37 protein-coding genes and 4 pseudogenes are annotated in these 46,575 nt (G+C 53.2%); 15 read left to right on the forward strand and 26 right to left on the reverse strand.

The window, feature by feature from the left end; genetic code table 11:
• Positions 1 to 173 precede the first annotated feature (173 nt).
• From LKE13_RS18105 to LKE13_RS18125, 5 genes are all read right to left on the reverse strand, one after another.
• A complete protein-coding gene (locus LKE13_RS18105) occupies positions 174 to 509 on the reverse strand; it encodes a DUF3489 domain-containing protein (protein ID WP_227953177.1) in 336 nt (111 codons plus the stop codon).
• A 189-nt stretch (positions 510 to 698) separates the two neighbouring features.
• Positions 699 to 1,637 carry a hypothetical protein gene (locus tag LKE13_RS18110; protein ID WP_227953178.1) on the reverse strand — a complete coding sequence of 313 codons (939 nt, stop codon included), beginning with the start codon at positions 1,635 to 1,637 and terminating at the stop codon, positions 699 to 701.
• Positions 1,638 to 2,034: 397 nt separating this feature from the next.
• The gene (locus tag LKE13_RS18115) at positions 2,035 to 2,448 is read right to left on the reverse strand and encodes a hypothetical protein (protein ID WP_227953179.1); all 414 of its coding nucleotides are present in this window, start codon (positions 2,446 to 2,448) and stop codon (positions 2,035 to 2,037) included.
• 23 nt (positions 2,449 to 2,471) lie between these two features.
• Positions 2,472 to 2,876, reverse strand: a complete 405-nt coding sequence (locus LKE13_RS18120; protein ID WP_227953180.1) for a DUF5681 domain-containing protein — start codon at positions 2,874 to 2,876, stop codon at positions 2,472 to 2,474.
• Complete coding sequence (locus LKE13_RS18125) at positions 2,873 to 4,234, reverse strand: site-specific DNA-methyltransferase (RefSeq protein WP_227953181.1); 1,362 nt, start codon at positions 4,232 to 4,234, stop codon at positions 2,873 to 2,875. Before LKE13_RS18125 ends, LKE13_RS18120 begins: the two co-directional genes overlap by 4 nt.
• A 414-nt stretch (positions 4,235 to 4,648) precedes the next feature.
• Here LKE13_RS18125 and LKE13_RS18965 point away from each other — a divergent pair.
• A pseudogene (locus LKE13_RS18965) lies at positions 4,649 to 4,837 on the forward strand (IS6 family transposase); the annotation flags it as partial.
• A gap of 342 nt (positions 4,838 to 5,179) precedes the next feature.
• On the opposite strand, the gene LKE13_RS18130 reads toward LKE13_RS18965, so the two are convergent.
• From LKE13_RS18130 to LKE13_RS18140, 3 genes are all read right to left on the reverse strand, one after another.
• Complete coding sequence (locus LKE13_RS18130) at positions 5,180 to 7,054, reverse strand: hypothetical protein (protein ID WP_227953183.1); 1,875 nt, start codon at positions 7,052 to 7,054, stop codon at positions 5,180 to 5,182.
• 540 nt (positions 7,055 to 7,594) lie between these two features.
• Positions 7,595 to 7,993 (reverse strand): transposase, encoded by a 399-nt coding sequence (locus LKE13_RS18970; RefSeq protein ID WP_227953244.1) that lies wholly within the window; start codon positions 7,991 to 7,993, stop codon positions 7,595 to 7,597.
• 27 nt (positions 7,994 to 8,020) lie between these two features.
• Complete coding sequence (locus tag LKE13_RS18140) at positions 8,021 to 8,164, reverse strand: hypothetical protein (protein WP_227953185.1); 144 nt, start codon at positions 8,162 to 8,164, stop codon at positions 8,021 to 8,023.
• Positions 8,165 to 8,208: 44 nt separating this feature from the next.
• Between LKE13_RS18140 and LKE13_RS18145 the strand changes: the two are divergent.
• Positions 8,209 to 9,042 (forward strand): annotated as a pseudogene (locus tag LKE13_RS18145) (IS3 family transposase); the annotation flags it as partial.
• A gap of 565 nt (positions 9,043 to 9,607) precedes the next feature.
• On the opposite strand, the gene LKE13_RS18150 reads toward LKE13_RS18145, so the two are convergent.
• Both LKE13_RS18150 and LKE13_RS18155 read right to left on the reverse strand, forming a co-directional pair.
• Entirely contained in the window at positions 9,608 to 10,981 is a 1,374-nt protein-coding gene (locus LKE13_RS18150; RefSeq protein WP_227953187.1) for a nitronate monooxygenase, read from the reverse strand.
• Between the two features lie 300 nt (positions 10,982 to 11,281).
• Positions 11,282 to 11,692 carry a PaaI family thioesterase gene (locus LKE13_RS18155; RefSeq protein ID WP_227953189.1) on the reverse strand — a complete coding sequence of 137 codons (411 nt, stop codon included), beginning with the start codon at positions 11,690 to 11,692 and terminating at the stop codon, positions 11,282 to 11,284.
• Positions 11,693 to 11,877: 185 nt separating this feature from the next.
• On the opposite strand from LKE13_RS18155, the gene LKE13_RS18160 reads away from it, so the two are divergent.
• Entirely contained in the window at positions 11,878 to 13,128 is a 1,251-nt protein-coding gene (locus tag LKE13_RS18160) for an acyl-CoA dehydrogenase family protein (protein ID WP_227953191.1), read from the forward strand.
• 14 nt (positions 13,129 to 13,142) lie between these two features.
• Here the strand turns inward: LKE13_RS18160 and LKE13_RS18165 are convergent.
• A pseudogene (locus LKE13_RS18165) lies at positions 13,143 to 13,277 on the reverse strand (IS6 family transposase); the annotation flags it as partial.
• 24 nt (positions 13,278 to 13,301) lie between these two features.
• Positions 13,302 to 14,000, reverse strand: coding sequence for a cyclic nucleotide-binding domain-containing protein (locus LKE13_RS18170; RefSeq protein ID WP_227953193.1), 699 nt, complete (start codon positions 13,998 to 14,000; stop codon positions 13,302 to 13,304).
• 244 nt (positions 14,001 to 14,244) lie between these two features.
• Here LKE13_RS18170 and LKE13_RS18175 point away from each other — a divergent pair, with 244 nt between their 5' ends.
• From LKE13_RS18175 to LKE13_RS18205, 7 genes are all read left to right on the forward strand, one after another.
• Positions 14,245 to 17,148, forward strand: coding sequence for a nitrate/nitrite transporter (locus tag LKE13_RS18175; RefSeq protein WP_227953195.1), 2,904 nt, complete (start codon positions 14,245 to 14,247; stop codon positions 17,146 to 17,148).
• 24 nt (positions 17,149 to 17,172) lie between these two features.
• Positions 17,173 to 20,913: a nitrate reductase subunit alpha gene (locus LKE13_RS18180; RefSeq protein WP_227953197.1), complete on the forward strand. Its 3,741-nt coding sequence runs from the start codon at positions 17,173 to 17,175 to the stop codon at positions 20,911 to 20,913.
• Positions 20,914 to 20,922: 9 nt separating this feature from the next.
• Positions 20,923 to 22,476, forward strand: coding sequence for a nitrate reductase subunit beta (gene narH / locus LKE13_RS18185; protein WP_227953198.1), 1,554 nt, complete (start codon positions 20,923 to 20,925; stop codon positions 22,474 to 22,476).
• On the forward strand, positions 22,473 to 23,168 hold the full coding sequence (narJ, locus tag LKE13_RS18190) for a nitrate reductase molybdenum cofactor assembly chaperone (RefSeq protein ID WP_227953206.1): 696 nt from the start codon (positions 22,473 to 22,475) through the stop codon (positions 23,166 to 23,168). The genes narH and narJ overlap by 4 nt, the downstream gene beginning before the upstream one ends.
• A 9-nt stretch (positions 23,169 to 23,177) precedes the next feature.
• Positions 23,178 to 23,861 carry a respiratory nitrate reductase subunit gamma gene (gene narI / locus LKE13_RS18195; RefSeq protein WP_227953208.1) on the forward strand — a complete coding sequence of 228 codons (684 nt, stop codon included), beginning with the start codon at positions 23,178 to 23,180 and terminating at the stop codon, positions 23,859 to 23,861.
• Positions 23,862 to 23,863: 2 nt separating this feature from the next.
• A complete protein-coding gene (locus tag LKE13_RS18200; RefSeq protein ID WP_227953210.1) occupies positions 23,864 to 24,316 on the forward strand; it encodes a hypothetical protein in 453 nt (150 codons plus the stop codon).
• 133 nt (positions 24,317 to 24,449) lie between these two features.
• Entirely contained in the window at positions 24,450 to 25,112 is a 663-nt protein-coding gene (locus LKE13_RS18205; protein ID WP_415776559.1) for a carbonic anhydrase, read from the forward strand.
• On the opposite strand, the pseudogene LKE13_RS18210 reads toward LKE13_RS18205, so the two are convergent.
• The 5 genes and pseudogenes from LKE13_RS18210 to ubiT all read right to left on the reverse strand — a co-directional run.
• Positions 25,102 to 25,851 (reverse strand): annotated as a pseudogene (locus tag LKE13_RS18210) (tellurite resistance/C4-dicarboxylate transporter family protein); the annotation flags it as partial. The gene LKE13_RS18205 and the pseudogene LKE13_RS18210 sit on opposite strands and share 11 nt — an antisense overlap.
• A gap of 155 nt (positions 25,852 to 26,006) precedes the next feature.
• Complete coding sequence (locus LKE13_RS18215; protein ID WP_227953216.1) at positions 26,007 to 26,543, reverse strand: DUF2478 domain-containing protein; 537 nt, start codon at positions 26,541 to 26,543, stop codon at positions 26,007 to 26,009.
• Between the two features lie 124 nt (positions 26,544 to 26,667).
• Positions 26,668 to 27,570: a ubiquinone anaerobic biosynthesis protein UbiV gene (gene ubiV / locus LKE13_RS18220; RefSeq protein WP_227953218.1), complete on the reverse strand. Its 903-nt coding sequence runs from the start codon at positions 27,568 to 27,570 to the stop codon at positions 26,668 to 26,670.
• 2 nt (positions 27,571 to 27,572) lie between these two features.
• Complete coding sequence (gene ubiU / locus LKE13_RS18225) at positions 27,573 to 28,553, reverse strand: ubiquinone anaerobic biosynthesis protein UbiU (protein ID WP_227953219.1); 981 nt, start codon at positions 28,551 to 28,553, stop codon at positions 27,573 to 27,575.
• Positions 28,554 to 28,555: 2 nt separating this feature from the next.
• Positions 28,556 to 29,260, reverse strand: coding sequence for a ubiquinone anaerobic biosynthesis accessory factor UbiT (gene ubiT, locus LKE13_RS18695; RefSeq protein ID WP_321576155.1), 705 nt, complete (start codon positions 29,258 to 29,260; stop codon positions 28,556 to 28,558).
• A gap of 435 nt (positions 29,261 to 29,695) precedes the next feature.
• Here ubiT and LKE13_RS18240 point away from each other — a divergent pair, with 435 nt between their 5' ends.
• Positions 29,696 to 31,672: an AMP-binding protein gene (locus tag LKE13_RS18240; protein WP_227953221.1), complete on the forward strand. Its 1,977-nt coding sequence runs from the start codon at positions 29,696 to 29,698 to the stop codon at positions 31,670 to 31,672.
• Positions 31,673 to 31,733: 61 nt separating this feature from the next.
• Here the strand turns inward: LKE13_RS18240 and LKE13_RS18245 are convergent, their stop codons facing one another.
• From LKE13_RS18245 to LKE13_RS18280, 8 genes are all read right to left on the reverse strand, one after another.
• A complete protein-coding gene (locus LKE13_RS18245; RefSeq protein ID WP_227953223.1) occupies positions 31,734 to 32,456 on the reverse strand; it encodes an ABC transporter ATP-binding protein in 723 nt (240 codons plus the stop codon).
• Positions 32,453 to 33,226, reverse strand: a complete 774-nt coding sequence (locus tag LKE13_RS18250) for an ABC transporter ATP-binding protein (RefSeq protein ID WP_227953225.1) — start codon at positions 33,224 to 33,226, stop codon at positions 32,453 to 32,455. Before LKE13_RS18250 ends, LKE13_RS18245 begins: the two co-directional genes overlap by 4 nt.
• Positions 33,223 to 34,158: a branched-chain amino acid ABC transporter permease gene (locus LKE13_RS18255; RefSeq protein WP_227953227.1), complete on the reverse strand. Its 936-nt coding sequence runs from the start codon at positions 34,156 to 34,158 to the stop codon at positions 33,223 to 33,225. Before LKE13_RS18255 ends, LKE13_RS18250 begins: the two co-directional genes overlap by 4 nt.
• Positions 34,145 to 35,029, reverse strand: coding sequence for a branched-chain amino acid ABC transporter permease (locus LKE13_RS18260; protein WP_227953229.1), 885 nt, complete (start codon positions 35,027 to 35,029; stop codon positions 34,145 to 34,147). The genes LKE13_RS18255 and LKE13_RS18260 overlap by 14 nt, the downstream gene beginning before the upstream one ends.
• 89 nt (positions 35,030 to 35,118) lie before the next feature.
• Positions 35,119 to 36,312: an ABC transporter substrate-binding protein gene (locus LKE13_RS18265; protein ID WP_227953231.1), complete on the reverse strand. Its 1,194-nt coding sequence runs from the start codon at positions 36,310 to 36,312 to the stop codon at positions 35,119 to 35,121.
• A gap of 56 nt (positions 36,313 to 36,368) precedes the next feature.
• Complete coding sequence (locus tag LKE13_RS18270; RefSeq protein WP_227953233.1) at positions 36,369 to 37,160, reverse strand: SDR family NAD(P)-dependent oxidoreductase; 792 nt, start codon at positions 37,158 to 37,160, stop codon at positions 36,369 to 36,371.
• A complete protein-coding gene (locus LKE13_RS18275; RefSeq protein WP_227953235.1) occupies positions 37,160 to 38,710 on the reverse strand; it encodes a class I adenylate-forming enzyme family protein in 1,551 nt (516 codons plus the stop codon). Before LKE13_RS18275 ends, LKE13_RS18270 begins: the two co-directional genes overlap by 1 nt.
• Positions 38,711 to 38,950: 240 nt before the next feature.
• Positions 38,951 to 40,267 (reverse strand): TetR/AcrR family transcriptional regulator, encoded by a 1,317-nt coding sequence (locus LKE13_RS18280; RefSeq protein ID WP_227953237.1) that lies wholly within the window; start codon positions 40,265 to 40,267, stop codon positions 38,951 to 38,953.
• A gap of 114 nt (positions 40,268 to 40,381) precedes the next feature.
• Here LKE13_RS18280 and LKE13_RS18285 point away from each other — a divergent pair, with 114 nt between their 5' ends.
• The 4 genes from LKE13_RS18285 (at position 40,382) to LKE13_RS18300 (ending at position 44,964) form a co-directional block, all read left to right on the forward strand.
• Complete coding sequence (locus LKE13_RS18285; protein ID WP_227953238.1) at positions 40,382 to 41,143, forward strand: glucose 1-dehydrogenase; 762 nt, start codon at positions 40,382 to 40,384, stop codon at positions 41,141 to 41,143.
• Between the two features lie 405 nt (positions 41,144 to 41,548).
• Positions 41,549 to 42,949: a phenylacetate--CoA ligase family protein gene (locus tag LKE13_RS18290; RefSeq protein WP_227953239.1), complete on the forward strand. Its 1,401-nt coding sequence runs from the start codon at positions 41,549 to 41,551 to the stop codon at positions 42,947 to 42,949.
• 107 nt (positions 42,950 to 43,056) lie between these two features.
• Complete coding sequence (locus tag LKE13_RS18295) at positions 43,057 to 43,842, forward strand: SDR family oxidoreductase (protein WP_227953240.1); 786 nt, start codon at positions 43,057 to 43,059, stop codon at positions 43,840 to 43,842.
• A 312-nt stretch (positions 43,843 to 44,154) separates the two neighbouring features.
• Positions 44,155 to 44,964: an enoyl-CoA hydratase/isomerase family protein gene (locus LKE13_RS18300; RefSeq protein WP_227953241.1), complete on the forward strand. Its 810-nt coding sequence runs from the start codon at positions 44,155 to 44,157 to the stop codon at positions 44,962 to 44,964.
• A 462-nt stretch (positions 44,965 to 45,426) separates the two neighbouring features.
• Here LKE13_RS18300 and LKE13_RS18305 read toward each other — a convergent pair.
• Positions 45,427 to 46,575 (reverse strand): recombinase family protein (locus tag LKE13_RS18305; RefSeq protein WP_227953243.1); only part of this gene is annotated, 1,149 nt, incomplete at its 5' end.

The following is a 46,575-nucleotide window of genomic DNA, read 5'->3' on the forward strand; positions in this document are numbered from 1 at the left end:
GGGTCGATTTCTTCAAACCACCGCAATCCTTTGCCTGACGGTTGTAATGACAGGCGTAGAGAAGAAGCCGGGTGCTCAAGCCCTTGGGCGGCGGTCCGCCGTAATCCTTAATCCAGGCGTCAATAAGGTCTTCCCGGGAAGGCCGGCATTCAGGGGAGATATTTGTCATGCCATCATCCCTCGACCATCAGCTTGTAGGTGGTCTCACCGGCTGTATTCTTCTGCCTCTCAATGGTAGCCCCTTTCTTGCGTAGTCCTGTCAGCGCCGCCCGGATGCTGTGAGCCTGCCATCCGGTGGCCTTCTCCAGGTCCTGCATACTTGAACCTTTGGAACGCTTGACAAGTTTGAGGATAATATCGGGCTTTTTAGGGGAGGGTTTTATCCTCTTCCGGGCACCGGAAGTGAACTTCCGTCGGGTCGCCTCTTTTGCCGGCCTCGTACTTGATGGCGGCATTTCCGCCTTTGTTTCGACTGCCTCCGGTTTCGGTTCTGTCTTTGCTGCTGTCATATCGACCTCCGTGACTTTGCCCCGGCCGTATGCCGGGGCTTGCACTGAGGCGAGCCCGACGCCTGAGGGAAGGAGAGCCGGGCTGGCGAGGGGAGGCGTTCAGGCACCCTTATATCGCCGTCACAGTACCGCTCTGTCGGCAGCAGAAGTCCAGTCCTTTCTGCTCCGGGTGAACATCAGCCGACCGCGTTACGCTGCCTTCTTGATCAGCCAGTCAACAAGTCCGCTTTTAAGCGCCTGATCGGCAAGGGCAGATGCGCCCATCAGGAAGATATCACTGTCCCGGGGATCAAGTGTGTGCTTGCTGGTATGATAGACATAGAAGTATTTGTCGGCCGGCATTGCATTAAACCGCCCGATATAGTCATCGAGCTGGGCCTGACTGGTGGCGGACTTGACCTGGACGACCGCCCGCTCGCCGGTGGTCGGTAGCAGCAGCTCCAGATCCAGGGTCTTCTGGGTGCCGCCGAGCGAGCTGACCCGCTGCCAACCACTCCGGCTGAACAGGAGCTCGGTAAAGAGTTCAAAATCCTGCCAGGTGAGAAGCTGGATGACGTCTTCCACTGTCGCCAGCAGCTGCCTGCGGGCGTCCTGCGCCACCGTGATCTCGGGCAGGTCTTCATCCTTCAGCTTGCGCAGCAGATAGTCGAGCTGATCGGGTTTGAGGGTGCAGATGGTGCCCTGATATGCGGCAACCTTGGTGAGATTGCCGCTCAGTTCCCCGATCAGCAGAGGCGTTCCTCCGAACGAGACCCTGTGCCAGCCGGATACCGTGCGGCGGAAGCGGCTCCCTTGCGGGAACTCTTCCGGATCCGATCCTAGATATTCGACGTCAGGGGCAAGTTCCGCCCACCAGAGTGACCCGCCGGAGAAGGTAATCCAGAGGACATCGGGATCGGGATCGTAAAAACCGAGGATCTGGTTGGCATGCCCGGTGGCGGTGCCGGCCGTTTTACCCAGATCGAGATTTATCTTGCGGATGGCCTCCCGGTCACTGGCCAGCGCCATCTCGTGCGGGACGTCATAATAGGCGAGGGGAGCAATGCCCTTTTCCAGACAGTGCTGTTCCCATCCGCCCCGCGCACCGAGTTTGATATAGCGCGCTTTTGTATATATCTTCTGTGTCATCGCTCCGACCTCCGTGATTTGCCCCGGCGGTGCGCCCGGGCTTGCACTGAGGGAAGCCCGGCACAGTCGTTGAAGAGGGATGCCGGGCTGGCGAGCGGGAGTGTCTGTGTGCCCTGTATCGCGACAACAGTACCGCTCTGTTGCCGGCGGAAGTCCAGTGCTTTCTGCAGGATGGAAAGATTGTGTGGCCTGCTCCCGCCGTTCCCGGGGCATAGAGGAACGACACGGCGGCCACATTCCGGCGGATGCCGGCCGCCGACTGGAGGGTACAAAAGCCTCCGGCCGGCATATTGCTGCCCGCGACCCGAATGTTGGCCTGTCTGTCCGCGGAGTCCGGGCGGATCAGGACATGGCACGCGCGGCTTCCACAGAACGGGGACAGACTGTGGCAAAGATGTTAGCGGTTTTTCCAGTCTTCATCGTCGTCGAAGGCGCCCGGCGGCGGCTTGCGGGTCTTGTTTTTCTCTATTTGGTCTGCTTCCCATTCTTCCGGTGTCATCTCTGCGGGGGCAACAATAACCCTGGCAGCTTCGTTGATGACGCCGGGGCGGTATCTTTCCAGCACTTGCCCGAATTTCTTCATTGCCCGGGGGCGGGCGTCGTCCAGGGCCGCCTTGCGAAGATTGAGCAGGGTGATGTGCAGCAGCGTCCGCCGCTTTTTTTTGCCATCATCCATCACGACATATTCCTGCATCATGATATCCCGGAGCATCGTTTTGAGGTTTTTCGACCCCTTTGGCCGCCCGCCCGGATTGACACCGTCTTTCAGGGTCTTTCTTCCTGATGCCTGTACTGTATTTTTATCCGACATAGTTTTTTCCTCCTGTCTGACCGTTATTCGTCATCGACAATCTCGCCATATTGTTTCACATATTGTTCCGGAGTTATTCCCTTTGGAGCGAACATGACCCCGCCGCCATATTCCGGGGGCGGGGTATCAATGAGGTCATATTGTTCACAGAACTCGACAAGCCGGATCAGGGGCATGATTTCTCCTTTTATCATCTGCTGGACCATTCGCATGATCATGGCTTCAAAGGGATGTAACTTTCTGGCTTTGCCGTTAATTTTCATCGCTACCGGCTCATCAAGAACGGCCGAGATATCGACCGGACTCGTTTTATCGGCTTTCGGCCGGCCCATCGGATTGCCCGACTGACCTTTCTTCCAGCGGGTGCCTTTCGGCGGCCGGCCGTGGCCGACCTCATAGTCGCCATCAGGCGTTTTCTCATCCGTCATGACGCACTCCCTTCATGATCGCTGTTCTGGGCGAGGAGAGAGCTCTCACCGGCGTCTTCTGTCCTTTCTGCAGCCATCTCGTCAAATGTCCTCCCGGTCTGCTTTTGGATCGCCGGAACGCCGGTGGCCTCTGCGAGCCGTTTGACAATGACATCGCAGTACCGAGGATCAAGCTCGATGCCATAGCCACGCCGTCCGGTTTTCTCCGCCGCCATCAGCGTGGTACCGCTGCCGGCGAAGGCATCCAGCACAATGCCGTTCCGTTTTGAGCAGTCGAGAATGGCATCGGCAACCAGGGCGACGGGCTTTACCGTTGGATGCAGGGCGAGGTCAGCGTCGCGGGTCTTGCCGAAGCTGTTGATCCCGGCATATGTCCAGAGATTGGTCCGGTTACGACCGTGCTTGCCGAGCTCGACATTGTTGATATGTTTGCCGGTCCCGGCCTTGAAAACAAAGACCAACTCATGCTGTGACCGGTACAGCGATCCCATGCCGCCGTTGGTCTTGGCCCAGATGCAGATATTCATCAATGAAGAGTAGGAGAGCTTGCCGGCTGTGCTCATCTCGCCGATATGCCGCCAGTCCATGCAGATGAACTGGACCGCGCCATCCTGGCTGAAGCGGCCAAGGTTTTTGAAGACGGTGCCGAGGAAGCCAGTAAAGCCTTCCTCGTCCATTTCTCCCGCCGCCATGGCGAACTCGCGATGGCGGACCTTGCCAAGACCGCAGACATGGCCGTCGACGGGCACGTTATAGGGCGGGTCCGTGAAGACCAGTTGCGCCTTGCTGCCCTCCAGAAGACTGTCATAGACGTCCGCATCCGTAGCATCGCCGCAGACTAGCCGGTGTTTTCCGATCTGCCAGATATCGCCGACCTGTGTGATGGCCGGTCCGGTATCAACGAGAGGGATGTCCTCTTCCGGAATATCCGATGCATCCGCCTCCAATTCACCGATGAGAATATCGATTTCAGGGGTCTCGAACCCGGTGAGGGTAATATCGAAGTCAAGATCGATCGTGAGAAGTTCCTGCAGCTCGATGGCGAGGATCTCGCGGTCCCAGCCGGCAAGCTCCGCAAGGCGGTTGTCGGCGATGATATAGGCGCGGACCTGTTCTTGTGTCAGATCCGCAAGGCAGAGTGTGGGCACGCTCTCCATCCCGAGAAGACGCGCCGCCTCTATCCGGCCGTGCCCGGCGATGACACCGCCCGTTCCATCGACCAGGACCGGGTTGGTAAAGCCGAACTCTTCTATGCTGTCGGCGATCTGCCGGATCTGCTTTTTTGAATGGGTGCGGGCATTGCGCGCATATGGCGTGAGCGCATCAAGACGCTGTTGCCTGAGGGTGTTATTTTTCATGGTGCTAAAGCTCCGTAATTACCGGAACCAGCCATAAAAAAAGCGCAGTCCCGGAAAGTTTCCGAAAACCACGCTCACACCATGGAAAGCTATGGACCCTTCAGGAAAGTGCGCCGGACCATGCCCCGCTTTTCTCTCCACCGAAGAAGGGTCCCGGCAGGGCCATGCCTGACGTTTGCCTTCTTCTAAGGCAACTCTAATATAGGGTAAACACGCGGGGATTGCAAGGGGAAATATGAGCCAGGTCCTTGCGTAACAAATGACAACTCGGGTTTCTGCCTTATCCTTGCTTCTGAATAGCTACAATGAACCAAAAATCATCTCTTACGCAAACTCAATAATTTGTCTCATGAATGCTGAAGGGGAACAATCACCGTATTGCGGATGCAACAGGGTAAATTCCATTCCTCCCCTCGTTACGAAAATTCTCACCTACCTTTTCGACGACGAGAATACGCAATGCTAAAGTTTTGGTGCCTGCGAAGTTTACGGAAATTCGTCTCAATCCACTCATCAGTCCATAACCACTTCAACCATGAGTGTCATCAAAACAATCGAGAAACATTTAAGCTTCAAAGAAATGCTGTGCTGGCCGAGTGGTAGCGACTTAACACGGTACAACAGTGGTACCTTATTACCAATTTACGTCAAACGGAGACGAGATCACATTCGTCTAACAGCAGCACCAATGTGGCCCGCTGACAGTTTGGGTATCAGCTTGAAACGTGGCTATTCAGATGACCGTAAATTCCGCATCAAACAAGCTCAAGCACGTTTTATCTGGCAAAGCTCGCCGGAGAACATCCCGTCGGCGGAGGAAAAATAGGTGCCGAAGAAGGCCGCGCTGTGGATCAGAGACTGGGGGCACACCTAATCGGCATCCTGTTTAGGCTGACCGAAGCGGCACACAGTTTCTTTACTGACGCGCCACACTTTAAACCAATTTTAGTCCGCCGCTTTCCAGCCTGCATCGGTCTGAACGAAGGCGACCTTGGATCGTATTGCCTGGCCAGACTTCATCGCATTGATCAGGTTTCGAATTGGTCCGTCAACAGCTTGCGCAAACCGCGGATCAAGTGCGAATTCGGGTAGTTCGGGGAATACTTCCAAAATACCAGTCACGTAGGTGCGGCCATCGCGCGTGAACGGTTTCGAAACATCGCTGATGTCCTCGGCTATAAGCTTGGCGAAACACAGGCCGTGCTTACCCTTAAAGTAAGGCTCGGCCGCCGCAGTCAAGGTGTAACGGTAGTTTCTGTAGGATTTGTTTGCGCTCGGTTGCTCTTCAACGTTAACCAAGCTGAGATCGCCGAGTAGCGCAAACCGCCTGATCGTGTCCCGGTCCAACGCTCCCGCCTGAAGAGCGACAGGAAACGCGGTTACGCTCTGGGTATAGACCGTCGTCACACACCCCTGCGGTGTGCTATCAAGCTTAGCCTGTGCAGCTGGCAGAAGTTCCTCCCCAGTAATGCCCGGCGGCATGTATCCAGTCATCTCCGCAGCCAGTTCCTGCCAGGATGTCACCGTCAGTTCCTGTGTCCGGGTCGGATCCGTTATGCGGGTACCAACTAGCATGTCTGGCCTTCCCTTGATTGCCTCTACCAGCTTCATCTCGAAGACCAAGGAAGGGCCCGACGGTATCTGCATGACCAACTCGTGAGTGCTGCCGAAGAACCCCGGCTTCTTGTACTCACCAAAGGCGAGGCCCTTGTCGGTGAGCGCACAGACAAAGGCGCCGAGGCTGGATTCACCCCCGGGTCCCAGCAAAAGCGTGTTACCGTCATCACTCATACCGTGCTTGGCTAAGGTGCTATTGCAAGCAACAGTCTTTATCTCCTCATCAATCTCGGCTAGTCGCTTCTTCACAGCTTTTTGGTAGGCGCGAATATTGCGCGGCAACGGCTGTTGCGGGAACAGGTTGTTGACGGCCGCCTGCACCGTCGCCTTGCCATCAGCGTTGGCTGGCGCCGCCTGCAACTCTTCGACAAACGCGGGCAAAGCCGCCGCGGCCAAGGCATTGGTGCGCTCCGCTTCGACGCTCAGGAAGTGCTGAACCTTCGTGCTCTTGAGCTTGCTGAGTTCCGACCGCGCTTTCGCCCGATAGGCAATCAAGTCGCGCAACCCGTCAAGGCTGACAGGGAAGCTCGCCATCTCTTCGGCAGCCGCCATGACCATCGCATCGGCGAGATCAAGCTTTGCGGTATCCAAGAGTTGAATATGCTGTGCCCGCGACGGTCCTAGACTAGCCAGCTTCGGATCCCTCTTCATCTCTTCCAGGGTCGTGAAGCTCTCCATCCCCGGGGGCAAGTCTTTCAGCGCACTAAGTTGTGCGTCACGCGTCACAATCGCATCATTATACGCAGCGAAGGCGGCTTTATAACGTGCCAGCATTGGCGCGGCGGTTTGCGCATTGAGCTGTTGCCGGGCAATGGCAGAACGCAGCAGGTATGTATCGGCAGCGACAAGGATGGCCCGTCGCGGATGGTTGTTTGGCAAGCTCTGTAGCTCGGACCGGCGCTCTCGGCGACAGGCTTCTGCCGTTGTCGAGAATTTCGCGAACTCGGCCGCCGTGGTTTCAGAGAAAGGTGCACCGAAAACCGGTATCCAATGTTTGTCCTTAAATCCCGAGAGCAGCCAGACGCCGCTGTGGAACGGTTGGGCATTACGCACCAATGTCGCCTCATCTTCCGGATAAGCTCGTGCGGCCCAATTAACGATCCCCTCGCAATTGGGTATTTGGATCGCTGCCGATGCCGACGTAATGGTTGCAATTCCTAAAAACATCGCGGCAAGCGTTACATAAGCATGGTTACGCATCATGAAAGCCTCCTATCGTTTTGTCCGCTGCGGGTAATGACGCCGCGCGGATCCCGCGCGCAGACCGGGAAACGTCCGGATGTGCGGAATCTGACTCCCCTGGCCCAGGCAGCAATGGCTATAAGGTCTGAGCGGAGGCTCCGCCCCCTCGGCGAAGGCTTAAAACCGTAGCGCCCTTTTCCGGATCGGTCAATCGGTTATACAGGGGCTGGTAGTGCGACGGGTGATGCCTGAGAAGACGAGCGATGCGGTACGATGACCGCTGGCCCTTCTGTGGTTGCCGCTGATTATGCAAGAAGTTTTTTGAGGCATTTGAAGAGTGATTGAGTGCAGTCTTCTGTGAGGCCTTTAGTTGTGGCCATTTCAGAAGCCGCGGGCCGGTATGGTGATCCGCGGATCAGGTCCAAATCTGATGAACGAGCCTGGAATGGCTCGTGGGCCAGCACTGGTTTTCCCGCTCCAGATCTATTCAATCAACTCGCCCATGCAGGTCGTTGACTTCTCACCCTCCCTTTCATCGGCTTTGGCCTGTCGTGCGTTGCATCAATTGTCAGGCAACGACAGCGCGTACCGGATCTTGGTAGCCTCATCCTTTGTCAACATGGCCCAGATCGTCCGCGCCATCTTGTTGGCCAAGGCGATTGCGACGAGCATCCTCGGTTTCCGCATCCGAAGCCGCGCCAGCCACGAGCCTTCCGGGATCGATTTGCGGCCCAGCCAGTTCAACCGGGATATCGCCCCTATATTTACCAATCTGCGGATATCGGCTTGCCCGGCCTTGGAGACGCGGCCCAACCGCTCCTTACCCCCTGAGGAATGTTGTTGGCGAACAAGACCCAGCCAGGCCGCGAGGTCCCTGCCACTTTTAAAGCACGCCACGTCGGGCGAGAAAACTTCGACAGCCAGCGCGATGATCGGGCCGACCCCGGAAATCGTCTCCAGTCGGCGGCTTGCCTAGTTTAACCGATGTCAGGTTAGAAGGCTTGCTTCCGATGCCTTGACCTGGGTCCGGCCTGTAATGAGCTGCTCAACCAAAAGACCGAGAGCTTCGCGCGCCAGATCGGGAAGACGGGTATCCTCTGGATTATGGATGATGTGTATCAGGCCAGTCACTTTGGAAGCACCTTGTGCAGAGATCAGCCCGAACTCGGCGCAATGCCCTCGAAGATCAAGCTCCCCGACCGACAGTTATCTGGAACCGTATTCCCGACGAGATACGGAACGCGGTTCTTGATCTCGCCCTGGGGAGACCGGAGCTCAGTCCGCGTGAGCTGGCAGTGACCTTCACTGATACCAAACGCTACTTTGTGTCGGAAGCCTCCGTCTACCGTCTTCTCAAAGCCCATGATCTGATCACCAGTCCCGCTTTTATCGTCATGAAGGCAGCCAGTGAGTTTAAAGACAAAACCACGGCCATAAACCAGATGTGGCAAACCGACTTCACTTACTTCAAAATCATTGGCTGGGGACGGTTCTATCTCTCGACCATTCTCGATGACTTCTCAAGATATGTCATCGCCTGGAAGCTCTGCACGACCATGAAGACGACCGATGTTATGGATACACTGGAGCTGGCGTTACAGGCATCTGGCTGTCATCAGGCCAATGTCATACACAAGCCACGGCTATTATCCGATAATGGCGCCAGCTATATCTCGGCTGATTTGGCACAATGGCTAAAGGGCAAAGGCATGTCACATGTCCGTGGAACGCCCTATCATCCACAGACCCAAGGTAAGATAGAACGCTGGCATCAAACCCTGAAGAACCGTGTGTTGTTGGAAAACTACTTCCTACCCGGTGACCTTGAAAACCAGATCGAGGCATTCATTACCCATTACAACTACCATAGATATCACGAAAGTCTCAAAAATCTCACACCTGCCGATGTCTACTTCGGCCGCGGACAATCAATCTTGAAACAAAGGGAAAGGATCAAACTGAAAACATTCAAACAACGGCGCTTGCAATACCGCAAGGCAGTCGCATAATACCAACAACCTGATGAGCCAAACCTCTCTTAGATCAAGCCAACGCTAAGCCCATTTTATATGATGACGGACACTCTGAACAATTTGTTCACCGTTTGATGCCCAAGGCAAAGAAGCCTCAGATACTTGTCTAATTTTTAACGCCGTCCTTTGCGATGTAGGGAGCTCCGGTTCCTGCTGATCTGAAACAAGAACCGATTCCGGAACTTTGCGGAAAATAAATCGTGATAAAAAGCTGTCTGGTCGATTGCGCATCATCTGGTTTACCTCGATACCAGATTACCTTCTTCGCAAAATCAGGCAAGTCATTGAATTTTTTGTAAATGAGGCCTAGATCGGTGTTGTCAACACCATCATAACTGCTAGGCGGATGATTTCAGGTGAAGTCTTGAAATAACGGAATGGATTTTTCATGCGCTGACCGTAAATCCGGCGTCAATACGGCTCAAGTGATTTTACTCTGACAATGCCTCGCTAATATTTCACGCCGCTTTACGTACCATGATCAAACATTCCAGCCAGCGACTTTCATACAACGGGTCTGTTGAGATAGGGTATGAAGTCGTTAGTTACCTGTCATTAAACGTTCGATAAGCTGTCTTACTGTCGGAATGAACGGAGCGCCGTTTCTATCTCGGTAAAAAGGATCGTCCCTTGATTTATAGGCATTATGACCAGTAAAAATAAGATTTTTATCCAGATCCTGTCCCTGAATAGCACCAAGTAGTCGTTTGCGAATACAAAAGACGCGAGGGTCCGGCAGTTTCCCCGTAGAGTATTTTTTCTGTGGGTCCTGGCTCCAGCCACTAAGCTTGCAATTGGCCAGACAGCCGACGCAGTCTTTCTTGTCTTGTTTGATTTCTCGGGCGTCTTCGGCCGTTACAAAAATCAGTGTGTTATCCGGCGTACGCAGGACCACGTCAAATCCCTCGGCGATCCATGTATCCGCCATCCTTTTATTTTCATCTGCGACATAATATTGCGGCTTGCCAACCGTATTTTCAATATGAGCCGTCATGTTTTCATCTTTTTGTTTGGCGTATGGCATCTGCCTTTGGCTACGTTGGTAAAGTTTCTGAATCAGGCCGTTATTATATGCTGACGAATAGAAGCCCGTCGGGCTGAATTTATTAAGGACCACATCGCCTTCTTTCATCGACAAAATAAGACGTTTCCATTCATCCGTGGCTGGATTTTCCTTTGCTAACATTTCTCGTGTCCCGATCTGGAACGCAATCGGGCCGATGTCAGCGTTCTCCAGCCAGTGCTCCCAGTCCCGCAGATACCAAACACCTCCGGCCATAACAATGGTGACATTCTCCATGCCGTTGTCATTCATGATCCGGCGCAAGCCTTTAACTCGTTCATAAGGGTCTTCAGCGATATCGGGGTTTTCCCTGCTGGTAATGCCATTATGTCCCCCGGCCAGCCAAGGGTCCTCATAGACCACGGCACCAATAATGTCGACGTACCTGCCCTGCCATTTTCGAAAAGTGCGATTTAAAAGCACTTTCAGGGCCATGCCGCCGGAAATAATGGGGTCCAGATAGACAGCTTCGTCCGCGCAGTTCTGCGCATCCATTTCGGTTGGTAAACCAGCTCCCATCGTCACGGCATGTATCATGTTACGGCCGTTAGACAGGCGTGTTCCCGCCAATATGCCTTTCATAACATACTGGGCGCCGCCAGCCATCTTAAGGAAATTTATGCGGATGCGGCCTTTACCACCAGCGTTCTTATGCGCAATATTAGCCTGTAAGATTCCACCTTCAATGGACCATGCAATAAGCTCCTGATGTCGTTTATGACGAGATCTACCCGTAAATGGGTAGGAAATCTCCCGGCCATTTTTGTCATAGCCAATGGCTGCACCGGTACCGGAAATGGTTCCCCCCGCATTCTCAGCGGCCCAGGCACCGGCACTTTTCCCGTTCGTCACACCAATACCCTTGCCGCCTTGAACGAGTGGGAGGATCCACTCACCATCGATATATACAGTCTTATTAAGTTTTTCCTGAATTTCCGAAATGCTACACAATACTTTATCCGCCCATTTTAATATCGGCTCCTAGATTGGTATATATCAAATAGGAACCGCTTCAACCGGTCATTGCCGTACACTTTCGGGCTTAAAGCCACTGAACGCATTGATTGATGTCAAACACACAGAAAGGCAGAGCAATCGATATTAGACCGTTTTCTTGCTTGTTGCGCATTTTCCTGAGCATAATTATTTACTTTAAGATGCGTTAAATAGCCTGAAAACACCTGTGGCCGTTAGCAGGATATTGTCTTCCGAATAGACGTCAGCACTGACGAACACTAAACTGTTTGTCATTCGCTTTATGCGTACCGAAGCTTCTACCCAGCTCCCGACAGCCGCAGCCGAAATAAATTCGGTTGTAAGAGATATGGTGGCGCAATACCTTCCCGATTCTTTAACGATGGTATGGCCCAACGCTGTATCGGCGAACCCGGTCAATGCGGCTCCATGAATTACATTGTTGGGATTGGCGTGATGTTCATTCGTCGCAAATCCGTATTTGCATATTCCGTTATTCATATACTTCACATAATATGGGCCATTATGGCCTATATATCCGCTGTCTTCGACAAACGGTTCATAGCCATCCGGAATTATCACGTTCATTTCTTCCTCTCTCTGTTTGATTGAAAACAATGTTCGTTTCATCAGACTAGTGCAGATTTCTGATTTTAAATGCTGCCGGGTGATGAGCAGAAACGGTATTTCCTCTTTTCAGCGTTATAGGGAAGGGATGTTGGGCAAGATAGATAGGAAGTTTCTCTTAAATTATTCGCTTGAGGAGAAGTGTAATGGAATTTGAATATTCTTCAAAATGTGAAGAGTTGCGTCAGCGTGTGGGATATTTTATCGATCAACATATTCTCCCGCGCAATAGTGACTGGCACAAGGAAGTTGCTAATGGCCAGTTTCCCGTATCCTTTATGAATGATCTTAAAGATTTGGCCAAAGAAGAAGGTCTGTGGAACCTGTTTTTGCCAAGCTTGCGTCCTGATGAGCCCGGAACAGGTCTTAGTAACCTTGATTATGCTCCTTTGGCAGAAATAATGGGTCGCGTTATGTGGTCAGCAGAGGTGTTCAACTGTAATGCTCCGGATACCGGTAACATGGAGCTGCTGCATATGTTCGCGACTCCGGCGCAGTATGATCAGTGGTTGAAACCGCTACTTAACGGCGATATTCGGTCTGCCTTTGCCATGACGGAGCCGGATGTAGCCTCTTCCGATGCGACAAATATCCAGACATTGATCAGGCGAGATGGGGATACATATGTCATCAATGGTCGCAAGTGGTTTATCACGAACGCGGCGCATCCGAATTGCAAAATTTTGATTGTCATGGGCAAGACTGATCCAGACGCGCCGTCTCATAGCCAGCAAAGTATGATCCTGGTTCCCATAGAGATGACGGGTGTCGAGATAGTGCGTAATATTACTGTGCTAAACCATCATGCGCCTGAGGGACATTGTGAAGTCGTCTTCCGCGATGTTCGAGTTCCCGCGAGCAATCTTTTGGGGTCGGAGGGGGATGGCTTTATGATGGCCCAGGCCCGCTTGGGCCCCGGACGCATCCATCACTGTATGCGTTCAATCGGCCAATGCGAGGTTGCACTCGAACTGATGTGCGAACGGTCCCAAGAGCGGAAAACCTTTGGCAAATATTTGAGCGAACATGGCAGTGTTGCCGAAAATATCGCGCTTTCCAGAATTGAAATTGAACAGGCGCGCCTGCTGGTTCTAAAAACCGCGTATTTGATTGATACGGTTGGGGCTCGTTCTGCGCGCAAGGAAATTTCAATGATCAAGGCCCTGGTGCCCGCCATGCAGTGCCGGATTGCGGATAGGGCAATGCAGGCATTCGGCGCAATGGGCTTGAGTCCGGACACGCCGTTGGCTGACATTTACAGCTGGGGCCGTGCTCTCAGATATGCCGACGGTCCAGACGAGGTTCATCTGCGTGGGATTGCGCGAATGGAAACAAAGAAGAGCGCTGAAAATCTGGGCGAAGCGGCAAGATATCTGACCCTGCCTGAACGCTTGTAGGAACAAGGTTCATCAAACTTTTGAAAACAACGTCGAACCGTTGCGTAGAAAATATCTAGACCTCTTTCCGCAAGCAGATCTTCACTATCTCGATGACTCAGTATAAATCGAGTATGCAGACAGACGGTATGCTGAATGATATGAGGCAAGAAACGACGGCGCTGATGCCCTTTTTACATGAAACGATCATCAATAAGTGAGTTTGGTTTAGCGAATGTTTTCAGCGCTTGAAGGTCGCCAAGCCGTACCTTTGAACCGTCGACGGTGACGCCATAGGGCTTTAAAGTATTAAAGGCCCGAGACAGATTTTCAGGCCCCATTCCTAAAAGCGAGGCCAATGTTCGTTTGTCATAAGGAAGTGACAAGGACCCATTGCCGCCTTGATCGTTATGGTAGCGCAGCAGCCGGTTTGCAAGCCGTTCCACCGCTGTCCGGAGTTTCAGGCCTTTATGTTCCTTAACGATCGCGCGATAGCAGCCTGCAAGTTCCCAAATGATTGCCGCGGCAAAGGCATTGTCCTTCTCTATGGCGGAGCGGATATCCTCGGAGGGGATCATTAGTATTCGGGAACGCTGGCATGTTCTGGCCGACATCAGATAAGCGGCATCTTTCAAGACTGCCGCCAGAATAAAAGTTCCAACTGGAGATACCATGGCCATTGTTGTTTCCCGGCCATTTGCTTTGGCATACAGCTCTACACAACCTTCAACAACGACATAGAGAAAGTCGGCGCGATCACCTTCTTCAATCAAATCCACATGATCTGGGAAAGTTTGAAAATAGGCGGCCTTGAGGATTGAATCGAATGTCTCCTCCGACAGCGATTGAAAAAGGTGGATCGCTCTTACTTCCGGCAAATCAGCTGAACGCATTCGTTATCCTAATTGATAAATATCAAGTGATAAATTATCAGAATTATCAAAAAAATCTACATTTTATATCTATGTTATTGTTTTTTCAAAATGAAATAGCCGCCATTTGTTTCCTCCTGGCTTGTTTTTACATTCTTATCCTACATCGTTGATTTAGATCAATCTTCCGCTTTTGTAACTAGGGTCAACTCTCTCAAGAATTATTTTGTGTCCGGCAGAGTAGAAATTGAGAGGGAATAGTATCGTGAGTAGCCCAAGCATTAACATCAGGGATCAGAAGCGCGCTTTGGCCGCCAGCACGCTTACCTTCACCGTATGTTTTGCGGTCTGGACGATTTTTTCGATCATCGGTATCAGGATCAAATCGGAACTGGGCTTATCTGATACTCAGTTTGGTATTTTGGTGGCCACGCCAATTCTGACTGGGTCCGTAAGCCGTATTTTTCTCGGTATCTGGGCGGATCAATATGGTGGGCGCATCGTCTATACGGTCCAAATGCTGCTTACGGCTTTTGCCGCATACTTGCTGACCCAGGTTTCGACATATGAGATGTTTCTTATGGCCGCCCTTGGGGTTGGTCTCGCTGGCGGCAGTTTTGCGGTCGGGGTCGCCTATGTCGCCAAATGGTATCCGAAAGAAAAGCAGGGAACCGCCCTTGGCATTTTCGGTATGGGAAATGTCGGTGCGGCCGTGACCAATTTCGGCGCCCCTTATTTGCTGATCATGGTGGGTGGGCAATGGCAAGGTGTCGCGCAGATTTATGCCATTGTTATGGCGGTTGCTGCCGTCCTGTTTTTCCTGTTTTCCAAGGAAGACCCGGATATTGCGGCACGCAAAAAGGCAGGCATCAAGCACGCCTCCTTCATTGAGCAGCTTGAACCGCTCAAAAATCTGCAAGTCTGGCGATTTTCGCTTTATTATTTCTTTGTCTTCGGCGCTTTTGTTGCGTTAGCGCTGTGGCTACCCCGCTATTACGTCGGCGCCTATGGCCTCGAATTGCCCACGGCGGGCTTGCTGGCAGCGGCCTATGCGTTGCCGGGATCGATCTTCCGTGCGCTCGGGGGGTGGATGTCCGATAAATGGGGCGCCCGAACGGTAATGTATTGGACTTTCATCGCCAGCGTTATATGTGTGTTTATTCTCTCATACCCGTCAACGGATTATACGGTTGCCGGTATTGACGGTCCCATCACCTTCAATCTGACCATTCCGCTATGGCTTTTCGTGACGATAACGATCATCCTCGGCTTTTTCATGTCGCTCGGCAAGGCGGCGGTCTACAAGCATATCCCCACATACTATCCGGGTCATGTCGGTTCCGTAGGCGGTATCGTTGGCTTGATTGGCGGTCTTGGCGGGTTCTTCCTGCCCATCGCATTCGGTATCATGAACGATCTGACGGGCGTGTGGACCAGTTGCTTCATGTTGCTGACCATCCTTATCGCGATTGCGCTGACTTGGATGCATTTCACCGTTCGCAGGCTGGAAGGAAAACGCGTTCCCGAACTGCTTAAGCCGCATGACTTGCCTGAATTCGAAAGCTTGCGCGATCTGCGGGGATGGAATCCGGACGATCCGGTCCAATGGGCGACTGACGGTAAATCCATCGCCACGCGCAATCTTTGGATTTCCATTCCAGCACTCCTCTGCGGATTTGCAGTTTGGCTTTATTGGGGCATCATTAGCGTGCAAATGATGAATTTGGGCTTTCCCTTTACCCAAAGCCAACTATTCACTTTAACGGCAATAGCGGGTCTATCGGGGGCGACGCTGCGTATCCCCAGTTCGTTCTTTATCCGAATTGGCGGGGGGCGTTATACCACCTTCTTCACCACGTCGCTTTTGATTATTCCGGCGCTTGGGGCCGGGATATTGTTGCAAGACATTAATTCGCCCTTTTGGCAGTTTCAGCTCATGGCCCTGTTAAGTGGTCTTGGTGGCGGTAATTTTGCTTCATCCATGTCTAATATCAGCTTTTTCTATCCAAAAAAGATTCAAGGCTATGCACTCGGGATGAACGCGGGAATTGGCAACTTCGGTGTGACAACGATGCAGATTCTTGTGCCGCTGGTGATGACGTTTGCCATGTTTGGTGGCGATCCGATGATTCTGAAAGCGTCGTCCGGGACGTTGATCGGGAAAATTCCGGCAGGAACGGAAACCTATATCCAGAATGCCGGATTTGTCTGGCTGATCTTTCTGATCCCGCTCGCGTTTGCGGTTTGGTTCGGTATGAACAATATTCGCGATGAGCATGTTTCGCCGGATGCCAGTTCTCCGCTCGGTGCATTCTTCAAGATTGGTGGAATGCTGCTGGCCGGGCTTATTACGTCGATATTCGGATTGTGGCTCCTGTTGCCAAGTGACGTCGGCGGCTCTGGATTGCAGTTGTCAAAATGGCTGGTGCTGCCCATCGTCATTCTGCTTACACTGTTATTGCTTCGGCTTATTCCCGGGACAATACAGTCCAACCTGAAACGTCAGTTCAAGATATTCAACAACAAACATACCTGGGCGATGACTGTCATCTATACAATGACATTCGGCAGTTTCATCGGGTTTTCCGCAGCTTTGCCATTGGCAATCAAGGTCATTTTCGGCTTTCAGCATGGCATGGTGGATGGGGTTATGACTCATGATGTGGCTAATCCGAATGGGCCTAGTGCCTTGACCTATGCCTGGATGGGGCCCTTTATCGGCGCCCTTATCCGGCCCGTTGGCGGCAAGCTGGCGGACAAATTCGGTGGGGCGCTGGTGACCCAGCTCATCAGTGTAGTCATGGTCTGCTCGGCGCTCGGTGTCGCCTATTTCATGCAGGCGGCCTATAGCTCAACGACGCCGGAGGCCTATTTCTTCCCCTTCCTTATTCTGTTCCTGATCCTGTTCGCTGCAACAGGAATTGGCAACGGGTCGACCTTCAGGACGATCGCCTTTGTTTTCGACAAAGAACAGGCCGGACCCGTCCTTGGGTGGACTTCTGCCATTGCTGCTTACGGCGCGTTTATCATCCCCCAGGTTTTTGGGGAGCAGATCAAGGCAACAACACCGGAATATGCGCTCTATGGGTTCGCCTTATTCTATGGGGCTTGCGTTCTGATCAACTGGTGGTTCTACCTTCGCAAGAACGCGTATGTGAAGAACCCGTAAAATATTGACTTTGGGAGTAATTCTATGAGCAACCTGATTGACCGGCTCAGCTATTTCACCGCCAGCCCCGAGAAATTTTCGGACGGACATGGCATAACGACGGATGAAAGCCGGGAATGGGAGCATGCCTACCGTGGTCGCTGGTCCCATGACAAGATTGTCCGTTCGACCCATGGCGTGAACTGCACGGGCTCTTGCTCTTGGAAAATCTACGTCAAAAACGGTTTGGTGACCTGGGAGACGCAGCAGACGGACTATCCTAGGACGCGGCCCGACTTGCCGAACCACGAACCGCGCGGTTGCTCGCGCGGGGCAAGTTACAGCTGGTATCTCTACAGCGCCGCGCGCCTCAAATATCCGCTCGTCCGCAGCCGCCTGGTCAAGCTCTGGCGGGAGGCGAAAAGACATCATCCCGATCCCGTGGATGCTTGGGCGAGTATCGCCTCGGATCCCGCTAAAACGCGCGAATACAAGGAAGTACGCGGGCGCGGCGGATTTGTCCGTGCCGAGTGGGAGGAAGTGAACGAGATTATTGCCGCCGCCAATATCTATACGGCAAAAGAATATGGGCCTGACCGGGTCATTGGATTTTCCCCGATCCCGGCGATGTCCATGGTCTCCTACGCCGCTGGCAGCCGTTATCTGTCCCTGATCGGCGGCGTCTGTATGAGTTTCTATGACTGGTATTGCGATCTGCCACCGAGCTCGCCGCAAACATGGGGCGAGCAGACGGATGTTCCGGAAAGCGCTGACTGGTATAATTCAGGCTATATCATCGCCTGGGGCTCGAACGTGCCGCAGACCCGCACTCCCGATGCGCATTTTTTCACCGAGGTTCGCTATAAAGGCACCAAGACGGTGTCGGTGACACCGGATTATTCGGAAGTCGCCAAGCTGACGGACCTCTGGCTTAACCCGCGGCAGGGCACCGATAGCGCGATGGCGATGGCGATGGGCCATGTCATCCTGAAGGAGTTTCATCTCTCCGGCAAATCATCCTATTTCCGCGACTACTGCCAGCAATATACGGATATGCCGTTCCTCGTACGGCTCGAGAAAAAGGGCGGCCGGTATGTTGCCGGACGGACGCTCAGATCCAGCGAGCTCGCAGGCAACCTCGGCGAGACCGAGAACACGGAGTGGAAGCCCGTCCTGTTCGATAGCAAGTCGAAAAGCCTGAAAGTGCCTAATGGCACCGTCGGATCAAGATGGGACAAGAGCGCCAAATGGAATTTGGAGATGAAAGACGCGCGGGTCGGAAGCGATATCTCTCCGGAAATGACCTTTATCGATGATAAGGACGAGGTGGTTACGGTCGGTTTCCCCTATTTTGGAAATCTGGAGAATGATCAGCCGATTTTCAATCATTCTGACCATGAAGGTATCCTTGACCGCCATGTCCCGGTTAAAAAGATAACGACGGCGGAGGGCGAATTGCTGGTTGCTACCGTCTTTGACCTGATGGTGGCGAACTACGGGATTGACCGAGGCCTCGGCTGCGCCAATGTCGCGAAATCCTTTGATGAAGATATTCCCTATACGCCAGCCTGGCAGGAACGGTTCACCGGCGTTCCGGCCGCAAAGGTCATCAAGGTCGCGCGCGAATTCGCCGATAATGCCGACAAGACCCATGGCCGCTCGATGGTCATTCTCGGGGCGGGTGTCAATCACTGGTATCATATGGACATGATCTACCGCGGGATCATGAACATGCTGATCATGTGTGGCTGCATCGGGCAGTCCGGTGGCGGCTGGTCGCATTATGTGGGGCAGGAAAAGCTGCGCCCGCAAACCGGCTGGCAGCCGCTTGCCTTCGGCCTCGACTGGAGCCGTCCGCCGCGTCATATGAATTCCACCAGCTTCTTCTATACCCATTCGGATCAGTGGCGCTATGAGAAGCTGAAGCTGGACGAAATCCTGTCGCCGACAGCGGATAAGGAGAAGTGGAAGGATTCGTCCCTTCTCGACTGCAACGTCCGTTCCGAACGTATGGGCTGGCTGCCGTCAGCGCCGCAGCTGAGCCAGAATCCACTGGAGCTCGCGCGTGAAGCCGACGCCGCCGGACTTTCCGGTGCCGATCATGTGGTGGGTAAGCTGAAATCCGGCGAGTTGCAATTCTCTTGCGAGGACCCAGACGATCCCAAAAATTTTCCGCGCAACCTCTTCGTCTGGCGTTCCAACCTGCTGGGGTCTTCAGGCAAGGGCCATGAATATATGCTCAAGCATCTGCTCGGGACCACTCATGGCGTGCTTGGCAAAGACCTTGGCGATGACAAGGCGCAGCAACCCTCCGAGGTGGTCTGGCATGAGGACGCGCCGGAGGGCAAACTCGATCTTGTAGTGACGCTCGATTTCAGAATGTCCACGACCTGCATTTATTCGGATATCGTTTTGCCAAGCGCTACCTGGTATGAGAAGAACGATCTCAATACCTCAGACATGCATCCCTTTATCCATCCTTTGAGTTGCGCTGTTGATCCGGCGTGGGAAAGTCGGAGTGACTGGGAAATTTACAAGGGTTTCGCGAAAGCCTATTCGGACCTCTGCCCCGGTCATCTCGGCGTGGAGAAGGATATCGTGTCGTTGCCGATCCTCCATGATACGCCCGGTGAGCTCGCGCAGGCCTTCGACGTGAAGGACTGGAAAAAAGGCGAAGTTGACCCGGTCCCCGGCAAGACAATGCCGAACCTGATCACGGTCGAGCGAGATTACCCCAATACCTACCAGAGATTTACCTCCATCGGTCCGCTGCTTGAAAAACTCGGCAATGGCGGCAAGGGGATCAACTGGAACACGGAGGCGGAAGTGGCCTTCCTCGGTCTTCTCAATGGCACTCATTATGAAGGATCGAATACGGACCGTCCGAAACTGGAAACCGATATCGACGCGGCGGAAATGATCTTGTCTCTGGCGCCAGAAACCAACGGACAGGTTGCCGTCAAGGCGTGGGAGGCGCTCGGGCTGGCAACGGGACGCGACCATACACACCTCGCGCGCCCGAAAGAGGATGAAAAACTCCGCTTTCGCGATCTTCAGGCGCAACCGCGCAAGATCATTTCCTCACCAACCTGGTCCGGCCTTGAGGACGAGCATGTCAGCTATAATGCGGGCTATACCAATGTCCATGAACTGATCCCCTGGCGCACGCTGACGGGACGTCAACATTTCTATCAGGACCATGAATGGATGCGCGATTTCGGGGAAGGCTTCTGCCTTTATAAGGGCCCTGTTAACACCAAGACCCTTGCGCTTGTAACCGGCCATGAAAAAGGCGATAAACATGTCGCGCTTAATTGGATCACGCCGCATCAGAAGTGGGGCATTCACTCGACCTATTCGGACAATCTTTTGATGCTGACGCTGAACCGGGGCGGGCCCGTCGTCTGGATCAGCGAAACTGATGCTCGAAAGATTGAGGTGAAGGACAACGACTGGCTCGAACTTTACAACGCCAACGGCGCCATCGTCGCCCGTGCCGTCGTCTCGCAGCGCGTGCCGGAGGGCATGACGATGATGTATCACGCCCAGGAAAAAACCATCAACACACCGATATCGCCGACGACCGGAGCGCGCGGCGGCATCCATAACTCGGTGACCCGCGCAGTGGTCAAGCCGACCCATATGATCGGCGGCTATGCCCAGCTGTCCTACGGGTTCAACTACTATGGCACTGTGGGGTCTAACCGCGACGAGTTTGTCATGGTCCGCAAAATTGAAAATGTTGATTTTGGTGACGAAAACCCCGTCACCGAAGCCGCCGAATAGGAGAGTAAAATGAAAGTACGCGCTCAAATCGGCATGGTTCTGAATTTGGACAAATGCATCGGCTGCCACACCTGTTCGGTCACTTGCAAGAATGTCTGGACGAGCAGGGCTGGCGTCGAATACGCCTGGTTCAACAATGTCGAGACCAAGCCCGGCGTCGGCTACCCGCGTAACTGGGAAGATCAGAAGCAGTGGAACGGGGGGTGGACACGCAAATCGAACGGCAAGATCAAACCGAAAATGGGCGGAAAGTTTCGCCTGCTGTCGAAAATATTTGCCAATCCGGACCTGCCGGAAATTGACGATTACTACGAACCCTTCACCTTCGATTATGCTCATCTGCAAACCTCTGGCGAAGCCAAGGATGTACCAACGGCGCGGGCGCATTCCGTTCTGACAGGCGAGCGGATGGAAAAACCGGTATGGGGACCGAATTGGGAGGAAATTCTCGGTGGCGAATTCGAGAAGCGCAGTCAGGATTATAATTTTAAGGATATCGAAAAAGAGATGTATGGGGAGTTTGAGAATACCTTCATGATGTATCTCCCGAGGCTCTGTGAGCATTGCCTGAATCCTGCCTGTGTCGCGGCCTGCCCCTCCGGCGCAATCTACAAGCGCGAGGAGGATGGTATTGTCCTCATCGATCAGGATAAATGCCGGGGATGGCGGATGTGCGTTTCCGGCTGTCCGTATAAAAAGATCTATTTCAACTGGCAATCGGGGAAGTCGGAAAAATGCACCTTTTGCTATCCAAGAATAGAAAATGGCGAGCCGACGGTTTGTAGTGAGACCTGCGTTGGCCGTATCCGCTATCTTGGTGTCATGCTCTATGACGCGGACCGGATCGAAGAGGCGGCGAGCGTTGCCGATGAGAAGGACCTTTACGAGGCGCAGATCGATATATTCCTTGATCCCTCTGATCCGGAAGTTATTGCTGCGGCGAAACGTGACGGTGTTCCCGATAGCTGGCTTGCAGCCGCAAATAAATCTCCAATTTATAAAATGGTCATGGACTGGAAGGTTGCCTTTCCGCTGCATCCAGAATATCGGACAATGCCGATGGTCTGGTATATCCCGCCTCTCAGCCCGATCCAGAGCCGGTGGGAAGACGGCCAGCTTGAAACCGACGGCGTCATCCCGGATGTCAGCAAACTCCGCATTCCGGTCAAATACCTTGCTAATCTGCTCACCGCCGGGAAGGAGCAGCCGGTCACCCATGCATTGGAACGCATGCTGGCGATGCGCGCCTATATGCGCACGAAGCATGTCGAAGGTGCGCCGGATCAAAGCATCCTCGACCATGTTGGCCTCGATAAACCGACGGTTGAGGATATGTACCAGATCATGGCGATTGCCAATTATGAAGACCGTTACGTGATCCCGACCAATCACCGGGAATATGCGGGCAAAACCCCCTTTGATAATGAAATCGCCTTTGCGTCCCGCTCGGAATGCGGTTTCAGTTTTGGCGACGGGTGCTCGGGCGGAGAGGTCAAGAAGAGCCTGTTCGGCACGCCAACCCATAAAAACTCCTTGAATGGACAAATTCGGAGGCAAAAATGAAAACCTTCAAAATACTCGGTCTGTTGCTCACTTACCCAACTGAAGAACTCCGGAAAAACATGGAAGATTTGGTTGAGGTCTTGCGCAGTGAAAATATTCTGCCTCGTAAGCTTGAGGCTGGGCTGGTTACCTTTATGGAAACGCTCGCCGCACGCGATCTACTGCGGGCACAGGAAGAGTATGTATTACTCTTCGACCGTGGCCGCGGGAATTCGCTTTATCTGTTCGAGCATATCCACGGCGAATCCCGTGATCGCGGGCAGGCGATGGTCGATCTAATTGATCATTACAGGGAAAAGGGACTCGTTCTCAACGCGAAAGAGCTTCCTGACTATCTACCGCTGTTTCTGGAATTCCTGTCAATCTGTGCGCCGCAGGAAGCGCAAGGGACTCTGGGAGAGGTCGTGCATATCGTCGCCGCCATCGGCGCCAAGCTCAAAAAGCGGGGGTCCAGTTACAGTATCGTTTTCGAGGCGCTCGCGAAAATGACCGACGCCGCCATCGACAAGGAGTTTGTTCATCAGGCGCTGATCGAAGAGGCGGCGCGCGACGACAGTCTCGAAGCGCTGGACAAGGAATGGGACGAGGCGCCGGCTTTTGACGGTATTGGTGATTCGAGCTGTGGGACTTGCCCGACAGCCCAGCCACTTGATTTCGGCGCCAAACATTCAGAACTCAGCCAGTCTAAATAGGAGGGGCAGATGAACATTTACCTAAACGAACTCTTATTCGGTATTTATCCCTATATCGCGGTTCTTGTCATGATCCTTGGCTGTATTTTACGCTATGATCAAAACCCCTACAGCTGGAAAGCCGATAGCTCGCAGTTGCTCAGAAGCAAGGGGATGCGCTGGGGCAGCAACCTGTTTCATATTGGCATTATCCTGTTGTTCGTTGGCCATCTTGTCGGCCTGCTGACTCCGGAAGCTGTTTATCATTTGGTTATGAGCGCCGCCGTAAAACAGAAGATGGCGATGATCGCCGGCGGGATTTTCGGGATCATGTGCTTTATTGGCCTGACGATCCTGCTTTGGCGCCGGATAATGGACCCCAGAATTCGCGCGACCAGTACATTCGCTGATATACTGATCCTTGTTGTCCTGTATTTGCAGCTCATTCTGGGACTCGCGACGATACCGGCATCGGCCCAGCATGCCGACGGCAGCAGCATGATCGCGCTTGCCAACTGGGCGCAGCATATCGTCACCTTTCGGGCCGGCGCCGCTGATTTCGTGATGGAGGAAGCGTTTATTTTCAAGGTACATATCTTTCTCGGCCTGACGATCTTCCTTATATTCCCTTTCACCCGCCTGGTGCATGTGTTCAGTGCACCGGTAAAATATATTGTGCGGCCGGGATATCAAGTCGTCCGCAAACGGGGGTAACTATGCCAGTTTTCGTAAATGACACCGAAATTGACGACAACGCCGTCTTCTCCGAGATGCAGTATCATTCTGCGGAAAGCATGGAGAAGGCGCGCGATGCCGCGGCCCAGGCTCTTGTCGTGCGGGAGCTGCTGCGCCAGGAAGCCATAAGGCAGGGCCTCGGCGATCCTGATCAGAATGATATCGATCTCGATGCCTCGCTGATGCATCTGGTTGAAAAGGAAGTAACGGCTCCCTCCGCCAGCTCCGACGCCTGCCGCGCTTACTACCAACAGAATAAACACCGCTTTCGTGTCTCGGACGCCAGTAACGCCATTCTGCCTTACGAGACTGTCGAAGAGAGGATACGCGATTACCTGCATACCCGGAGCGTGCGCGAGGGGATCAGATCCTACATCCTGCATCTCGCCGGATCCGCCCGCATTTCAGGGTTTGATCTGGCAGGCTCTCTGTGATGGTGAGAGAGGATGTTCCATGGACAGCTATCGGGAATTGGTAGAAGGCTATAAGGCGTTCCGGCATAAATATCTCCATCAGGATTTCGATGCCTACCGAAGTTGGGCGGCAACGATGCCGCGCCCAAAAGTGATGGTTATTGGCTGCAGTGACAACCGGGTAAATCCGGCTATCCTGACCCATGCGGGTCTTGGCGACATCTTCGCTGCCAACAATGTCGCAAATATCGTTCCGCCTTTTGAAACGGGCCAGCATTCCCATCTTTCCATAGGCGCGGCCGTGCAGTTTGCCATAACCCGCCTTGAAGTCGAGCATATCATTGTCATGGCCCATAGCGGCTGTAGTGGCGTCCGGGCATTGATGTCCTATGACCAAAATGAGCAGGGGCCGGATAATGACTATATCCGTGGCTGGGTCAACGTCATTCGAGAAGCAAAAGAGGCCGTGAAAGAGGCCATGGGAGATCGAGATCTTGATGAGCAATGCCAAGTTTGTGAAATGGAAGGGGCGTTAGTTTCGCTGTCCAATTTGATGCAGTATCCCTATGTTCGCGACGCGCTTGAAAAAGGAAACTGGAACTTCACGCTTGGTATTTTCACATCGAAAGCGGGGAGTTATTGGCCTACAATTATGAAAAAAAGCGATATCAGAGGCTTGTCCGAGCTCATTAGATCAGCGTCCATCGGCTATTGCGCTATTAAGTTCACTAATGAGCGTGTTTTCATCAACGCCATATGCCCAAAATTAAAAGCATTGGTATCCACAACGTCCCGGTTGCCCATTAGAAAACCGTAAATCCTTTCAGGAACGGCAGAAGCGAGGCCAGAAACGGTGCGTCCGGTGTATTCGCTATCAGGCGCCCGCCCGCCAGTGTCTAAATCGCCATCGCACCCATATTTATCCAGTATGGAGGAGACAGATCACTGGGTGCAAACCGGAAAAAGGTATATCGATAAAAAATAAGCGACATCATCCAGATGTACAGCATTCCGCCCCAAAGCCACATTGACAGGGCCAGGAAATTGAGTTCGACCCGATAAGGTTGCGCGACATGTATCGCGAGAATCGTGGCAAGGACGGCGATCGACTGCGTTGCGACGATCGCGAGAAGCCACGCGCCGCTAATGCCCTGTTCCAGCGTTGGTTTATTCTCTTTCACGGTAAAAGCGGTAAAGATTGTATAGGTCAAGCCGATCCACAGGCCGACAGCCAGAAACCAAAGAACGAACCCTGCCGTTTCGTTGTTGGCAATAAGCACAAACTGACTACCAAGGATGCTCGTTGCCGCAACGAAGGTGAAAAAGCCAGGCCCCCGACCATGGTCGATCAGGTCCGCTTTATACTGTTTCGGATAGCGAAACGCCCGGAGAATGTTTAAACCCCACAACAGGACGTAAACCATGATGTTCAGTACAAAGAGTGCCCATGCCACGCATGGCAGCCCCAACTGCCAAGGGGCGAGTGACACGATTTCGGTAGCCATCACCATCCCGAAATAGGCGGGTGACAGACTCTCAAGTTTGTCGGAATGCATATTGTTAGGAATCTTAGATAGGTTGTCTCTGATAGTATAACTCCTTTGCGATCAGCGAAAATGATACTCAACCAACGATTTCGTAGGAAATCTGTATATTCGCCGAAACGGAACCACCCAGACATGACATCACCGTCTTACTGTTCGAGTTTGATTTATTGTTGAGATACTTGACGTTTCTGCCACCAGTTTCGTAACGATTTAGGTTCTGACGGCAGCATATCCCCTAATCCACCCATAAATTTCTTCCATTTTTCGATGGCCGTGGCGGGCACAGCGACCAGGACAGGAATGCCTTCTGACATAGCGGCCATAATATCGTCGGCCAAGCCCTCGCCAAGTTGTTCACGCTCACCAAATTTTTCAACGACCAGAAGATCCACCTTTGCGGCAATGGCGCGACGGAGAACAACACTCGATTCTGTAAGGACAGACTGGTTCAACCCACAGGAGCCCGCGGCGATGTCCTCTTTACTTGGCCGGACGATGGGAAAACGGTCGCCGTTATCAAGGGCGACTGCGTCTGCACCAATTTTTACGCCACGATCATCATATATTATATCTTGGATAATGCCTCCGACAGAGTATCCCTGTTGACACATTTGAGCGGCGAAAAAAGATAAGGCTGCTTTATCAGCAGTTTGTGCTGAGTAAACTACGGCTGCGGCGTAAATGTTTGGTGTATCAGGCATATTTTTATCCTGTTAAAGTAAGCTGTATAAGGGAAACGTACATCCGGTATGGTGTTTTCTAGAGTTATATGACGCATAAAACCACCGATTAAATGTGACGTAACTTCAAATTTCGAAAACGGTGCTACTCGACCATTCGAAACCCTTCCGTTGAATGGAAAAAGCCGTTCGACAAAGGGGCGATTGTTACAATTTCTTGAAGTAGCCCAAGAGATTTTTTACTATCCTCAGGATTATCAAGAACATTTCGGAAAAGGTGGGCGACCTCGACCATATCCATGTCGTGCGGCCATAATCTGAAATGAGTGATGCCAACTTCTTTCAAGTGGTCGAGTTCGCCAAGCAAACTATTCATCGTATAGGACATGGTTTGGGTGCCATTAACAGCCAGAAACGGCGTGCCATCAAGCGTCCTTACATCCATTCCATCGGGATTGAGCTCACAGACATACTGACACCCGTCTTTGGTGAGATTATGGGAGCGTGCATGGTAACAGCGCGCTGAGAGCGCGAGTGGCAGCCGACCAAACGTTTGGACTTCCAGTTCCCGGCCATTTGCGGCCTTTCCAAGTTGGGCTACTGAAGTCGATGGCAATTCGCAGGAAAGGACAACGCGCGATGCGCCAGATTCATAAAAATGTTCCAGAGTGCCTTCATTGTAAACATTCACGAAAGGTCCGATGACATGCTTTTTGTGGCGCAGCAAATTGATAGCCGACAGATCGTTTGCTTCGATTGGCCTGGGTGACTCGCTCGCCAGCTCATTGAGTTCTTTTCTCTCCCGCCTCGACATAACAAGGGCGAGGGTGGAGAGAACCACTTCCTTACCGGCTGCCTCAAGCCTTTCGCAAACCTCCGGAATATAGGGTGAAAAAAAAGGCGCGCGTTTGGAACAGGTAATCTCGCCAATATAAACAACGTCAATTGGCGCTTCATCTGCAATCCTGAAATAGAAATCCCGTCTTTTCTCCGCAGGCCAGTTATAGAGCACTGGACCCAACGTCAATTGTGGCGCTGCGGACGTCATCCTTATCTCCAGTTTTTCTGATAGGCGCCGGCCGTACTGCGGGCGCCTTCGGTGATTGAACCGAGATTGGAATCCGGGAGAGCATCCCCCCTCAAGACGGCATCAATCGCCCGTCGATAGCTTGAAACAACCTGTGCAACATAAGCTTTGCCTCTCTGGCGGCCTTCAATCTTAAGAGCCTTGACGCCGGTCTTGATTAGCTCCGGCAAAAGCGCCATGACATTGAGAGAGGTCGGCTCTTCGAAGAGGTAGGAAGGATCACTATCTTGCCCAATGAACCGGCCTTTGCAGAGGGTCGGATAACCGGCCGCTTCCCCATCCGGATAAGCGTTGATGGTAAAATCTCCAAGCTTTGAGACCAATTTCTGGCCTCGTTGTTCATAGCCGACATGGCTCGCGGGAGAGCAGACACCATTCATATTGGGAGATTTTCCTGTAATATAGGACGAAAGGGAACATCGACCCTCGGCCATGACACACATGCCGCCGAACGCGAAAACTTCGGTCTCGACCTCAACTTCACCAGTCAGTTCGGCTATTTCCCGGACAGTCAAAACCCGTGGAAGTACGACGCGTTGTATATCGAAGGTCGCGCGGTAAAAATTAATTGCTTCTGGATTGGAAGCCGATGCCTGCACGGATAGATGGCGCCGTAATTGGGGATGATGCCGTGCCGTATAATCAAGCAAACCGATGTCCGCCATGATTACCGCATCTACACCGATGTCGGCCGCGATATCAACAGCTCTGTGCCAAGGAGGCAGATTCCCGGCCTCAGGATAGGTGTTAATGGCGACATAAACCTGGCGGCTCATGGAATGGGCCTGTGCCACCGCGACTTTTAGTTCGTCGGGGCTGAAATTCAGGCCCGGGAAGTTACGGGCATTGGTCTCATCTCGAAATCCTACATAGACGACGTCTGCACCAGCTTTCAGAGCAGCATTTAAGGCGGATGGCGTGCCTGCCGGGCATACGAGTTCCATAGTCAGTGCTCGCCAATCACGACGCCAGAGTGTTTTCTCATGGTCTGCATCTTTCGGATTTCTTTTCCCTGCTGGATAAGAAGTTTTTCCTGTCTGCTGATTTCTTCATCCATTTGGGATATCCTCCGTGTGACTGGCCCAATGAGGGATTTCTGAAGGATATCAAAATCCTTGAGAGCGGCTCGATGAAGAGAGGAAAGCGGCGTTGTCACCTTTTTTAAAAGAGGAGGTAAGGGCCCGGTAAATCCCGTCAGGATATGTTTGAGGGAGAGATCCACGCTATCGACAGCGTTCCTGAGCGTCAGCACAGCCTCTGTATCGCCTTCGACAACTAAACGCCGTGTGAAAAACAGAGAGTCACCATCTACACTCCCCTCGAGAAGCTTCGTGAAAGAACAAATATCTCCCGATATTGACGCCGTTGTATTCGAGACAGCCTGCCCTTCGCTCAATATTTTTGCGGTCGCTTTTCCATTCTCAAGTATTATGAGGAAGCTGAACGAGAAATCCGTCGGTATGATATGAAAGCGGCAAAAGCCCAAAGGTGCCAGCCGGCTTGCAATTTCGGGATATAGCCGTTCCATCCGGCCAAGGAAAATAGTGAGTAGACGGGACATCAACTTCACGGGTAATGGCCGCATCGCGAAACCTGTCAGCAAAACCGGCGAGAACGGAGGCAGTAGGGCCGCTGATCTTGTATCGGTCACGAGTTTATCCTTCACCAAGCAATGTTGACAATCAAAACTTTGCAACAGGCCGATCGGGCGAACATTGATTTAGATCAAATTAAATCCGTTATCTCTCGTAAGAAAGTGATCAGAATTAGGAAAGCGATAGGTTCTAAATTTCTACTGACAAGGAGGCGTCCATAGATGACAACACCCTCCAGAGATAATGGATTTCGCCATTGATCCGCACGAAAACTTCACTTCGCCAGTCCAGTTATTTATACTAAACACTTAAAAGCCTAATTATAAACTTGAAAAATTGTGGGTAATGTCTTGAGAGCTTGATACTTGTTTGCACATTCCATTTTATTGGAACGAAAGCATAAGAAGCAATAGAATAAATAGTTATGCAATCTTGTAACTCTATCTCCGATCATAATTCAATGCTCAATCCTGTGGGAGGCAAAAACAAAAATGAATGAACTGTCACATCAAAGCATTGTCTGGGAACCCAGTGAGGAATTGATCAGCCAAAGTAATTTGGTAGCGTTCATGAAAAAGCATGACATTTCTGATTATAACTCGCTGTTCAAACGCGCAGAGGAAGAGCCGGAATGGTGGTGGAACGCCATTGCCGATCGCATCCGTTTTATAAAACCTTATGAGAAGATTTTGGATACCTCCCGCGGGATTGAATTTCCAGAATGGTTTGTGGGCGGCACGACCAATATCGTAGAGAACTCGCTGAGCTGTCATCGCGGTACAGAGGTATGGACATCGCCGGCTGTTCTCGGCGAGTCCGAAGGAGGGGAAACCCGCATCTGGACCTATGAGGAGTTGAGTGCGGAAGTCTCTCGGCTGGCGGCGGGGTTGCAATCGCTAGGCGTGCAGCCCGGCGAAGTGGTTGCCGTCTATATGCCCAATGTGAATGAAGCGGTCGCCGCCCTGCTGGCGGTGCCGAAGATCGGCGCGGTGGTGATGCCGCTTTTCTCCGGTTTCGGGGTGGATGCCGTTCTTGCCCGCTTGACGGCGTCCGAGGCGGTCGCCATCCTCACTGTAGATGGTGCGACGCGGCGCGGACAGACAGCACCGATGAAGGAAGTTGCCGATGCCGCGGCCGCCCGCGCGCCAAGTGTCCGCAATGTTGTCTGCCTCCGGCGAACAGGCCATCCCGTCACCATGGGCGAGACAGATGTTGACTGGGAGGGGCTATGCGAGGGTCAGCCGACGGACATGCCAAATGCTGAGATGCCAGCGGAAGCACCCGCACTGCTGGTCTACACCTCTGGTACTTCGGGCCAGCCCAAAGGAACCGTACATACCCATGGCGGCTTTCCGGCAAAACTGTCGCTTGATCTAGGCTTGATGATGGATATGAAGAGCAGCGACCGGATCGTCTGGTTTTCCGATATGGGCTGGCTGGTTGGGCCACTGCTAGCGTTCGGCGCAACCCTGATGGGGGCGTCCTTCGTCATTGCCGATGGCGCGCCGGACTATCCCGACAATACACGGATGTGGCGACTGATCGAAAAGCACCGCGTTACATTCTTGGGCGTGTCTCCAACGTTGATCCGGGGTTTCATGCATGGGGCAGGGGTAGGCGATCATGACATTTCCTCCATACGGATCGTCGCCTCCACGGGGGAGGCCTGGACGTCTGATGCCTGGTGGTGGACATTTGAGAATGTTCTCAAAAGAGACGGACCAATTATCAACTATACTGGCGGGACGGAAATTGGCGGGGGTATTCTGGCTGGTTCCGTACTGCGTCCCATGAAGGCCTGTGCTTTTTCTGGCCCAGTGCCGGGGATGGGCGCCGATATTGTTGATATGGATGGGAAGCCAGTTGGGCCAGGAAATGTAGGAGAGCTGGTCCTGCGCGTTCCCTCCATCGGGCTCAGCCGGGGATTGTGGAAAGATAACGAACGCTACCTTTCCAGCTATTGGCGGGATATTCCCGGCTGCTGGCGTCAGGGCGACTGGGCCGTGCGGGATGAGGACGGCTTCTGGTTTGTCCTCGGCCGGTCCGATGACACGCTGAAAATCGCGGGAAAGCGCACCGGTCCGTCGGAGATTGAGGCATTGCTCACCGCCACCGGCAAGGTGCGGGAGGCGGCGGCGATCGGCATTCCGGACGAAATCAAGGGTGAAAGCGTCGCCTGCGTCGTTGTTCTGGATAAGAACATAGCGGCGGGCGTGGACGTTGAGAAGGAACTGTCCGATGCGGTGATCGCCGGATTGGGCTATCCCTACAAGCCGAAATTCATTCTGACCGTCGCCGATCTGCCGAAGACGCGCAATATGAAGGTGATGCGGCGGCTGGTGCGTGCGGTCTGCCTAGGCAAGCCGCTTGGCGACACCTCGTCGCTGGTCAATCCGGAGGCGCTGGACGCGATATCAGCGGCCGTAGTCCAGAGCGGACATATGGTAAGTGCTGGAGATAATTTGTAGCCTCATGTAGAGGCGGCGGGATACCATCGCGTTACCTTGTGGTAGGTACGGAAATTTCCCGTCAAAGCCCCAGATACGCTTCTCGCACTTTGTCATTCTGGATGAGTTCTTGCCCCTTGCCGGTCAGAGTGATCTGGCCGTTTTCCAGTACATAGGCCTGATCCGCGAGTTCGAGCGCCATATGTGCATTCTGCTCAACCAGCAGGATGTCCACGCCATTTCGGGAGATAGTCTGGATGATATTGCCGATCGTTTCCACGATGGTCGGCGCAAGGCCGATGGAGGGCTCATCGAGCATGAGCAGCCGAGGCGAGGCCATCAGGGCGCGCCCGACCGCGAGCATTTGCTGCTGACCCCCGCTCAGGGAATTCGCGGGCATATGCAGACGATCTTTCAGGATCGGGAAATAATCGAGAACGGTTTCCAGATCCTTCTGGATGGCGTCCTTGTCTGTCCGCACATAGGCCCCGGACATCAAATTGTCGCGGATGTTCATCGTCGGAAACAGCCGCCGCCCTTCTGGGACGAGAGTGAGGCCCCTAGCGACTGTATGGGCGGGTGAAAGGCTCGTGATATCTTCCCCTTGAAATTCGATTTTTCCTTTTAACGGGGTTAGCAGTCCGGCAACCGCCTTCATTAGTGTCGTTTTTCCAGCACCGTTTGCGCCAACAATTGTGGTGATCTCGCCCCGCTTGACCGATAAGCTGACACCTTCAAGTGCCGGAACGCCACTATAACTGACGAACAGGTCGTGGATAGATAAAATGACATTTGGTTGGTTCATTTTTTATGTCCAAGATAAGCTTCGATTACAAGGTCATTCTGGCTTACTTCTTCAGGCGTGCCGGCCGCAAGAAGCCGGCCATGATTCAATACAAGTATTCGATCACAGATCCGCATAACAGCCCGCATGTTATGTTCAACTAGCAGGATGGTTATGCCAAGTTCGCTGCGGATCATTTCGAAAAGATCAAGGGCGGCCTTAACTTCCGATCCTTGCAGCCCCGTCAACGGCTCGTCGAGGCATAGCACCTTCGGTTCAGCAGCAAGGGCAATGGCAATGCTGAGCATTCTCTGCAGACCATGTGGAAGACTGCTGGCAGTTACTTTTAGATAATCTTCTAGGCCAGTCAGTTTCGCCATTTCACGCATTTTTTCCTGTCGCGCTGCGGCGGTTTTTAAACGATGAGTCGTTGCTATAATGATATTGTCCGCAACACTCATTTCACTGAGCAGACTCTCATGCTGGAATGTTCGTATGAGGCCCATACGACTGATGTAAGTTGCGCTTTTACTAGTAATATTCTGGTCAAGGAATGAGAGCGTCCCGGATGTCGGCGGTATAAATCCACTGATCAAATTGAAAGTCGTACTTTTTCCGGCGCCATTGGGGCCAATTAGCCCAAGGATTTCCCCTTCGTGTAATTCAAAGCTGAAATCTGCTACGGCCGTAAGACCACCAAATTTGCGCTCCAGGCTTTCTGCCTTCAGGAGGATTTTCCCTTCGCTACTCTTGTTGTATCCAGAAAGCGTATCTGTCTGAGTATCGTTCAACGTCCCGCCCTCCCCATTAATGTGCCAGCTTTGAAACGCACGCCAAGACCGACAATTCCGCCAGGTACAAGGAGTAGGGCGCCAATAATAATTGCGCCATAGAAAATGTTCTCATAGGGTCCGAAGCTGTGAAGGAATTGCCCCGCCAAGGTCAGGATTGTTGCTCCGATGATGGGGCCTACAATATGACCTTCGCCACCAATTTTGACATAGGCTAGGGCAAGTACCGCAACAAAATAGGTAAAATCCGCCGGGGCAATGACGCTATTCGTATAGGCATGGACGCCACCGACAAGGCCCACTGCCGTGGAAGCGATAACTAAACATAGAATTTTGAGACCGATTACATTCAACCCGACAGAACGCGGAATATCTTCGTTGTTCTTAATTGCCTTAAATACACGGCCAAGATTGGAACGTTCTGCCGCGTAAAGCCCAAACAGGATTGCCGCCAGGATGGAAATGGCAATTGCCGGAAAATATGCATCCAGTTCCATTGGAGGGAACATTCCGATCATGCCAGAATTCCCGCCGAGCGCTTCTGTTTTTGTATAGATAAGCCGGACAATTTCGGTGAAGGCAAATGAAATCAGCAGGAAGTAGGGACCCTTGGTTCTAAGGGTGATCCATCCGAACAGTGAACTGATCACACCGGCGATTACTGGGGCGGCAAGAAGCGAGATGAAAAATGGCCAGCCCAGGATGGTTGACGCCACTGCTGTCGTATAGGCGCCTATGCCAAAAAAGGCGGCTGTTGCGATATTCAACTCGCCGATCAGCAGTACGAATCTCAGCGTGACTGCCAGCGCCGCGTTTGCAAAGACCCAGATGACGACCTGCACATAGTAGGGGTCGCCGCTAAAAAGAGCAAAGCAGATCGCGCCAATGGCGATCAGAATGCAAAGGGCGAGCCCCGGATTACTTTTCAGCATGACCTAAAATTCCCTGTGGACGGACAATAAGCAGAATTACGACTAGTACAAACATGGCAAGCGTTGCCGTGGATGGGTCAAAATAATAGCCACCAAAACTTTCAATCAGAGCGATTAGAAGGCCCCCCAGAATAGCACCTAGGACGCTTCCCAGTCCGCCGATAATGATGATGATGAAGGCTTTGACAAGAAAGTCATCGCCGATAACGGTCGTAACCGGTGTGACAGTCGCCATCAGCGCGCCGGCACAGGCGGCCAATGTGGCGCCGATGAGAAACCCGTACAGGGCCACCCGGCGATAGGGGATGCCCTGAAGCATGGCGGCCTCCTGATCTTCGGCGACCGCGCGCAGGCTGAGACCAAGCTTTGTCCTGTGGACGAGAATATAAAGACCCAGCGTGATGATGGCCGCAACGATCATGAGCACCAGCCGTTGAATGGTGAGACTTGCGCCCAGAATAGTGATGTTTCCCGGTATGACGGCGGGAATGGAGCGTGGCACGCCTCCGTAGAGGATCAGGTAAGTGCCGTTCAGCAGCAGCAGCAATCCGATCGACAAGATGAAGGATCCATTCAGATCCTTCAGGACATACTTAAAGCCGAAAAAATAAACCACAAAGCCAATTACACAAACAACCAGGAGCGCCATGACAAAGGCAATAAGATAGGAAAACCAGATTGGCATTCCAATGGTATCCACGCTCCACATCATTACTGAAGTGACGACTAGAGCCGCGGCTGTGAAAAAAGTACCGTGCGCAAAATTTACGATTTTCATAACGCCGAAGATCAAGGTCAGTCCAAGTGCAAACAGCACGTAAACTGATCCGATTTGAAGCGTATTCATGAGAAGTTGTACTTGTAGTTCCATAGGTATGGTCCGGTCATTCCAGTGCCGAATTTATGATATGCCAGCCCGCAGAGTGAGAGCTGGCATATCAGTTACTTCGCTGCTCAGCTTTACTTAAGTCGTTTCTTAAGTTCAGCTGGTGCAATCCGTCCTACTTCAACGGCTTTTCCGTCACGCAATTGCGTAATCATGACAGGAACAAGTATTTGCTGAGGATTGCCATAAACTTCTGCACCACCAAAAGCCGCGGGGCCATATGAAGATTCAAAAATGATTGTCGGTAGGGTTTCTGCAATCTTTTTTGGCTCGATACTGTCAGCTGTTTCGATCGCTTTCTTAAGCGCCATTACGGCATCATAGCTTGAAATCGTGATGCCATTCAGGGCTTCGCCCAGCTTCTCCATTGCCCCAGCGTTCAGCTCACGTTGAATTTCGCTTGCTGACTCCCCGGTGAAGTCCGCAGATGCTCCTAAATAAGTACCTTCTGCGGCGGCGCCGGCCATTTTGCTCAACGTACCTGCGGAGGTGCCGGCAGGAACAACTTTAATGCCATTCCATCCAAGGACATCCAGTGCTTTCAACATTGAGCCAACATCAGTAGGCGGAGAGGCGCCGAAATCCACGATATCCGCATTGCTGGTTGCTATTTTCGTGGCGATTGACTGGAATTCAGTTGTGCCACGTTCGTATTTGTCCTTCGATATGACTTCTACGTCCAGATTGCCCCAGGTATCTATTGCAACAGGCTCAAGCTCCTGGCCAGTCGCGTCGTTCGGGGTGATCATTGCGACTGTTTTGGCATCGGGATGTTGCTCTTTTATATAGCCGTAGAAAGGTGCAAGAATTTCGAACGGCGTGTTCATTTGAGTAAAGGTAAGTGGATACTTTGGCCCTTTGATGCTTTTTCCCCAGCCGGTATTGAAGAGTAGGGCGCCTTTTCGTTCAGATAGCGCCTGCGTCGCTTTTACTGGGGCCGTTCCAATGCTGCCGACAATGAAGTTAATATTCTCTCGGTTCAGCATCGTTTGGGCCGTTTTGGCGCCTTCGGCTGCATTGTATTTATTGTCATATGCATGCAGTTCCAGCATATAGGTCTTGCCACCAGCCTTGATGCCACCTTCAGCGTTGATTTTCGCGACAGCTTGTTCGGCCGCGTATTCAAAACCTAAGCCCCATGCCGCCGCTGCACCTGACATTGGTGCTGAAATGCCCACTTTGAGTGTTTCGTCGGCGATAGCCGTTTGCGCACTGAACAAGGCTAGTAGAGCCCCTCCAGTAATGCCAATTATTTTCTTCATAGACATACTATTCTCCCTCGGTTTGAGTTTTTTTGATTATGCGGTTTTACTGTACTAATGAGCTAAAGATTTGCTGATATTCCTCCTGAAACCGGCAAGGAGGCACCGGTAATAAAGTTTGAATCGGGGCCGACGAGAAAGCTGACCGCACCCGCAATATCTTCTGGTTGGCCCAATCGTTTCAGCAGAGATCGATTGGTGTAGTCCTTCACCATTTCAGGAGCTGCTTTCTCAATGACGGAGGTCTGTATTAATCCTGGCACAATACAATTTACCCGAACATTTGGCGCCAGCTCGATTGCCAGAGAGCGGGTTAGGGACGAGACCGCTGCTTTTGCGGCGGCATATTCCGGCTGATCGCCATCCCCGGCGAAGGTCACTGAGGATATATTGACAATCACACCTTTCTTGCGCGCTATCATGCCTGGGGCCGTGGCCTGCACCATCCAGAAAAGCGGCTTCAGATTAAGGGTGAAGGTGCTGTCGAAGCGATCCTCGCTCATCCCAAGAATGGGGGTCACCAATTCGCCGCCGCGGATACCGCCCACAACATTGACCAAAATGGAGACCGGGCCCAGTGCGTCCACGATTTCGGCAATGGCGGCGTTCGTTTCTTTTTCATCGGTGGCGTTCGCCCGCGCCGTCTGAATGCGGGTGTCCGGATGCCGGGGCTGGATGCCTTCGGCCGTCGCGACAACACGTCGGCCCGAAATGTCTATCAGGCCGAGGGCCGCCCCGTCCGCCGCCAACCTTTCGGCAATCGCCGCGCCCATCGGGCCGCCTGCTCCGCTGACAAGGGCGACGGTACCCGCCAGCGGAAGCGGCCTATTTGTGAAAGACGATTGTTCTGTCATTACTGGACCTCTTTCAATTTACCCTGGCCTTCTGTGTACCAGTCGCGGAGAGTGCGTTTGAGTATTTTGTTGGACGGGCCGAGAGGCATGTCGTCAACTGTGTAGACACGGCGGGGCGACTTGTAGGCCGACAGATTCTTGCGGCAAAAGGCGATGATATTCGCCGCATCCAGCGTATGCCCGGCGTGCGGAATAACCACGGCGACCGGAATTTCGCTCTTGTCCTTGTCCGGCAGGCCGATAACGGCGCAGATGCGGATACTGGGGTGCTGGTAAAGCAGATCCTCGACTTCCAGTGGGTAAATATTGTAGCCGCCGGAAATAATGACATCCTTTTTCCGGTCCACGATGAACAGATAGCCGTCTTCATCGAGATACCCGAGGTCGCCGCTGAGCCAGCCATCAGGCGTGAAGCTGGCGGCTGTTGTTTCGGTGTCGCCCCAGTAGCCCGCGCCGATGGTGTCGCCGGAAATCCGTACTTCGCCAATTTCGCCGTTCGATACTTCCGTGCCGTTGTCATTGACGATGCTAATGCGGGCGCCGCCGAGCGGTACTCCGGCGGAGCCTCGTTTGCGCACGCCAAAGAGTGGTTCGCCCGTCACATAGCCAGTACTTTCTGTCGCGCCGTAAATCTGCAGTAGAGGAACGCCCATTTTCTCTTCAAATTGCTGCATGACATTCGGCGAGACGGGTGATCCGCCTGTCACACAGGTCTTCAGCGAACTGAGATCATGTTTCGCGGGGTCGAAATCGCGGAGCAGGTACAAGAACATGGTCGGTGATCCGGCAAGATAGGTCACCTTTTCGCGGGTGATCGCCTCCAGCACGGCATCTGTGTCCCAACGCTCCATCTGGATCATTTTTGCGCCCGAAAAAATCGCCCCGTTCATCATGCAAGTGGCGCCAAAGTTATTGAACAGCGGCAGGGCGCAAAGAAAGACTTCCTGGCCCCACAAAAGGCCGCCGTGAACCGCCATGTCGCGCAGCGTCGTATACTGGCTGAGCTGTGTCTGCATTGCGCCTTTGGGTGCTCCCGTGGTGCCGGAGGTGAAGAACAGGGCAACGACATCTTCGGCCTTGAAATCAGGTAATGAATAGGCCGTGTCGGCGGCATCTGCCAGGGCGTCCACGTCAAGGGCGCCGTCCGCCGCACCGCCGGTAACGAAAATCGTCTCCAGTTTGCCGGTTTCCTGTCGCACCTCAAGGGCGTAGGGCAGAGTCTCCCGATTGGTAAGGATGTTTTTCATGTCAGTCCGCGTAACAGTGGATTTCACCTCATGCACGCGGTTCATGCTGCTAATGGGATTGGCGATAGCGCCGACTTTCTGGCATGCCCAGTACCCTAGGGCCATTTCCGGGCAACTCGAAAGGTACAGCCCGATCGCCTCCCCGGCCTTTGCGCCATTCGCCTTGAGCACATTCGCGAGCTGTGAAGTCCTCGCATCAAATTCGGCAAAGGTCAGTGTCCGCCCTTCAAAGCTGATGAAAATCTGATTCCCAACAAGGTGCGATGTATTTTCCAGACATTGCGCTAAAGACGTAACTGTCACTTATTAACCTCCCGTTTTTCCTGATGTTGGTGCACCAGGGAGCGTGCTGTTTTTTTGTTCAGTCTATGCATAAGGACTAATACCAGTCAACGGATTTGAACATTTGTTAGTTTTTTTTGTGAAGTGGCGGCGCACGGCAGCTTGCTCCTGATTTGCAGAAGGGCGGAGGGCGGCCCGTGGCACGGATTTTCAAAAACGTGGCGCGTTGTTGAATAGGCGGGGTGGGGCGAAAAGGAGCCCTTACGGGGTCATGCCCCCATTATGGACAATGCCGTTAAGCAGCAAGGATTGTTGCAAGGCGATCATTTCCTGCAAGCTGTAGTAGCCGTCCTGTCCGCCCTTTTCCGGGTTGAACCATTCGACGGTCCAGTTCAGCGCGCCAATCAGGAACAGCCGAAGGGGGACAACCTCAAAATCACGGCGGATGATCCGGTTTTCCTGAGCGTTTTGTAGACATGCATCCCATGCGGCAGCGTATTTCATGCGCACCGGGCGATGCCGTTCGCGTATCTCATGCGGGAGTTGCCCATACATGCGGATATTTGCGGAGGTGAATTCGCCGCGTGCGAACAGAACCCGCATATGCGCATTGATGGCGGCGGCGAGCTGCCGACTGTTGTCGGGGTAGCGCGCATGGTCATAGAGGATTTGTGATACCCCATCCGCCATTTCCCGCAAGCCTCGGTCGAGCACTGCATCGAGCAGATGTTCCTTGGATTTGAAATGGTAATAGATGCTGCCTGCTTCCATATTCGCCTCGGCCGCGATGCGGCGCAGGGTCGATGCGCTATAGCCATTTGCCCGCATGACTTTCGCGGCTGAGGACAGGATGTGCATGCGGGTTCGCGCCACCTTGCTGTCGGCCTGCTCAATCAAGCCCTCGTCCAGAAAGTCCATTTCCTCCACCGGGAAGGGATGCTTGCTGGTTTCCACCAGCATGCCGTCGAGAATCAGCATAGCGGCGCTTTCGGATATAGCACTGACCGGATAGCTCGAGTCGTGGAACCATTCCCCCATCCAGTTTAGCGCGCCCAGAAGAAAGTGGCGCAGCGGTGCAATTTTGATGTCGGAACGGATCTGCCCCTCTTGGAGGGCCTTATGCAGGAGCTCCTCCCACAGCTTCGCATAGGCCATACGCAATGGACGGTGGCGCTCGCGCATATGCAGGGGAAGCATGGAAAAGTTGCGGATGTTTGCGGAGGTGAAGTCATTTTCCTTGAGCAGATAGACTAGATGGTAATGGACCATCTGGGCAAAAGTCTCGCGAAAGTCGCAGCCCTCCACCTTGCAGGCATCCCGCGCCTCCCTGACAGCGTGGTAGAGTTGGCGCAGCCCTTTATCGAGAACCGTGTCAAATATCTCTTCTTTCGAGGCGAAATGATAGTAGATGCTACCGGCCTCGACACCGGCGGCGTCAGCGATCCGGCGCAGGGTGGATGGTCCGTAGCCTAAAGCCCGAAATTGTTTCGCTGCCGCTGTTAAAATAGTAAAGCGGGTTATTTCTGATTTTTTTGCCGTCGCGTCGGGCGATAGGGTTATTTCCGGTGTCACATTCATGACGTTTAATTCCTTCTTGACAGAAGATTGTCAAGCAATGTAATTCGAACAAATGTTTGATTTTATCAGGCAAGTGGGAAAAATTCAATATAAACGGGTATGGGAGAAGGCGAAATGCGTGGACTTGCGGGAAAACATGTCATCGTAACCGGTAGCGGTAGCGGTATTGGACGCGAAATTGCCAAGCGTTTTGCTGAAGAAGGGGCGATTGTTGCCCTGTTCGACATGAATACTGATGGCGCCTCAGAAACACTTGGAATGATTGAGGAAAATGGCGGCCGTGGCGCCGTTTACACGGTCGATATCACCAATTGCGAGGCGGTCAGCCACGCGGTGGCTGCGGCGGAGAAAGTCGCCCCAATTAACGTTCTGGTCAATAATGCGGGCTGGGACAAGATGGTTAATTTCCTCGATTCGGATGTGGATCTTTGGAAGAAAGTCATCGATATAAATCTCTACGGTGCATTGTATATGCATCATGCGGTTCTTCCTGGAATGGTAGAAAACGGTGGTGGCAGGGTGATCAATATCAGCTCCGACGCGGGCCGTGTCGGCTCCTCGGGTGAGGCTGTCTATTCTGCCTGCAAGGGCGGGCTGATTGCCTTCACCAAAACCGTCGCGCGGGAGCTGGCGAGGGCCGGTGTCCAGCTCAATACGGTCTGTCCGGGTCCGACGGATACGCCGCTGTTCGCCAGTGTTTCCGAAGGTCCCGCTGCAGATAAGATTACCGAGGGGCTGAAACGCGCGATCCCCATGAAGCGGTTGGCGCAGCCGTCGGATTTTCCGGGCATTGTCTGCTTTTTGGCGTCGGATGACGCCGGCTTCATTACGGGCCAGACTATATCGGTCTCCGGCGGCCTGACAATGCATGGCTAGGCAGGAGAGGGGCTGGCGAGAAACGGAAAAGAGGCCTCGCCGCCTGTCGGCTATTTGTCTTGTCACGCTTTCTAACGTGAGTTAGAATTTCTCGACACAGGGAATAATTTGCCCCGGAAACAGCGGGTGGAATACGGGTTCTTTGCGGGAGGTAAGGGGCACTGCCGGCCGGGAGAGGCGGCTTTTTTGTCCCGGCATAAGGCAACCCGTCTTTAGGATCCCGGCAGGGGATCTGCGGCGAACCCGGAGATCAGAAAAAGGGAGGTCCTGCGGATCGGTTCTATAAGATAAAAACGAGACATAAAAATCCGTTTCGGAACTTTCGCGAATCATTAGAAGAAATCTCCGGGTTCGCGAGGCTTCAGGGAAAATCATAAAACTCCAGCGATGCAAAAAGGAAAAAAAATGGCTTCTAGGGAATATAATATGCAATACCGCCGGGCGGATGCGGCGGGCAAAAAAGGCGACACCTGCTGGCATCCCATCGAGGTGATGCCGCTTGACGAGGTCAGAAAGTTGCAGGAACGTAAGCTGGTCGAGCAGATGGCCTATCTCAAGGAACGCTCCCCCTTTTACCAGAAAAAATTTGCCGATGCGGGGGTCTCTTTCGACGATATCCGCTCCATCGAGGATATGCAGAGGCTGCCTTTCACCTACAAGACCGAAATCCGCGAAAGCCTGAGTGCCCAGCGGCCGTTCGGGCTGCATCTCGCGGCGGACGCCAAGGATATCGTGCAGATGCAGGCCTCCTCCGGCACCACGGGTAGCCCGTCCTATGTGGCGCTGACGGAGAATGATGCCGAAATGTGGCATGAGATGAATGCGCGCTGCTTCTTCGCCTGCGGCATCCGTCCAGGCGATATGTCGTTGCATGCCTTTGCGATGGCCAAGGGCTTCGTCGGCGGCCTGCCGATTGCGCAGTCGATGCAGTATATGGGTGTTGTCGATATCCCGATCGGTGCGGATGGCGGGGCGGACCGCCTGCTGCGCGCGGCGGCTGATTTGCGGCCCCGCGTCCTTGCCGGGGCGCCGAATTTCACCATGTATCTTGCCGAGAAAGCGCCGGAAACCGTGGGCGTTGATGCCAGCACTCTCGGTGTCGAGGTGGTTCTCGTGGGCGGGGAGCCAGGCGGCGGCATTCCGGCTATCCGCCAGAAAATCGAAAAACTCTGGGGGGCGAAGTGCTACGAAATGCTCGGCGGCACCGATATCGCCGTCGCCTATTGGGGTGAGTGCCAGGAGCAGTCCGGCATGCATATGGTCGGCATGGATTACATCATCACCGAACTGCTGGATCCGGCGACGGAGAAGGTCATTCCCTTCACCGACGGCGCGGAAGGGGAGCTCGTCTATACCGCCATCGGGCGGGAGGCGAACCCGCTGGTCCGGTTCCGCTCCGGCGATCATGTGGAGGTGCGGGGCACCAGTTGCGCCTGCGGCCGGACCGGTCCGAAAGTGCGCTGCATTGGCCGCACGGACGACATGCTGATCATCCGCGGGGCGAATGTGTTCCCCTCGGCCATCCAGAGTGTGATCACCGATTTGGTGCCAGAGACCAACGGCGTCATGCGCGTCCTTGCGGATTTCGAAGGGCATACCTCGCAAGGCGCGCTCAAGGTCCTTGTCGAGCGGGGACGGGGGCGTTCCCCGGATCAGGATGCTGCGCTCAAGCAGTCGATCGAGACGCATTTGCGCAATTCGCTCGCCTTCAAGGCAGATGTCCGCATTGTCGATTCGGATACCTTCGAAAAGCCGGGGGCGGTGAAGGTTGCGCTGACCCTGCGGGAGTATCCGGACCTGCCGTGAGGCAGGGCATGAGTGACATGCTTGAATGAGAAAACGTCGGCTCTCTGGTGGGAAACAGCATGGGAGAACCGTCATGACGCGACGCATAAAAAACAGGGATTAGGAAAATGGATCTGGGGCTTAAGGGAAAACGGGTATTGATCACGGGCGCATCGCAAGGCATTGGCGAAGGTCTGGCGGAAGTGTTCGCGGAAGAGGGGGCAGACTTGTTTCTGGCAGCCCGGCAGGAGGATCGCCTAAAAGGCATTGCTAAACGCGTGACGGAGGCGCATGGCGTCAAGGCGGAATATTTTCCGGCCGATTTTACGAAAAAAGGGGATATCGACAAGCTGCATGCCGCCGCCGGTGACATCGACATTCTGGTCAATAATGCCGGGGCCATACCGGGCGGCGATCTGTGGCAGGTCGGGGTCGATGACTGGCGCCCGGGCTGGGACGTCAAGGTGATGGGATATATTGACATGACCCGGCTCTTCTATGCCAGCATGAAGGCGCGCGGGCATGGCGTGATCCTCAACAATATCGGTAATGGCGGCGAGAATTTCGATTTCCGCTATATCGCGGGGACCACGGGGAATGCGGCGCTGATGGCCTTCACCAAGGCAATGGGCGGGCATAGTTTGCAGGACAGTATCCGCGTTGTTGGCGTCAATCCGGGACCGGTTGCCACCACGCGCATCGACAAGATCATGAAAGCCCGAGCGAAGGAGCGCTGGGGCGATGAAAGCCGCTATGGCGAACTATTGGCTAATTATCCGCGTGGGCGGGCGGCGACGGTGCGTGAGATCGCCGATCTGTTCGCCTTTCTAGCCTCAGATCGGTCCAGCTATACTTCAGGTGTGATCTTCACTGTGGATGGCGGCATCACATCGAATATGTCCATCGGCGGATAAGGCGGTTGGTCGGCAATTCGCGGGCCTGCCGTAAGGTAGTTCGCGGATTTGCGCGTCATGTTCTGGATTGACAATCGGGGCGCCCGCACATTAATCTAACATCTGTTAGGAAATTTACTAAAAAGAAAACAAACCTGACGCCGGGAGTATTTCAGCTTTGATGAAGGCGTTGTCACGATGGGCGGCGCGCCGATACGGGAATATCGGTCGCGCTGCCGGTCTCCTAAAAAAACCCGGCATCCATAGCCTGTTCACATGTGCCATCGGCGATGATGGTTCGATAGATCCGATAGAAAAGAAAGAACAAATAATATGACTGATCGTTATGCTGCTTATACCAAACTGAAATTTGACTATCCGGCCGACCGTGTCCTGCGGATCACGTTTAGCAATCCCGAAACGTTCAATTCCGTAGACGCAGAAACACATACTCAAATGACGGATATCTGGCGCGATATCGATCGCGATCCGGACATCAATGCCGTCATCGTTACCGGGGAAGGCAAGGCGTTTTCGGCGGGCGGCGATTTCGGGCTGATCGAGAAAATGACCGGCAATTTCGACGAGATTATGAAGACCTGGAAGGAAGCGAAGGATCTCGTTTACAACATCATCAACTGCAATAAGCCTATTATCTCGGCGATCAATGGTCCGGCAGCCGGTGCGGGGCTCGTTGTTGGTATTCTGGCCGATGTGTCCATAGCCGGAAAGCGCGCGAAAATTGTCGATGGTCACCCCCGGCTCGGCGTTGCGGCGGGCGATGTCGCCGCCATCATCTGGCCGATGCTTTGCGGCATGGCGAAAGCGAAATACTATCTTCTCACCTGTAAGCCTGTGTCCGGAGAGGAAGCGGACCGCATCGGTCTGGTGTCTATGTGCGTTGAGGATGACGAATTGCAGGAAACAGCGCTCGGTATCGCAACGGATCTTGCCAATGGTTCTCAAAGCGCAATCCGTTGGACAAAATATTCACTGAATAATTGGCTGCGTCAGGCGGGGCCGATCTTTGATGCCTCCACCGCGCTGGAAATGCTCGGCTTCATGGGCGAGGATGTGAAAGAAGGCGTCGCCTCCCACCGGGAAAAACGCGCGCCGAATTTCCGCAAAGACTGCCCGATTTAGGTAACTGTGTTCTCTGATATATCCTCTGCCCCCACGCGGGGTAGAGTTTTAAAACGACAATGATAAAAAGATAAATACCTTGTTTTCAAAAATTAGTTCCCTGCTCTTCAAATAATTTTCCCTGTTATCTTTGTTAGGGTAAACGTATGAAAACTTAATAAAAATAGGCAGTTATGGCGTAACCAGCGCTTAAACTGAGACAAAATCGCCAAGAATCCCTGTTTTTTCCCTGTTAAACAGGGAAAATTGTAGAGACGGGTTCGCATAAGACTACTACCTCCACCACTCGATCTGAGGCGAACCTGGATCCAGTCCAGGTTCGCCCCTGAACCCCGCAGTTCCGGGGGCTTTGGCGATATCTCATCCGAACAGAGACGCTCACGTGAAAGCAAACAAGCCGCCATTCGGCATTCGTCTCTGACGCCCTGTTTCAGGGTCCAGTTCATGGGACATTACGATGGACTATTGATGGAAACTGAGCCGTTTTCGTTGCTCATTCCAGTCGGTCGGGAGTGGATTTATTCTTTTGAGAGATTTAACAGTCAACGTCTCCGGCTGACGGCCGTAGAAAATATCCTCAATGATGGAGGGCCCCAGGAAGGCAAGCGGAAGTATCCGTGTGATCTCCGTATCAAAGACCTTTTCACGCTCGGCGATTTCCTTCACTGACTTGACCTCTCCTGATGCCAGCTGATCAAACCAATGCCTGGCCTTGGCAATCAGACGACAGAGATCCGGATCAGGCTGACGGACTTTCGTATTTCCAGCAATGATCAACTTTGCCTCGACACCTTTACGCTGCAGCTTGACGGCAATGTTGAGTACAATAGTTTCGTCTCTCCCGTCGTGATCCGCAACCCGCTTTACTTCCAGCAATTGGGCCAAAGCATTCCGGCTCAGGTCAATAGAGATAGAACCTGATTTGAGCTCAACCCGATGGATGATCGCCTGTAATAGACCTTTCTGCGAAACAGCATCATCGCTCATGATCTTTTCGGCCAACGCGATGGCATGTTCGTTTATCAAATGCAAGTCAGGCAGGCTGTGGTCCTTGAGATGCAGGACATCAATTAATCGGTTCTGATTGCAAAGCAGTTCCCGAACGGGATTGAGGATAGCCTCTTCAAGCGTCGATGCTGGCAGACGCCATCCACCTGCTTCCGGTTCCGCATTCTGTGCCAACTGTCTCGAGATATAGTAGCGATAGCGCTTGCCCTGTTTGCTGGCCTGGGCCTGATACAGAGGCTCTCCCGCTTCGTCGAAGACCAGCCCTGTGAGCAGAAACGGCGCCTGCACATTGGTTGGTGATGACCGCTCCCGGCGGTTACCGCTCATAGTGCACTGAACCTGATCCCAGGTTTCCTGATCGATGATGGCTTTATGCATCCCGGGAAAGGTATCTCCTTTGTGCGGGATCAATCCAACATAGAGCGGGTTTGACAGCAGCCGATACAGGTTGCCCCGCAAAAGGGGCTTGCCGCCCGCAACAGATCCATCCTTTCGGACAACCCTCTTGGTCCTGATACCGAGGCGATCTGCCTCTGCCTTTAAAAGCCGGACCGTCCCGAGCTCGATATAAAGGTTAAACAGCTGTCGGACAGTGGCCGCCTC

Source organism: Sneathiella sp. HT1-7 (assembly GCF_020731145.1).
GTDB lineage: Bacteria > Pseudomonadota > Alphaproteobacteria > Sneathiellales > Sneathiellaceae > Sneathiella.

Excerpts from the sequence above, each read along its gene's own strand:
- LKE13_RS18115 (WP_227953179.1), bottom strand. The coding sequence starts at position 2,448 with ATGTCGGATAAAAATACAGTACAGGCATCAGGAAGAAAGACCCTGAAA.
- LKE13_RS18270 (WP_227953233.1), bottom strand. The coding sequence starts at position 37,160 with ATGACAGAACAATCGTCTTTCACAAATAGGCCGCTTCCGCTGGCGGGT.
- LKE13_RS18300 (WP_227953241.1), top strand. The coding sequence starts at position 44,155 with ATGACTGATCGTTATGCTGCTTATACCAAACTGAAATTTGACTATCCG.
- LKE13_RS18125 (WP_227953181.1), bottom strand. The coding sequence starts at position 4,234 with ATGAAAAATAACACCCTCAGGCAACAGCGTCTTGATGCGCTCACGCCA.
- LKE13_RS18280 (WP_227953237.1), bottom strand. The coding sequence starts at position 40,267 with ATGAATGTGACACCGGAAATAACCCTATCGCCCGACGCGACGGCAAAA.
- narH (WP_227953198.1), top strand. The coding sequence starts at position 20,923 with ATGAAAGTACGCGCTCAAATCGGCATGGTTCTGAATTTGGACAAATGC.
- ubiU (WP_227953219.1), bottom strand. The coding sequence starts at position 28,553 with ATGGAACTCGTATGCCCGGCAGGCACGCCATCCGCCTTAAATGCTGCT.
- LKE13_RS18255 (WP_227953227.1), bottom strand. The coding sequence starts at position 34,158 with ATGCTGAAAAGTAATCCGGGGCTCGCCCTTTGCATTCTGATCGCCATT.
- LKE13_RS18110 (WP_227953178.1), bottom strand. The coding sequence starts at position 1,637 with ATGACACAGAAGATATATACAAAAGCGCGCTATATCAAACTCGGTGCG.
- LKE13_RS18215 (WP_227953216.1), bottom strand. The coding sequence starts at position 26,543 with ATGCCTGATACACCAAACATTTACGCCGCAGCCGTAGTTTACTCAGCA.
- LKE13_RS18155 (WP_227953189.1), bottom strand. The coding sequence starts at position 11,692 with ATGAACGTGATAATTCCGGATGGCTATGAACCGTTTGTCGAAGACAGC.
- narJ (WP_227953206.1), top strand. The coding sequence starts at position 22,473 with ATGAAAACCTTCAAAATACTCGGTCTGTTGCTCACTTACCCAACTGAA.
- LKE13_RS18295 (WP_227953240.1), top strand. The coding sequence starts at position 43,057 with ATGGATCTGGGGCTTAAGGGAAAACGGGTATTGATCACGGGCGCATCG.
- LKE13_RS18265 (WP_227953231.1), bottom strand. The coding sequence starts at position 36,312 with ATGTCTATGAAGAAAATAATTGGCATTACTGGAGGGGCTCTACTAGCC.
- LKE13_RS18285 (WP_227953238.1), top strand. The coding sequence starts at position 40,382 with ATGCGTGGACTTGCGGGAAAACATGTCATCGTAACCGGTAGCGGTAGC.
- LKE13_RS18240 (WP_227953221.1), top strand. The coding sequence starts at position 29,696 with ATGAATGAACTGTCACATCAAAGCATTGTCTGGGAACCCAGTGAGGAA.
- LKE13_RS18290 (WP_227953239.1), top strand. The coding sequence starts at position 41,549 with ATGGCTTCTAGGGAATATAATATGCAATACCGCCGGGCGGATGCGGCG.
- LKE13_RS18205 (WP_415776559.1), top strand. The coding sequence starts at position 24,450 with ATGGTTATTGGCTGCAGTGACAACCGGGTAAATCCGGCTATCCTGACC.
- LKE13_RS18200 (WP_227953210.1), top strand. The coding sequence starts at position 23,864 with ATGCCAGTTTTCGTAAATGACACCGAAATTGACGACAACGCCGTCTTC.
- LKE13_RS18260 (WP_227953229.1), bottom strand. The coding sequence starts at position 35,029 with ATGGAACTACAAGTACAACTTCTCATGAATACGCTTCAAATCGGATCA.
- LKE13_RS18245 (WP_227953223.1), bottom strand. The coding sequence starts at position 32,456 with ATGAACCAACCAAATGTCATTTTATCTATCCACGACCTGTTCGTCAGT.
- LKE13_RS18180 (WP_227953197.1), top strand. The coding sequence starts at position 17,173 with ATGAGCAACCTGATTGACCGGCTCAGCTATTTCACCGCCAGCCCCGAG.
- LKE13_RS18105 (WP_227953177.1), bottom strand. The coding sequence starts at position 509 with ATGACAGCAGCAAAGACAGAACCGAAACCGGAGGCAGTCGAAACAAAG.
- LKE13_RS18170 (WP_227953193.1), bottom strand. The coding sequence starts at position 14,000 with ATGCGTTCAGCTGATTTGCCGGAAGTAAGAGCGATCCACCTTTTTCAA.
- LKE13_RS18130 (WP_227953183.1), bottom strand. The coding sequence starts at position 7,054 with ATGATGCGTAACCATGCTTATGTAACGCTTGCCGCGATGTTTTTAGGA.
- narI (WP_227953208.1), top strand. The coding sequence starts at position 23,178 with ATGAACATTTACCTAAACGAACTCTTATTCGGTATTTATCCCTATATC.
- LKE13_RS18160 (WP_227953191.1), top strand. The coding sequence starts at position 11,878 with ATGGAATTTGAATATTCTTCAAAATGTGAAGAGTTGCGTCAGCGTGTG.
- ubiV (WP_227953218.1), bottom strand. The coding sequence starts at position 27,570 with ATGACGTCCGCAGCGCCACAATTGACGTTGGGTCCAGTGCTCTATAAC.
- LKE13_RS18120 (WP_227953180.1), bottom strand. The coding sequence starts at position 2,876 with ATGACGGATGAGAAAACGCCTGATGGCGACTATGAGGTCGGCCACGGC.